A 57,377-nucleotide genomic window follows, 5' to 3' on the forward strand; every position below is an offset into this window, starting at 1 on the left:
CTCCGTGTGCAAAGTGTGTGAACTAGACAGCTCCACTTAGCCCGGAGGTCCTCCTCGTTTTCAAGCCCTACGTGTCAACAACGTCCCGGCACAGTACACCTAGACGAACGCCCGCCCCGGGACCCCGGCCGGGATCCCGACCTGGACCTGCCCGCGGACTCCGGCCGGGATCCCGACCTGGGCTTGCCGCCGGACCCCGGCTGGGATCCCGAACTGGACCTGCCCCAAGTCCCCGGCTGGGATCCAGACCTGGACCTGCCCCCGGACCCCGGCCGGGATCCCAACCTGGAACTGCCGCCGGACCCCTTCCCTGACTGGCACCTCTTCACGGCCGGGCACGAATTCCCTGCCGCAGACCCGGAGGATCCACCCTGGACAGCGCCCCTCGCGGACCCTTGCCCTGACTGGCGCCAGCTCCAATATGAGTGATCGATCCTAGTCGTCCTCGTCGCCTTTTTCCCAGGATTCGTTGCGGGCCTTGACCTTCTCGAGGGCGTGTTCAGCTTCTTCCCGCGTCTTGTACGGGCCAATCAGCTGGCTCCAATCGGACATGGCGTCTTCTTCAACTTCGTGCGTGTTGACGTTGTACCAGTACTCCGGCATCGATGCTCCTCAGCTCATTTTCTTGGCCGTTGTTTATTTGCCTCCGGCCGCGCCTTATATGATCAATGTATGCCTTCTCTAGCCTCGACTGCACCCATCGGTACCCTGGTCCCGGGAGCCGTCAGCCCGCAGCTACCCGTTCCGGCGGCGATCCCGCGTCCCGAATACGTGGGTAAGCCCGCACCGGCCAAGTTCACGGGCTCCGAGGTCAAATCGGCGGAGACCATCGAGAAGATCCGCATCGCCTCACGGATCGCCGCGCAGGCGATTGTGGAGGTCGGGAAGCACATCCAGCCCGGAGTCACCACGGACCAGTTGGACCGGGTTGGCCACGAGTTCCTGCTCGACCACAACGCTTATCCGTCCACCCTCGGCTACCGCGGCTTTCCCAAGTCCCTGTGCTCGTCGTTGAACGAAGTCATCTGCCACGGCATCCCGGACAGCACTGTGGTCCGGGATGGGGACATCATCAACATCGACATCACGGCCTTCATTGGCGGCGTTCACGGCGACACCAACTTCACCTTCCTGGCCGGGGACGTCGACGAAGAATCCCGGCTGCTCGTAGAGCGCACGCAGGAGTCCCTGACCCGCGCCATTCGTGCCGTTGCCCCTGGCCGTGAAATCAATGTGATCGGCCGGACCATAGCGTCCTACGCCAAGCGCTTCGGCTATGGCGTGGTCCGCGACTTTACCGGCCACGGCGTGGGCGAGGCTTTCCACACCGGCCTGATCATCCCGCACTACGACGCCGCCCCCGCCTACAACACCGTCATCGAAGCCGGAATGGTCTTTACGATCGAACCGATGCTGACGCTTGGCACCGTGGACTGGGACATGTGGGCCGATGACTGGACCGTCGTGACCCGCGACCGCAAACGCACCGCCCAGTTCGAGCACACCCTGCTTGTCACGGAGTCCGGCGCCGAAGTCCTGACGCTTCCCTGATTCCCGCTCCACCAGAAGATCCCGGTCTTCGCCCGTCGGCCCTGGGCCGCACCCTCCTAGCCCCGCCCCCTGCCACGAACGGAACCACATTGGCCAAGAAGGACGAGAAGTTGAAGAAGAACGCCCCGCTGATCGGCGTCGACATCGGAGGCACCGGGATCAAGGGCGGGATCGTGGATTTGAAGAAGGGGAAGCTGGTCGGTGACCGCCTGCGCATGCCCACCCCGAAGCCTTCCACACCCGAATCCGTGGCCGAGGTCGTGGCCCAGGTTGTGGCGGAGCTGTCCGCCCGGCCCGATGCTCCGGCCCCCGACTCTCCGGTGGGCGTCACCTTCCCCGGCATCATCCAGCACGGTGTGGTCCACTCCGCCGCCAACGTCGACAAGTCCTGGCTGGAACTGGACATCGACGCGATGCTGACCGCCCGCCTGGGCCGGCCCGTGGAGGTCATCAACGACGCCGACGCCGCCGGCCTCGCGGAGGCACGCTACGGCGCCGGCGAATTCGTGGAGGGCACCGTGCTGGTCATCACGCTCGGCACCGGCATTGGTTCCGCCTTCATCTTCGACGGCAAGCTTGTCCCCAACGCCGAACTCGGCCACCTGGAAATTGACGGATTCGACGCCGAAAGCAAGGCCTCGGCGGTGGCCCGTGAGCGCGACGGCCTGAGCTGGGAAGAGTACAGCGTGCTGCTCCAGCGCTACCTGTCGCATGTGGAGTTCCTCTTCTCCCCCGAACTGTTCATCATCGGCGGCGGCATCTCGAAGCGCGCCGACGAATACCTCCCGCGGCTGCAGCTGCGCACGCCGATCGTTCCGGCCGAGCTAAAGAACGACGCCGGCATCGTCGGGGCCGCCCTCGAGATCGCGCTGAAACACAAGCTCGCTAAGTAGCAAGCTCGCCAAGTAGTCAAAAAGAGCCATCACTCCGGGTCGTTATAAACGCTGGGAACGACCCGGAGTGATAGCTCTTTCTTGTGTGGTGCCGGTGGTGGCCGCGGCTTCCCCTCCGTTGCCACCACCGGAGTCTGGGAGCCGGCGCTCCTGGAACGGCCCTAGAGCGCGCTCTTCTGCTGGCTCGTGCCCTCCCGGCCCTTGGTCTCGGCCTCATGGCGGAGCAGCGAGATGGCGGCTTCGAAGTCCTCGAGGGATTCGAAGGCCTGGTAAACGCTCGCGAATCGCAGGTAGGCGACCTCGTCGAGCCGCTGGAGCGGGTTCAGGATGGCGAGGCCGACTTCATGCGCCTCGATTTCCGCGGCGCCGGAGGCACGGATCGCCTCTTCAACTTCCTGGGCCAGCATCGCGAGGTCGTCCTCGGTGACGGGACGGCCCTGGCAGGCCTTGCGGACGCCGTTGATGACCTTGCTGCGGCTGAACGGCTCACCGACACCCGAGCGCTTGATCACGGTCAGGCTGGTGGTTTCGACCGTGGTAAACCGGCGGCCGCACTCGGGGCACTGCCGGCGGCGCCGGATGGCGGAACCGTCGTCGGCGATCCGGCTGTCCACCACACGCGAATCAGGGTTACGGCAAAACGGACAGTACATGACGTTTCCTCCCCTGTCGCAAGCGAATGGCCGGCCGGTAATCGCCGTCGTGGATCGCCGGAGCGGTTGGCTCCGCCATCAGTTTACGACTAGATGTAGCTGAATAACAAGCCTGTAATTACTACATGTTGTGGTCAGGCGCCCTGCGGGAACCGGGCAGTGACAGCCTCGCCGTGCGCCGGCAGGTCCTCCGCCCCGGACAGGCTGACGATGTGGCCGCTGACTTCTGCCAGGGCGGCCCGGGTGTAGTTGACCACCTGGATGGCCCGCAGGAACGTGGTCACGTTCAGCCCCGAGGAGAACGCTGCGGTGCCGCTGGTCGGCAGCACGTGGTTGGAGCCGGCGCAGTAGTCGCCCAGGCTGACGGGGCTGTAGTCCCCCACGAAGATCGCCCCGGCGCTGCGGATCCGGCCCGCGACGACTGCCGCGTCGACCGTCATGATCTCCAGGTGTTCGGCGGCGTAGGCGTTGCACGCCGCGATGCCCTGGTCCAGGTTGTCCACCAGGACGACGCCGGACTGCGGGCCTGAGAGGGCCTCGCGGACGCGCGCACTGTGCTTGGTCGCTCCCGCCTGGCCCACCAGTTCGACCCGGACGGCGGCGGCGAGGTCCTCGGAGTCCGTGATCAGCACGGACGCCGCCTTGGGGTCGTGCTCGGCCTGGCTGATCAGGTCAGCCGCGACCAGGTTCGGCTGTGCCGTGGCGTCGGCGAGGATCGCGATCTCGGTGGTGCCGGCCTCGGAATCGATGCCGACGACGCCCTTGACGAGGCGCTTCGCCGTGGCGACGAAGACGTTGCCCGGGCCGGTGACAACGTCCACGGGGTCCAGCCCGGCCTGGTCCTCCCCGGCGGGGATGCCGTAGGCGAAGGCCGCGATCGCCTGGGCGCCGCCGATGGCGTAGACCTCCTCAATCCCGAGCAGGCAGGCCGCGGCGAGGATGGTGGGGTGCGGGAGCCCGCCGAAGTCCTTCTGCGGCGGAGATGCCAGGGCGATGGATTCGACGCCGGCGGCGAGGGCCGGGACGACGTTCATGATCACGGAGGACGGGTAGACCGCCAGCCCGCCCGGGACGTAGAGGCCCACGCGCGCCACGGGGACCCAGTTCTGGCTGACCACCGCGCCTTCGCCTAGTTCGACGTCGGTGTCCGCCGGCCGCTGGGCGTCGGCGAAGAGCCGTGCCCGCCGGATGGACTCTTCCAGAGCGGCCCGCACGGCGGGATCGAGCCCGACCAGAGCCGCCGTCAGCGCGTCGGCGGGCACCCGGGGGTGCGACTGCTCCACGCCGTCGAAGGTCCGGGCAAGCTCGCTGAGCGCCTCGAAGCCCCGGGTCCGGACGGCGTCGATGATGTCCAGGACCTTGTGCTCGGCATCCGCCATGGTGCCGGCCTGCGCCCGGGGCACCGCGGCGCGGAGGCCGGCGAGGGTCAGCCGCTGGCCGCGGAGGTCGATGGTGCGGAAGTTGAGATCGGCGGGAACCGGGGGCGCAGTAACGGCGGGCACGGAGCTGTCAGCTGAAGGGGTCACCCGTTCATTTTACGGGCAGCCCCGACGGGTCCCGCGCCTGTTACCTCGGGACTGCCGGTTCGGGGCGGCGCTGCGGCCGCGTGGCCAGGCCCCGGGCCCGGCTTCCGGCGTCGTGAAGACAGTGTTCAGGAAGATGGTCAGTGCGGTTGCGGCGGGCCAGATCGCGAGGACGGCCAAGGACCGCAGTGAGAAGGCAATGCTGGCGCTGGCCGAAGTGTCTTCGGGCGTTCCCCACCAGAGCCCGCACACGACGCCGGTCCCCCAGGCTGCGAGGGCGCCCAGCGCACCGGCACCCACGGCGAGGACAACGTCCCGGCCGGACGGCGGGTCGTGTTTGCTGCCGGAGGCGACGGCGCCCGAAATGCAGCCGGCGAGCAGGAACAGGCCCGCCAGCACCAGATCCCGCGGCAGCCACCCTTCCGTGTTGCCGCCGCTCCGCAGCTCCGGATTGCCCGAGAGCAGGTTCAGCCCGGAGGGCGCCAGGAGCCACCAGAGCAGCCCCACCGGGATGCCGGCGGCGGCAATGACGGCGGCCTTCCGCCACGACGTGGCGCGGATGCCGGCGTCGGGGACCGGCCCGCCGGACATCGGCCCGCCGGATGAAGTGTCCGGACCGGAGCCCGGGAGCGGGGACCGGGGAGTCTCCTGCGGGGCATCCTGCGGGACCTGGCCGTGCACTGCGGGCTGTGTCATGCAACAAACCTTAACAAGCTTTACCGCGGCGGGGCACATGACACTGTGCGTCCGCCGGTGACGTTCCACATGACGCGTCCGGGTAAACAAGTACCGCCGCCGTTCGCAGGGGCAATACGCTGGCAGGTAGGAACATCACACACGTGCAGCAGGGAGTTGGATCGCAGTGGCCACAGAGGACCAAGCCTTCGAGGGAACCTTCAAGGAAATGTTCCGCCGGCATGCGGCCGGCGTGGCCATCATCACCGCCAACTTCAACGGCACCCCTGTCGGGTTCACGGCAACCTCCGTGGCCTCGCTCTCGGCGAAGCCGCCCCGGTTCACGTTCAACATGGCCCGCACTTCCAGCTCCTGGCCGGCCGTGGCCAACACCACCTACATCGGCGTCCACATGCTGGGGCTGGAGAACCAGGCGCTGGCTGACCGCTTCGCCCGCACCAGCAACCGCTTCGAGGGCGATCACTGGACGCTCGGGCCCCATGAAGTGCCGATCCTGAATGACGTGGCGGGCTGGCTGATCGGCAAGGTCCAGATGCGGCTCTCCTTCGAGAACAACGCCGTGGTGGTGGTCGAGGTCGTGGAAGGCGAGGCGGGCGCCGACGGCGCTCCCCTGCTCTACCACTCCGGCGCCTACGGCCAGCCGGCGCCGCTCGATTACGAGATCTGACCGCCTACCAGGGCAGGTCGCTGCGGGAACCCAGTTCGAGGAAGCGGGGGTTTCTTCCCGAAGGTGCGGACGGCCCGCCGGACATTTGGCTGGATATTTCCACCAGTGGCCGGTGCGGCCGCTCCCGCGCGGAGAGCAACCCGGGCGGGCACGCCTGGGTCACTCGCACGGCGCCGGCGACATTGTGCTTCAGCGCAGCTGTCAGGGCGTCCGGGTCGACACCCGGCAGCTCTGGCTGCTGCCGGTCCGGCGTTAGCTGTCCAGGCAGGTCGGGCCGAGCAGCACTTTCAGGTCTCCGAACAGGGAGGGGCTGGGGTTCACACGCAGATGCACGGGCAGGCCCATGATCTCCACCCTGGAGTCGCCCTGCAGGTGCAGCCGTACCTCGGACTTGCCGCGGTGTGTGCGCAGCACGTCCCCGAGCTCGGTCACGACCGCTTCGGTCGCCTTGTGGGTCTGCATGGTGATCACCACCGGGCCGTTGAGGCCCTCGCTGAGGTCCGGGACGGACAGTTCCATGCAGTTGAGGGCGACGGCGCCGTCGTCGCGGCGCTGGAGCCTTCCCTTGACCACCACGATCAGGTCTTCGGCGAGCACGGAGGCGATGGGGCCGTAGACCTGGCCGAAGAACATGACCTCGACGGAACCGCCCAGGTCCTCGATCTCCGCGCGGGCGTAGGCGTTGCCGCTGGCTTTCGCGATCCGCCGGCTCAGTGAGGTGATCATGCCGGCGATCGTGACGATGGTGCCGTCGTGCGGGCCGTCCTCGGCGATGAGCGAGGTGATGGACTGGTCGGCGTGCTGGCTTAGGACACCCTCGAGCCCCTGCAGCGGGTGGTCGGAGACGTACAGGCCGAGCATGTCCCGCTCGAAGGAGAGCTTGTCCTTCTTCTCCCATTCGGGCAGGTCCGGGATCTCGATGCTCAGCGAGGCCTCGGATTCGGCCTCGTCGAAGCCGGCGAAGAGGTCGAACTGGCCGATCGCCTCGTTGCGCTTGAGCGTGATGACGGAGTCGATCGCTTCTTCGTGGATCATGGCCAGGGCGCGCCGGTGGTGCCCGAGCGAGTCGAAGGCGCCGGCCTTGATCAGGGATTCAATGGTGCGCTTGTTGCACACCACTGCCGGGACCTTCACCAGGTAATCCTTGAAGGACGTGTAGGCGCCTTCCTTGTCCCGGGCGGCCACCATGGCCTCGACGACGTTGACGCCGACGTTGCGGATGGCCCCCATGCCGAAGCGGATGTCGGTGCCGACGGGGGTGAAGTTCAGTGCGGACTCGTTGACGTCCGGCGGCAGCACCGTGATGCCCATGCGCCGGCATTCGTTGAGGTAGATCGCCGACTTGTCCTTGTCGTCCCCGACGCTGGTGAGCAGGGCCGCCATGTACTCGGGCGCATAGTGGGCCTTGAGGTAGGCGGTCCAGTAGGAGATCACGCCGTAGGCGGCCGAGTGGGCCTTGTTGAAGGCATAGTCGGAGAACGGCAGCAGGATGTCCCAGAGGGTCTTGACCGCGGCCATGGAGTAGCCGTTGTCCTGCATGCCCTGGGAGAAGCCGGCGAACTGCTTGTCCAGCTCGGATTTCTTCTTCTTGCCCATGGCGCGGCGCAGGATGTCGGCCTGGCCCAGGGTGTAGCCGGCGAGCTTCTGCGCCACGGCCATGACCTGCTCCTGGTACACGATCAGGCCGTAGGTGCCGCCAAGGATTTCGGAGAGCGGCTCCTCCAGCTCCGGGTGGATCGGGATGACTTCCTGGATTTTGTTCTTGCGCAGGGCGTAGTCGGTGTGCGCGTTGGCGCCCATGGGCCCGGGCCGGTAAAGGGCCAGCACGGCGGAGATGTCTTCGAAGTTGTCAGGCTTCATGAGCTTGAGCAGGGAGCGCATCGGTCCGCCGTCGAGCTGGAACACCCCCAGGGTGTCCCCCCGGGCCAGCAGCTCGTAGGACGCCGTGTCGTCGAGTTCCAGCGCCTCCAGGTCCAGGTCCTCGCCGCGGTTCATCTTGATGTTCTCGAGGGCGTCGGAAATGATCGTGAGGTTCCGCAACCCGAGGAAGTCCATCTTGATCAGCCCGAGGCCCTCGGACGTCGGGTAGTCGAACTGCGTGATGACCTGGCCGTCCTGAAAACGGCGCATGACCGGGATGACGTCGATGATCGGGTCCGAGGACATGATGACGCCGGCCGCGTGGACGCCCCACTGGCGTTTCAGGCCCTCGATGCCGAGCGCCGTTTCGAACACCTTGGCCGCCTCGGGGTCCGTGGCGATCAGCTGCCGGAAGTCACCGGCCTCGCTGTACCGCTTGGAGTCCTTGTTCTGGATGTCCGCCAGCGGGATGTCCTTGGCCATCACGGCCGGCGGAAGGGCCTTCGTCAGCTGCTCGCCCATGCTGAACGGGTAGCCCAGCACGCGCGAGGAGTCCTTGAGCGCCTGCTTGGTCTTGATGGTGCCGTAGGTGACGATCATCGCGACGCGCTCGTCGCCGTATTTGCGGGTGACGTAGTCGATGACTTCGGAGCGGCGCCGGTCATCGAAGTCGACGTCGAAGTCGGGCATGGAGACGCGGTCCGGGTTGAGGAAGCGCTCGAAGATCAGGCCGTGGTGCAGCGGATCGAGGTCGGTGATGCGCATGGCGTACGCCACCATGGACCCGGCGCCCGAACCACGTCCGGGACCCACCCGGATCCCGTTGTTCTTGGCCCAGTTGATGAAGTCGGCCACGACAAGGAAGTAGCCCGGGAAACCCATGGACGTGATGACGCCCAGTTCGTAGTCAGCCTGGGTGCGCACCTTGTCCGGGATGCCCTTGGGATAGCGGTACTGGAGTCCCTTGTCGACTTCCTTGACCAGCCAGGACGTTTCGTCCTCCCCCTCGGGGCAGGGGAACCGGGGCATGTAGTTGGCGCCGGTGTTGAAGGAAACTTCGCACCGCTCGGCGATCAGGAGGGTGTTGTCGCACGCCTCCGGGTGATCGCGGAACAGCTCCCGCATCTCCTGCGGCGACTTCAGGTAGTAGCCGCTGCCGGAAAAGGCGAAGCGCGAGCCGCCGTTGTCGTACGTCGGCTCCAGCAGGGTGGAGCCCGACTGGATGGCCAGCAGGGCCTCGTGCGCCTTCGCGTCGTGCTCGTGGGTGTAATGCAGGTCGTTGGTGGCCACCAACGGCAGGTTCAGTTCCTTGGCCAGGCGCAGCAGGTCACCGGTGACGCGCCGCTCGATGTCCAGGCCGTGGTCCATGAGTTCGCAGAAGTAATTCTCGGCGCCGAAAATGTCGCGGAACTCGGCGGCGGCCTCCACGGCTTCCCGGTACTGCCCGAGCCGGAGCCGCGTCTGGACCTCACCGGACGGGCAGCCCGTGGTGGCAATCAAGCCTTCGGAGTAGGTGTTCAGCAGCTGACGGTCCAGCCGGGGCCATTTGCCGAAGACCGAGTCCAGGGAAGCGATCGACGAGGCACGGAACAGGTTCCGCATGCCCACGTTGTTGTAGCTGAGCAGCGTCATGTGCGTGTAGGCGCCACCGCCGGAGATGTCGTCCTTGCGCTGGTTCTCCTCGCCCCAGCGGACACGGGTCTTGTCCGTGCGCGCCGTCCCGGGCGTGACATAGGCCTCGACGCCGATGATCGGCTTGATGCCCTGGTCGGTGGCGCGTTTCCAGAAGTCGAAGGCGCCGAACAGGTAGCCGTGGTCTGTCGTGGCGAGGGCCGGCATGCCGAGCCGCTCGGTTTCGTCGAACAGTTCACTGAGCCGGGCGGCGCCGTCCAGCATCGAGTACTCGGTGTGGTTGTGGAGATGGACAAACGAGTCGTTGCTGGAAGTCACCGAATCATTCTAGTGCCGCGCGCGGACCTTTCGGTGCGGCACTCCGGCCGCCGCCAGATCGGACAGGTCACATCCGGTGGCGCGGCAGGGGTGTCAGGCCTGTCCGGACTCCAGGACCTCCAGCGCGTACCTCAGGTCCTGCGGGTACTCGCTGGTGACCGTGACCCGCTCCCCCGTGCGGGGGTGGTCGAAGCCCAGCTGCCGGGCGTGCAGCCACTGCCGGGTGAGTCCCAGCGTGGCGGCGAGCCGCGGGTCCGCGCCGTAGGTCAGGTCGCCGGCGCAAGGGTGGCGCAGTGCGGAGAAGTGGACCCGGATCTGGTGGGTGCGGCCGGTTTCGAGGTGGACTTCCACGAGCGAGGCCTTCCCGAATGCCTCCAGGACCTCATAGTGCGTGATGGAGTCCCGGCCGTCCTCGATCACGGCGAAACGCCAGTCGTGGCCCGGGTGGCGGCCGATCGGCGCGTCGATAGTGCCGGCCAGCGGATCCGGAAGGCCCTGGACCACGGCGTGGTAGACCTTGTCCACGGTGCGTTCCTTGAAGGCACGCTTGAGTGCGGTGTACGCCTGTTCGGTCTTGGCGACCACCATCACCCCGGACGTCCCGACGTCGAGCCGGTGGACGATGCCCGCGCGCTCCGGCGAGCCGGACGTGGAAATCCGGTAGCCGAGGCCGGCCAGGCCGCCGACGACCGTGGGTCCCACCCAACCCGGGGAGGGGTGCGCGGCCACGCCGACCGGTTTGTCGATGACAACGAACTCGTCATCGTCCAGCAGGATGTTCAGGCCTTCCACTACTTCCTCCACAATTTCCAGGGGGTCCCGGCGTGCCGGGACGGAGACGTCGAGCACGGCGCCGGGGACAAGCTTGAGTGACTTTCCGACCGCCTTGTCCTTGCTGATGACGTTGCCCTCCGCGATCAGGGTGGCGGCCTGGGAGCGGGAAATGTCCATGAGTTTCGCCAGCCCGGCATCCACCCGGCTTCCCGCCAGTTCGTCCGGCACCACAAACCGGTAGGAGGCGGCAGCCGTGGCGCCGTCGGCGGCGTCGTCGTCGACGTCCTCGGGCAGGATGTCCTCCGACGGGGCACCGGCCGGTGCCAGGTCTTCCGGGGCCAGGTCCTCGGGCGTGTTGTGTTCAGGCGCCCTGTGCTCAGGAGTCATGTTTCACTGTGTCCTTCGTCAGGTGGGTGCCGTCCAGGGAGATCCCGCGCAGCGTCAGCAGGCAGATGATCACCACGGAGGACACCACGGCGGAGTCGGCGATGTTGAAGATCGCGAAGTTGGGGAGCTGGATGAAGTCCACGACATGGCCCATGGCGAACGAGGGCTCGCGGAACAGCCGGTCCGTGAGGTTGCCCAGCGCCCCGCCGAGCAGCAACCCGAGCGCCAGGGCCCACCAGAGCGACCCCAGCTTGCGCAGCTGCAGCAGGATCGCGATGGAGACCGCCGTCATGATGATGGTGAACACCCAGGTGACGTTCTCGCCGATCGAGAACGCAGCGCCGGAGTTGCGGATGTAGTACCAGTGCAGCAGCGGGGGCAGCACGGGGATCCTCTCCCCCTCGGTCATGTTCCCGGTAACCCACAGTTTGGTCAGCTGGTCGAAGACGTAGGCGAACGCCGCCAGGCCGAAGAAGACCGTGAGCAGCAGCGCACGCCGCGGCCGCTGCTTGGTGGGACCATCGTGGGCCGGCTCGGCGGGCTGCGTGGCGTCAGGTGTTGGTGCGTCAGTCATAAGGCTTTCGTTCACGGGCCAGTGCGGGGACTGGGAGCTGGTGCTTGGCACGGCCGCCGGGGGAACGGGGGTTAATGCCAAAAGCCGGCGGCCGAGGAATCCTCAGCCACCGGCTTTCAGAATACTTGCTTATTGCCCTAGCTGTTGGCTTCAACCTCAGGGGCCGCGACGGAGCCGCGGGCATCCAGGTCACGCAGCTGGCCTTCGATGTAGGCCTTCAGGCGTGAGCGGTAGTCACGCTCGAAGCCGCGGAGCTGCTCGACCTTGCGTTCCAGCACGGAGCGCTGCTGCTCGAGGGCGCCGAGGATCTTGCGGGACTTCTCCTGGGCGTCGTTGACGAGGCTGCTGGCCTCGATCTGCGCTTCGGCGATGATTTTGTCCTTCTGCTGCTCACCGTCGGCGACGTGCTTGTCGTGCATCTGCTGCGCCATGGCCAGCAGGCCTGCAGCGGACTCGGCTGCCGGGGAGGCAACGGTGCGTGCCGGGGCGGCTGCCTGCTCGGCTTCCTTCTTCTTGGCTACTTCAGCAGCCTTGGCAGCGTCAGCGGCCTTGGCCTCGGCTTCTGCCTTGGCGCGGTCTTCCTTCTCGGCCTTGACGGGTGCCGGAACCTTTTCCACGACGGGAGCCGCGGCGGCGGAGCTGGCAGGCGTGCCGGCGCCCAGTTCGGCGTGCTTCTTACGAAGCTCGTCGTTCTCCTGGTTCAGGCGTCGCAGTTCGACGACGATCTCGTCCAGGAAGTCATCAACTTCATCCTGGTCGTAGCCTTCGCGGAACTTGGTCGGCTGAAAGCGCTTGTTGACAACGTCTTCTGGCGTCAAAGCCATCTGGTCACCTCGTTGGTCTAGTTAGTCAGTAGGCCTTTCGGCCATCAAACTACGGTACCTAAATATGGTCTGGTTACTCTAATTCAACACCGCAGTGTCAAACCGGAGTTTCTATCTGTTGGTGGCTGCGGACAGGGTCCGCGTCCCGGCTACGCCACGACGGGCTGGGAGAACACCAGGAACTTGGCTACCGCCATGGCAATGGTGACCGCCACGAAGAGCAGCAGGAAGCCGAGGTCCAAGGAGATTCCCCCCAGCCGCAGCGGCGGGATGAGCCGACGGAGCAGTTTGAGGGGCTTGTCTGTGACCGAATACACAGCGTGCGCGGTGACGAGGGCCGCGCCTCGCGGCCGCCAGCTCCGCGCAAACATCTGCACCCAATCGAAGACCAGCCGGATGATGAGGGCAACAAAGAACAACAGCAGGGCGATATAGACAAGTCCGAAAACAATTCCCATGAGTTAACTCATATCTCCATGTTCATTCCGGATACCGCAGTGTCCTCTTGATAGTTACGCCTCTATTTCAACATGGAAAATTCAGCAAGGATGCCAGACAAGGTGTCCTTGCCTGGCATCTGTCGGAAGAATCCTTGACTAGCTCTGGTTGAAGAAGCTCGCCTGTGTCTCGCTGACCTTCTTGTCATCGCCGATGACTTCAACGTACGACGGCGACAGCAGGAAGACCTTGTTGGTGACCCGCTCGATGCTGCCGCGGAGTCCAAAGACCAGCCCGGCGGAGAAGTCGACGAGCCGCTTGGCGTCGGCTTCACCCATGTCCGTGACGTTCATGATGACGGGGATGCCGTCCCTGAAGCTTTCACCGATGAGTTTGGCGTCGTTATAGGACCGCGGGTGGATCGTGGTGATCTGGCGGAGTCCAGTGTGCTCTTCACGGCCTGATGCCGCTCGCTTGATGGGTGTCACAGGTGCGCGATATTCCTCTTCAGCGGCGTAGGGCTCTTCCTTGGGGACCTCGCGGACAGGCGCCGGTGCGCGGCGTTCCTCGCGGTCATGATCCATGGAATTGTCCTCATCCTTGTGCGATGTTTGGTGCTCGGACTCATAGTGTTCGTCGCCATCGGCGAGCCCAAGATAGATCATTGTCTTGCGCAGAGCGCCGGCCATGGTCGACTCCTAATCGTGTCCGTCAGCGGGCGGATCATTTGACTAAGTAGCCTTGGAACCCCGCCATTACCTTCCAATACGTTGAACCTACCGTAACGCCGGACGCGGACCGAGAATATCGGAGCCGACGCGCAGGTGTGTCGCCCCGAACCGGACGGCCTGTTCGAGGTCCTGGCTCATGCCCGCGGAAATGCCCGTGGCACCGGGATGGACGGCGGCCAGCCCGGCGGACAGCTCCGAGAGCTTCTCGAAGGCCGGGACCGGGTCCGCGCCGAAGGGGGCGACTCCCATCACGCCGGCCAGGCGGAGTCCCTCCGCCGCGGCCAGCTGTTCCGCCAGCGCCGGGACGTCCGCCGGAAGGGCGCCGCCGCGGTGGGCGCCCGCGTCGTCGTCGAGGCTGACCTGGATGAAGCACTCCAGCGGCGCCCGCCCGGTTCGTTCCTGTTCGGCGGCCATGGCCTTGGCCAGGGCGCCCGCCAGTTGCGGCCGGTCCACGGAGTGCACGGCGTGGGCGTATTTGACGACGGACTTGGCCTTGTTGCTCTGGAGCTGGCCGACGAAGTGCCAGCGGAGCTGCAGGCCGCCCAGTGCGGCGGCTTTCTCCGCGGCCTCCTGGTCCCGGTTCTCGCCGACGTCGGTGATGCCGAGCGCGGCGAGCCGCCGGACGTCGTCGGCGGGGTGGAATTTAGTGACCACGATCAGTTGGGGCGGCCGGTCCTGGCGGCCCGCCGCCGCGACGGCGGTGTCGATGCGCCGCCGGACGGCGGCGAGCCCCACGCGGAGCTGGTCCAGCCGGGGATCGTGCTGCCCGGGTGCGGGCTCGTGTTCAGTCATCCGCTCATTCACTCGATTGCTCATTCACCGACGGGTCCCCGGTCGGAGTGCCCGGCGCCGGTCCAGACGAGTCCCGCGAATCGTCCGGTGTTCGGGTCACGGCGGTACGAGAACAGGGTGGCGTCTTCCAGGGTGCAGCCCCCGGAGTATTCGACGCTGACGCCGGCGTCCTGCAGTTGGCTGCGGACGGCGGCCGGCAGGTCCAGGCCAGGGGTGCCGCGGGAGGTGGTGCACCGGGCCGCGGGAACCCGCGCGGCCACGTCGTCGCGCATGTCCCCGGGGACCTCGTAGCAGCGCCCGCAGACGGACGGGCCGATCCAGGCGCCGAGCCTCTCCGCGCCCAGCGCGTGCATGCGCGCGACCGCCGCCGGGACGACGCCGGACGCTACGCCGGGACGTCCGGCGTGCACCACCGCCAGGACAGGGGCTGTCCCGCCGGCCCTGTCCCCCACCAGGACGATCGGCACACAGTCCGCCACCATCACGGCCAGGGGTTCGCCAAAGGACACCATGGCGTCGGCGGTGGGGGCACCGACAGTCAGTGCACCGGCAGTTAGGGCACCGGCAGTCAGTGCACCGGCAGTTAGGGCACCGGCACGGGCCGCCGCCGAGGCGGCACCAACGCCGGCGACGTTGCTGCCGTGGACCTGGTTCATGTACTGGAAGGGCCGGCCGCTAAGCCCGACCGCCGCCTCGACGGCCCGGCGCCGGCGCCAGACGTCGGCCGGGTCGTCACCGACATGGAGCGCCAGGTTGCCGGCGGCGGCGTCGGTGAAAGCCACCCACACGCCGGGCCGGACTTCCCCCCGCCACGAGAACACTCAAAACCCCAAATCGTCGCCAAACTTGTTTGCAGAACTTCGATCCTACGAGAAAGCACCATGGCACTGCCATCCGGCAGTGCCATGGTGCTTCAGGATCTACTTAAGGAAGTCAGGGACATCCAGGTCGTCGGAGTGGCGGCCGGACAGGTCCGGCTCCACGACGGACGGCAGGTCGACGTCGAAGCCGGAGTCTGCCGGGACTGCGGTCGGCCGCTGCTGGCCCCAGCCGCCGTAGCCGGAGGCGCCGACCGTGGCGTGCAGCGGCTGGACCTGGGCCGAGGCGGGAGCCTGGGCCGGTGCTGCTGCCGGTGCTGCCGGACGCTGCGGAGCCGACTGCGGAAGGGACTGGTCCATGGACGGCGAGGTGGCCTTCACGTCGTCGAAGCCGGCCGCGATGACCGTGACGCGGGCCTCGTCGCCGAGGGCATCGTCGATGACCGCACCGAAAATGATGTTGGCCTCGGGGTGGGCGACTTCCTGGACCAGGCGGGCCGCCTCGTTGATTTCGAAGAGCCCGAGGTCCGAGCCGCCCTGGATGGACAGCAGCACGCCGTGGGCTCCGTCGATTGATGCTTCCAGCAGCGGGGAGGCGATGGCCAGCTCCGCAGCCTTGACCGCGCGGTCTTCGCCGCGGGCCGAGCCGATGCCCATCAGCGCCGAGCCTGCGCCCTGCATCACGGACTTGACGTCGGCGAAGTCGAGGTTGATCAGGCCCGGGGTGGTGATCAGGTCGGTGATGCCCTGGACACCGGACAGCAGGACCTGGTCGGCGGAACGGAACGCGTCAAGGACGGAAACGTTGCGGTCGCTGATGGAGAGCAGGCGGTCGTTCGGGATGACGATCAGCGTGTCGACTTCGTCGCGGAGGGCGTCGATGCCGGCTTCGGCGGAGCCGGCGCGGCGGCGGCCTTCGAAGGTGAAGGGGCGGGTGACAACGCCGATGGTCAGCGCGCCGAGCGAACGGGCGATGCGGGCCACGACGGGAGCGCCGCCGGTGCCGGTGCCGCCGCCTTCGCCGGCGGTGACAAAGACCATGTCCGCGCCGCGGATGACCTCTTCGATTTCCTCGGCGTGGTCCTCTGCAGCCTGCCGGCCGACCTCCGGATTCGCACCGGCTCCCAGGCCGCGCGTTAGCTCACGCCCGATGTCGAGCTTGACGTCTGCATCGCTCATCAACAGTGCCTGAGCATCGGTGTTGACCGCGATGAATTCGACGCCGCGAAGACCCACCTCGATCATGCGGTTGACTGCGTTCACGCCACCGCCGCCGATGCCGACGACCTTGATGACGGCCAAGTAATTCTGCGGAGCTGCCACGTTACGTGTCCCTTGTTCGTGTTCTATTGCGAAAACTGATGGAGTCGGACTTGAAGCTTTAAACCCTAACCTTCGAGTTGAAGGTTATAGTTATGTCAAGTAACTCATGTTGTGACGCTATTTCCTATGCCGGGGACATTCAATTACCGGCGCCGCGTGTCGCGGTATTACCGGAAATAGCTTCCCGGAACTGATCGGCGGCTATCGGGTGACCGGGTGCCGCGGCACGCTGACATCGTAGGTCCGCACCGGGTTTTTGGGGTCCGCGGGTGCCTTCAGCAGGGCTTCGAGGACCTTTGCCTTGAGCTCCTTCTCCCCCGCGTTGCCCCAGACAATCGTCTGGCCGTCGACCAGCTTGAGCTCAACGGCGTCCACTGACTTCGCCGAGGCGTTCGAGAGCCTGGCCAGCACATCTGCCGGCAGGGCCCCCAGCACGCCAGTGATCGCATGGAACAGGTCCTTGGGCAGGGTGCCCCCTCCGCCGTCGATCACCGGAAGCGGAATCGAGGCCGGGTCGGCGGTGTCGCTGAGCTTCACGCCGTCGACATCGACGAGCTGGTGCTCCCCGCCCTGTTTGACCAACGCCACCGGCACGCGTTCGGTCACCGTGACCTGAAGCGTCGACGGAGGGCGGGCCTCGGCGGTTACCTTCTTGACCTGGACCAGCGGCTGCAGGAGGGCTGTCACGTCATTGTCGCTGATCTGTGGCAGCGGCTTGCCCTGCAGCGGCGCGAGGGCAGTCCGGACCTGGTCCGGCGTCAGCAGTTTGGTCCCCTCCACGGTGACTGTCTGGACGGCCAGGACCGGCGAGTAGACGGCGGCGGCAAGGATGCCCCCGACCAGCACCACCAGGGCCGCGATGGTGCCCTGCAGGATGCGCCTGCGGCGTTTTGCTTTCGGCTCCGGGAAGGACAGGACGTTGTCCGGGGCCGGCCGGGCGTTGCTGTGGCCGCTGGCCGGACTGTCCTTGGAGGCGGAGATGACGTCGGAAGACCCCGACTCCCCGCGCGCCGCGGGCGGCCGGCGTGCGCCCGCCCGGTAGCTGGGTCGGCGCGTGCTAGGCACCGTGGGCGCCGTTGTTCAGGGCGGCGACGATCAGCGGCCCGTAAGCGGTGACGTCGCCGGCTCCGACCGTGAGCACGATGTCCCCCGGCGCGGCGGCGGAGACGACGGACTGTACAGCCTCGTCGCCCGGCCCGACGAGCCGGCCGCCGGAGCCGAGGTGCGCCGCGATCAGCTGGCTGCTGACGCCCGGAATGGGATCTTCGCGGGCGGGGTAGATGTCCAGGACCAGTGCGGTGTCGGCGGTGTTGAGCGCCGCGGCGAACTCCGCGGCGAATTCCCGGGTCCGGGAGAACAGGTGCGGCTGGAAGAGGACGTGCAGCTTGTGGCCGCCGGCCACCGACCGGGCTGCGGACAGGGCAGCCCGCACTTCGGTGGGGTGGTGGGCGTAGTCGTCATAGACCCGGACCCCGCGGCCCTCGCCCTTGAATTCGAAGCGCCGCGACGCCCCCGTGAAGTTGGCCAGGGCCCCGGCGGCCCTGCCGGGGTCCACTCCCAGTTCCAGGGCGACGGCGAAGGCGGCCGCGGCGTTCAGGGCGTTGTGCCGGCCGGGAACGTGCAGCTTGAGGGGGAAGCGTCCGGCGGCGGTGGTGATCGCGACGTCCCCCGGGCCGCCGTCGTGCAGCACAACCTGGGCGACATCGCCGGTGCCGTACAGCACAACGCGCGTGTTGCCGCGCTCCACGGTCCGCAGGGCAAGGGCGCGGGCGCCGGCGTCGTCCGCGCAGGCAACCAGCACGCCGTCGGCCGGGAGCAGGGCGGTGAAGCGGTCGAAAGAGGCGTAGACGGCCTCGGCGGTGCCGTAGTAGTCGAGGTGGTCCGGCTCCACGTTGGTCACGACGGCGATCTGCGGGCGGTAGTTCAGGAAGGAGCCGTCGGATTCGTCCGCTTCGGCGACGAAGACCGGCGAGCTGCCGCTGGCGGCGTTAACGCCCAGCGCCGGGACGTTCGCGCCGATGGCGAAGGACGGGTCCAGGCCGGCGCCCTGCAGGAGGACCGTGATCATCGATGTCACGGTGGACTTGCCGTGCGTTCCGGCCACGGTGACGGCGGTGTCCTGGGCCATTGCGGCCGCCAGGGCCTCGGAGCGGTGCAGCACGGGCAGTCCGGCGGCCCGGGCCGCGGCCAGCTCGGGATTGTCCGGGCGGATGGCAGAACCGGCGACCACGCTCTGCGCGTCGCCCAGGTTGGCAGCGTCGTAGCCGACGCAGATCCGGGCGCCGGCGGCGGCCAGGTCGGCCATGACCGGCAGGTCCTTGGCGTCGGAGCCGCTGACCGGCAGGCCGCGGGCCACCAGGATGCGGGCCACCGCGGACATCCCGACGCCGCCGATGCCGATGAAGTGCACCCGGCCGAGTTCTTCCCCGGTGCGGGCCGCCGCGGGGGCGTGCTGGTGTTCGGGCTGGGTCATTCCGTTACCGCTTCCTGCTGTGCTGCGTCGGGGGCTTGGCTTTCAACGGCTTTGCCGTCTTCGAGGCCGCCGCGTCAAGGACGAGGCCGGCCATGCGCTGGTCAGCGTCCCGGATGCCGAGCTGTCCGGCGCTGGCCGCCATCCGGGCGAGCCTGTCTCGGTCCTGGAGCAGCGGGATAATGTGCTCCCGGACCCAGTCGGGCGAAAACGTGCTGTCCTCCACGAGCAGGGCACCTCCCGCGGCGACGAGTCCGGCGGCGTTGAGCGCCTGTTCGCCGTTGCCGATCGGCAGCGGAACGAAGACGGCGGGCAGGCCGACGGCGGCGACCTCGCAGACCGTCGCGGCCCCGGAGCGGGCCAGCAGCAGGTCTGCCGCGGCGTATACGGTTTCCATGCCGTCGACGTATTCGCGCTGCTGGTAGCCGGGGGCCGCGAGGGGCTTGCCCTCGGCGTCGTGGACTGCCTTGCCGCGTCCGGTGAGGTGCAGGGTCTGGATGCCGGCCTCCGCAAGGAGGCCGACCGATGCCGCGATGGTGCGGTTGATGCTCTGGGCGCCCGAGGAGCCGCCGGTGACAATCAGGGCCGGACGGTCCGGGTCCAGGCCGAGGGCGGCCCGTGCCGCGGTCCTGGCTGCGGTCCGGTCAAGGCCGGAGATTTCTTTGCGCATCGGCATGCCGACATGCCGGGAGGCGCCCAGCCTGGTGGCGGCGAAGGCCACGGCGACGTGTCCGCCCAGCCGTGCTCCCACGCGGTTGGCCAGTCCCGGGCGGGTGTTCGCCTCGTGGATGACGATGGGGATTTTCCGGCGCCAGGCGGCGAGGTACATGGGCGTGCAGACGTACCCGCCCACGCCGACCAGGACATCGGCCTTGGCCTCGTCGAGGATGACGCCGGCCTGTTTCACCGCGCCGGCCAGCCGGCCAGGGAGCCGGAGCAGGTCCATTGAAGGCCTGCGCGGAAAGGGCACCCGGCTGACGGTGGCGAGGTCCAGTCCCGCGGCCGGGACCAGCCGGGCTTCCATCCCGCCGGGTGTTCCGACGGCCAGGAGCCGCACCCCGGGGCGGGCCTCGCGGAGGGCATTCGCGATGGCCAGGAGCGGGCTGATGTGCCCGGCTGTTCCGCCGCCGGCGAGGACGACGGACAAAGAGGGATCGGTATTCATGGAAACCTATTTACGCTTTCGTGCGGGATTACTGGGGGCGGGTGTTCGTGCGGTCCGTGGTCCGGCAGCCGGTGCTCCGGTGGCCGGTGTTCCGCTGGCCGCCTTGACGTTGGCCGGTGTTCCGGTCGCCGCCTTGACGTTGCCCTTCCGGGCCGCGGTGGCCTCGGCAGCCGGATCGTTGCCGGGTTTGCCGGGCCTTCCGGTTTTGCCCGGTTTGCCGGGCCTTCCGGTTTTGCCGGGTTTGCCGGGCCTTCCTGCCGCGGTCCGCTTCCGCAGGGACGCCGCGAGTCCGGCCGGGCCGAACCTGAACAGCCGTTTGGGCTGCAGGCCTGGTGCCATCTGCGCCCGGGCCAGTGACAAGACTACGCCGATCGCGCACAGCGACATGAGCAGCGCCGAGCCGCCGTAGGAAATGAACGGGAGCGGGATTCCCACCACGGGGGCCAGCCCGGTGACCACGGCCATGTTGACCGTCGCCTGGCCGAGCAGCCAGACCATGATGGTGCCGGCCAGGACCCGGTGGAACATGGCCTTCTGCGCCACGACCACGCGGTAGATGGCGGTGCCGAGGATGGCGAAGAGGACCAGCACCACCAGGGTTCCGACGAGTCCAAGCTCCTCGCCGATGATGGCGAAGATGAAGTCATTGTGGGCTTCCGGGATCCAGCTGTACTTCTGCCGGCTTTGGCCCAGGCCCACCCCGAACCATCCGCCGGAGGCGAGCCCGTAGAGGCCGTTGGTCGACTGGTAGTTCAGGTCGGAGCCGTCCGCGCAGGTCTGCCCGGTCCAGGACAGGATGCGGCACACACGGTTGGGGCTCGTGATGGCCAGGACGGCGGTGGCCGCGGCGAGGAAGATCCCCGCGATGCCAAACAGGTACAGCCGCACTCCGGCGAAGAACAGGGCGGCGCCCGTGATCATCATGACAATCATGGCGGTGCCGAGGTCGTTGCCCATGAGGATGAGCCCGATCACTCCGGCGGCGCCCGGCACCACCACGGGGATCAGCGCATGCTTGGCCTGGGACAGCAGCTTGGCCTTGCGGTCCAGGACGGTGGCCATCCACAGCGCAAGGGCCAGTTTTGCCGCCTCGGAAGGCTGGAAGGTGAAGGGCCCGATGTCGATCCAGTTCTGGTTGCCGAGGGCGCTGCGCCCGACGAGCAGCACGAGCCCGAGCAGGACGAACGCCGCGAGAATGGCGATCCAGGCGCCGCGCTTGAGCCAGACAACATTGACCCGCGAGAGCAGGAACATGCAGAACAGGCCGATCCCGGCGAACATCCCCTGTTTCAGGGCCGCGGTGTACGGCGACTCCCCTGCCGCGATGGCTTCGACGCTGGAAGCGGACAGCACCATCATGATGCCGATGGCCGTCAGCGCAAGGGTTGATCCCAGGATCAGGTAGTACGTGGAGCCGTTGCGGGACGTCCCGGTTCCCTCCAGGGCGGACCAGAAGGACCGGTACCAGCCCCGCGCTTTCCGGACGGCCGCCTGCGGGCCGGTTGCTGAGGCTTTCGCTGCCGGTGACTTCGCGGCGGGCGCCTTGGTTGCGGCCGGTGCGGCCGCTGGGTTACGTGTGGGCGTGCTGACCATTGTTACTCCTCGCTGGTCTGAGCCGGCCCTTCCACGAGGTCGCGGACAGCTTCGATGAAGGCGTCGCCGCGGTGAGCGTAGGAAGAGAACTGATCCATGGATGCTGCCGCCGGGGCCAGGAGCACAGTGTCCCCGGAGGCGGCAAGCTGCGCCGCCGACGCAACGGCCCGGGCCATCACAGTCTCACCGAAAATCGGCGAGGGTCCTGCCACGGCGCCGGCCGTCCCGGCAGTCTGCACCTCATCATTTTCGCCCTTCCCCGCCTCGATCACGGGGACATCGGGTGCGTGTCGCTGCAGCGCGGAGCGGAGATCGCTGGAGTCGGCCCCGATCAGGACGACGGCCTTGAGCCGCCGGGCGTGCTCCTGGACCAGCGGCTCATAGTTGACGCCCTTGGACAGCCCGCCTGCTATCCAGACGACGCTCTCGAACGCGGAGAGCGAGGCGGCCGCGGCGTGCGGGTTGGTGGCCTTGGAATCGTTCACCCAGAGGATACCGTCGTGGCGGGCGACGGGCTGGATGCGGTGGTCCCCCGGCAGGTAGTTCAGCAGGCCCTTGCGGACGGCGGCCGGTTCGACGCCGTAGGCCCGGACCAGGGCAGCCGCGGCCAGGGCATTGGCCACCATGTGGCGGGGAGCCACCGGGCCGAGGTCCGACACCGCTGCCAGTTCGGCGGCGCTGTCCTTGCGCTCGGCAATGAAGGCGCGGTCCACCAGGAGTCCTTCGACGACGCCGAGCATGCTGACGGCCGGCGTGACGGTGGTGAAGGCCACGGCACGGCAGCCTTCGACGACGTCGGCGTCCTCGACCATGCGTTCGGTTTCGATCTGCTCGGCGTTGTAGATGCACGCCTTCTGGGTGTGTTTGTAGACCTTGGCCTTGTCCGCCAGGTAGGACGTGTAGGAGCCGTGCCAGTCGACGTGGTCCTCGGCGACGTTGAGGCAGACGCTCGCCACCGGCGAGATTGAGTCGCTCCAGTGCAGCTGGAAGCTGGAGAGCTCGACGGCGAAGACGTCGTAGTCCACCGGATCGCGCAGGGCGTCCAGGATCGGCGTGCCGACGTTGCCGACGGCGATGGCCTTGAGCCCGGCCGCCTGCAGCATCGACTCGGTCAGCCCGACGGTGGTGGTCTTGCCGTTGGTGCCGGTGATGGTCAGCCAGTCGGCGGTCTTGCGCCCGTGGCGTTCGCGGAGGCGCCAGGCGAGTTCAACGTCGCCCCAGACCGGGATGTGGGCCCGGGCCGCGGCGGCGAGCAACACCTGGTCCGGCCGCCAGCCCGGGGAGGTGACGATCAGGTCCGGCTTGGCGCCATCGATTTTGGGGACGGTCTCCACGGCGTCCTCGCCCAGCAGGACGTCGGCGGCGCCGACGATCCGGAGGGTGTCCGCCTGGGCCTGCGCGGTGGGACCGGCGGCGGCGTCCACCACGACCACGCGGGCGCCGAGTTCGATCAGCGTGTCGGCGGCGGCGAAGCCGGAGACACCGATGCCGGTGACGACGACCCGGAGTCCGGCCCAGTCGGAGTCCCAGCTGACCAGGCCCTGGAGCCGGGGTGAGCTGGTGCGGGGTGCGGGAATCGGACCGGTCACAGCAGGACCACCCATTCGGCGTAGAAGATGCCCAGCCCGGCGGCGACGAAGAGTCCGCACAGGATCCAGAACCGGACGACGACGGTGACCTCGGCCCAGCCTTTGAGTTCGAAGTGGTGCTGGAGCGGGGCCATCTTGAAGAAACGTTTGCCCTTGGTGATCTTGAAGTAGCCGACCTGGATGATCACCGAGAGGGTGATCAGGACGAATAGGCCGCCGATGAAGGCGAGCAGCAGCTCGGTCCGGGACAGGATGGCGAAGCCGGCGACGGCGCCGCCGATGGCCAGCGAACCGGTGTCGCCCATGAAGATCTTGGCCGGCGAGGTGTTCCACCACAGGAAGCCGACCAGCGCAGCGCTGAGGATGGCGGCGAGCAGGGCCAGGTCCAGCGGGTCGCGGACGGTGTAGCAGCCGGCGCCGGTCTGCCGCGGCGAGCCACAGGACTGGTTGCTCTGCCAGATCCCCATCAGGGTGTAGGCGCCGAAGACCATGATGGCGGCGCCGGCCGCGAGGCCGTCGAGGCCGTCCGTGAGGTTCACGCCGTTGGTGGCGGCGGTGATGATCAGGTTGGACCACAGCACGAAGAGGATGGCGCCGATCACGGTGCCGGCGAAGGCCAGGTTCAGCCACGGGATATCGCGGACCAGGGAGATTTGGTACGACGCCGGTGTCACGCCGTTCTCGTCCGGGAACTGCAGGGCCAGGATGGCGAAGAGGATGCCGACCGCGGCCTGCAGGATCAGCTTGGCCTTCGCGTTCAGGCCCAGGCTTCGCTGCTTGGAGATCTTGATGAAGTCATCCAGGAAGCCGACCAGCCCCATGCCGACCATGAGGAACAGCAGCAGCAGGGCCGAGGCGGACGGGCCCGGGGATGCCGGGTTGATCATCCACATCACGCCGTGCGTGATGCCGTAGCTGGCGAGCACCGCCAGGACCACGACGGTGCCTCCCATGGTGGGGGTGCCGCGCTTGGTGTGGTGCGTGGTGGGTCCGTCATCCCGGATGAATTGTCCGTAGCTCTTGCGGACCAGAAAGCGGATAAAGAGCGGGGTGCCCAGGAAGGCTAACAGCAAGGCCAGCCCAGAGCCCATCAGCAGTGCAATCACAGCAGCGCACTCCCTTCAGTGGCGGTTCCGGCAGCGTCTCCGGCTGCGTTTTCGGCAGCCCTTCCCTCGGCGGGACCGGCAGCGGTCCCGGGGGTCTGTGGGGGTAATGCTATCCGATCGCCCAGGTGGCGCAGTCCGATGCTGTTGGAGGACTTGAAGAGCACCAGGTCACCGGGCTCAAGCCCGGCCTGCAGGAGTTCGTAGGCTTCCTCGGGGGTCTCGGCGAAGACGCATTCGTCGCCCCAGGACCCCTCGTTGACCGCTGAGACATACAGGGACCGTGCCTCGCGTCCGACGACGACGAGGCGGGAGATGTTGAGCCGGACCACCTGGGTGCCCACGGCCATGTGTTCACGGATGGAGTCGGGGCCCAGTTCCAGCATTGCCCCGAGCACGGCCCAGGTCCGGCGGCCCCGGCCGAGGTCGGCGAGGGTGCGCAGCGCGGCGCGCATGGATTCCGGGTTGGCGTTGTACGCGTCGTTGATGACGGTGACGCCGTCGGGCCGTTCGGTGCGTTCCATCCGCCACCTGCTGGCGGCCGTCTGGGCGCTCAGCGAGGCCGCGATGCGTTCGCCGGGGACGCCGGCGGCGTGCGCCGCTGCCGCCGCTGCCAGCAGGTTGGCGATGTGGTGGGCGCCGATCAGCCGGGCCGCGACGTGGTGCCCGGTGCTCTCACCGGGCAGGAAAAGGTCGAATTCGGGGCTGCCGCCGGCCGTCAGCTCGAGGCCCTCGGCACGGACCAGCTCTGCTCCGACGGTGTCTGCTCCGACGGTGTTTGCTCCGACGGTGTCGGTCGGGCTGTCGCGGGCCGGCTGGGCGGTGCAGCCGAGCACAGTGGCCCGGGTGCGCGAGGCCATGGCGGCGACGCGGGCGTCGTCCAGGTTGAGGACGGCGGTGCCGGTGACCGGCAGGGCCTCGACGAGCTCGCCCTTGGCGAGGGCGATGTTGTCCACGCCGCCGAATTCACCGGCGTGGGCCGTGCCGACACCAAGGACCACGCCGATGTCGGGGCGGACCATTTCGGCGAGGTAGCTGATGTGTCCGACGCCTGTGGCGCCCATCTCGATCACGAGGTAACGGGTGTCCACCCCGGCCTTGAAGACGGTGAGCGGGACCCCGACTTCGCCGTTGTAGGAACCCTGCGGGGCAACGGTGTTGCCTTCCGCGGCCAGGATCCCGGCCAGCAGGTCCTTGGTGGTGGTCTTGCCGGCGGACCCGGTGATGCCAATCACGGTCAGCGGCTCGCCGGCGGCCGCGCGGCCGGCGCGGATCCGCCGGACGGTTTCCGCGGCCAGGGCGCCCAGCGCGAGGACCGAGTCCTGGACCACGATGGCGGGGTAGCTGCGGCCGGCGGCGTCGGCGACGTCGTGTTCGACCAGGGCCAGCACGGCGCCGCGGTCGAAGGCAGCGCCGACGAAGTCGTGGCCGTCGGCCGTCTCGCCCGGCTTGGCCACGTAGAGGGAACCCGGGGTGGCTTCCCGGGAGTCGGTGACCACGGAGCCGGGGGTTGTCCCCGGTTCGGCGGCCAGCCGGCCGTTGGTTATGTCGGCGATTTCCGCCGCGGTAAATGCAATCATCTCGGTTTAGGACTCTATCCGCTGGTCTTCGAGAACGGTGAATCCCCGAACTGTCAAGGCGGAGCGGAGCTCCACCCTGTCGTCCAGGGCGAGGTTGACGCCCTTGACTTCCTGCCAAATTTCGTGGCCCCGTCCCGCGACGAGGATGGTGTCGGCCGGGTCCGCGAGTTCCACGGCCTTCCGGATGGCGGCATCGCGGGGGAAAACCTCCATGATGCTGCAGTCCAGGCCCTCGTGCTCCTTGGCCTCGACCGCGCCCACCAGGACGTCGTCGCGGATCTCCGCGGCGTCCTCGTCGTGCGGGTCGTCGTCGCTGACAATGACGATGTCGGCGAGGCGCGCGGCGATGGCACCCATGGCGGGGCGCTTGCCCTGGTCCCGCTGCCCGGTGGCGCCAAAGACGATGATCACCCGGGACCCCGGTTCCGGAGAGCGGACGGCCTCCAGGGCGCGGGCCAGGGCATCGGGGTTGTGCGCAAAGTCGACCACCGCGGCGGGGGCGGTGGAGACGAGCTGCATACGGCCGGGGACGGCGACGGTGAAGGGGTCGCCGGTGTCGAGGGCTGCCTGGACCGCGGCGGCATCGTGGCCGCCTGCGAGCACCATGACGGTTGCCAGCGCGGCGTTGGCCACATTGAAGCTGCCGGGCAGCCCGGTGTGGACGCGCAGCTCCGTGCCGTCGCGGTGGCGGAGGGTAAAGACCGTGCCGAGTCCCCGCGGGGCCGGCCGGAGGACCGTCCAGTCCGCGGCCGCGGGCGTTCCGGTCACCCCGCCGGTGGGGTGCGTGGCCAGCGTGGTTACCGGAATGCCGGCGGCGGCGGCGAGCTTCACGCCCCAGTCGTCGTCGACCGTCACGACGGCGCTGCGGGCCCGGCCGGGGGTGAAGAGCCGGGCCTTGGTCTGGAAGTACTCCTCCATGCTGCCGTGCAGGTCGAGGTGGTCCTGGGTCAGGTTGGTGAAGCCGGCGACGTCGAATTCGACCCCGTCCACGCGGTGGAACGAGATGGCGTGCGAGGAGACCTCCATGGAGGCCGCGTCGAGGCCGCGTTCTCGCATCAGGGCCAGCAGGGCGTGGACGTCGGTGGACTCCGGCGTCGTGAGCAGGCTGGGGATCGGGTCCCCGCCGGCCAGGATCTCGATGGTGCCGATCAGTCCTGTCTTCTGCCCGAGGGCCCGCAGCAGGGCATTGATGAAGTAGGTCGTAGTGGTCTTGCCGTTGGTGCCCGTGACGCCGTAGAGGGCCGGAGCGGGCTCGTCCTGCGGCCGGCTCCGATAGATCAGGGCGGACAGGCGCCCCACGAGGCTGCGGGGTTCCTCGGCCAGCAGCACCGGCACGGCGATGTCGTGGGAGAACGCCAGCAGGCGCGCGCCGGCGTCGTCCGTCAGCACGGCGGCCGCCCCGGCCGCCACGGCCTGGGAGACGAAGTCGGCGCCGTGCCGGCTCGCGCCGGGCAGGGCCACGTAGAGGTCGCCGGGCTGGACGGTGCGGGAATTCAGGGAGATCCCGGTGACCGGGACGGAGCCGGACGCGCCGGGGACAACGACGCCGATTGCCTCGCCGATGGTGGCCAGCGGCACGGCAGCTACCGCAGTGGGCCGGAAGCCCGGGGTGGACCCCGGGTCGGACGGCGCGGCGGACGCGCCGGGGGCATTCTGGTCTGACACGTGGATCTCCGTTGGTGGTGCTGGTGGATCTGGCGCTGCGCACGGAGGATCGCTCCGGCCCGCAGGCTCAGTATTCCCGGTACAAATTGGTGGCGGACGTGCGTGGTGCTGGTTCCCGCGCGGGTGCTACTTGACGTACTGCGGCAGCCGGACGGGTTCGCCGGTGGACGGCGGGACGTTGTAAGTCCGCAGCGCCTGGCTCATCACGGACCGGAAAACCGGTCCGTTCGAGATGCCGTAGATATCGCCCTTGGGCCGTTGCAGGACCACTTCAACAATAAACCGCGGATCGTCCATCGGCGCCATCCCCACCATCGACGCCGTGAATCCGCAGAAGCCGGCGGTGCCGTCGTCGCACGGCGACTGCGAGGTGCCGGTCTTCGCCCCGACGCGGTAGCCGTCCAGGCCGGCCTCCTTGATCTGGCCCTCCGTGACGGCGCTCTCGAGGATGTCGCGCACCTGCCGGGCGGTGTCCGGGGTGACGATCTGCCGCGACGGCTGCGCCGGAGCTTTTTCCTCGGTGCCGTCCGGATTGATGTAGCTGTCGATCAGCCGCGGCTGGAGCATCACGCCGTTGTTGGCGACGCTCTGAAAGGCCCGGACGGTCTGGAGCGTGGACTGCGAGACGCCCTGGCCGAACAGGACGGTGTACTCCTGGCGGCCGTCCCACTGCTCGTGCGGGGTCAGGATGCCCGTGGCCTCGGCGGGCAGTCCGATATCCGGCGCTTCGCCGATGCCGAACTTCTTCAGCCAGTCGTAGCGCTGCTGCTTGCTGAGCCGCTCGCCGGCCATGACCGTGCCGGTGTTCATCGACCAGCCCAGGATGCCGGCCAGGGTCCGTTCCTCGGTGCCGTGCGCGAAAGAGTCGCTGAACGTCTGCCCGTCCACGGTGTACGAGGACGGGACCGTGAACTTGTCCAGCGGGAAGGACTTGCCTTCCTCGATCAGGGCGGCGGCCGTGATCATCTTTTGCACCGATCCGGGTTCGTACGCCGCGGTGACGGCACGGACGCCGCGGTCCTGGGGGTCGGTCTTGCCCGGGTCGTTGGGGTCCGGGGAGTTGGTGTCCGCCATGGCGATGATGTCGCCGGTCTTGATGTCCTGGACGATCACGACGCCCCACTCGGCGCTGAGCTTGTCGCGCTGGCTCTGGATGGCCTGCTGGGCGAAGTACTGGAGGTCCGCGTTCAGGGTGAGCTTGATGTCCTTGCCGTTGACGGCCGGGGTCAGCTGGTCGACTCCGACCGGGATGCGCAGCCCGTCCGCGCCGATTTCGAAGAGCCGCTTGCCCGCGGTTCCCCTGAGGATCCCGTCCTGGGTCTGCTCGAGGCCGGCCTGGCCGGTGTTGCCGTCCTTCAGGAAGCCAACGATCCCGCCGGCCACCGAGCCGTTGGGGTACACCCGCTTGCTGGTGCCTTCGGTGACGATGCCGGGGATCTGGAGCTTGGCGATGCGGTCCTCGACGTCCGGCTTCAGGTCCTTGGCCACGATGTAGTAGCGCTGCTCCCCCGTCAGTGCGTCCTTGAGCGTGTCCTTGGCCATACCGAGCACGGCTGCGAGTTCGTTGATGCCCTGGTCCCGGGAGACCTTGACAAGCTCTTCCTTGCCGTCCACCGGCTCCAGCCGACGGAACTCCTCGGTCTTGGTGTTGACGGTCTGGTCGACAACGAGGTTGTAGCGGATCACACTGCTGGCCAGGACGGTGCCGTTGGTATCCAGGATGCTGCCGCGCTCGGCGGGCAGTTCGATGGGGGTGAGCCTGTTCTGCAGGGCGGCCTCGGCCATGCCGCCGACGTCGAGGCCCTGGACCAGGAAGAGTTTTCCGCCGACGACGAGCAGGAGGGTCAGCATGACGCCGAGGCCCAGCCGCAGCCGCCGCGTCGCGCTCGGCGCTTTCGCCTTGCGTGCCTTGCCGGTGTTCTGCGCCACGATGTTTCCTTGCTGGTTGCCTGGCTGGTGGTCCGTCCTGCGTTACTCTCCCGGGACCTTCTGCGCGGGGGCGGGAACGGAGCCTCCGTGGAGTTCGACTGCCGGTTTTGCCGGCGTGACCGGCGCGGCCTCGGCCGCCGGTACGGCGGCAGCCGGGGCGGCGGCGGCCGGGGCCGGGGCCGCCGCGGGTTTGCGGTTCGCGAGCGGCTCCTTCACAGTGGCCGGCGGGACGACGCTGAGTTGTCCGGCCACGGCCGGGGCGGCAATGACGGCGCCGGGGGCGTCGCCCTTTACCGCGGGCTTGGCCTTGCCCGTGACGGTCAGTGTGGAGAGGTCGATCTGACCTTTGGCGGTGGAAGCCACCATGCCCAGCTCGGTGGCCTTGGCGGCCAGGTTCTGCGGGGCGTCAAAGTTCTGCACCTGCTGCGTGAGGTCCTGGTTCTGTTTCGTCAGCGTGGACTGCACGCTCCGCAGCTGCACGAGCTGGTACTGCGCGGTGGACACGGAGATGTTGAGGACCAGTACCGCCATCAGGGCCACGGCCAGGAGTCCAAAGCAGAGCACGACGAACGGGGCACGGCGCTTCTGCGGGGTTGACCGGACCAGGGAGAGCGGGGTGCGCCCTTTCCGGGAGGGCCCGGTGCCGGGAGTGATCCCGGGAAGGGCGCGGGCGGTCGCGCCTGCGGCAACGGGGAATCTGTTGACAGCGGCGGTGCTCATGCGGCCCTCCTGGCTTTGATGCGTTCCACGGCGCGGAGTCTGGCGGACGCGGCCCGTGGATTTTCGGCGATTTCGGCGGCGGTGGGCACTTCGGTGCCCTTCGTCAGGGTTTTCAGCTCGGCCTTGTGCTCTTCGAGTTCCACGGGGAAGCCGAGCGGCGCGGAGGACTTGGATCCTGCCTGGAAGAAGCCCTTGACGATCTTGTCTTCCAGCGAGTGGTACGACATCACGACCACGCGTCCGCCGACGGCGATGGCGCTGATGGCCGCGGGGATGGCGCGTTCCAGGACATCGAGTTCTTCGTTGACCTCGATCCGGAGTGCCTGGAAGGTGCGCTTTGCCGGATGTCCGCCCGTTTTAGCGGCGCCGGAGGGGACAACATCGCGGATCTGCTCGACGAGCTCCCCCGTTGTCGTGAACGGCTTCCCGGCGCGGGCGGTGACGATCCGGTTGGCGATGCGGCCGGCGAACTTCTCCTCGCCCCATTTCCGGATGATCCGGACCAGGTCCTCTTCGCTGTAGTTGTTGACGACGTCAGCGGCGGTCTGGCCGCGGCTCGTGTCCATGCGCATGTCCAGCGGGGCGTCGAAGGAGTACGCGAAGCCGCGTTCGCGTTCGTCCAGCTGGAGCGAGGAGACGCCGAGGTCCATCAGGACCCCGTGGACTTCCGCGAAGCCGAGGTCCGCAAGGATGTCGGGGATTTCGTCGTACACGGCGTGCACGAGGTCAATCCGGCCGGCGAAAGGCTGGAGGCGCTCCCCCGCGAGGGCCAGGGCTTCCTCGTCGCGGTCGATGCCGATCAGGTGCAGGTCCGAAAAGCGCTGCAGCATGGCCTCGGCGTGGCCGCCCATGCCCAGGGTGGCGTCGATGACCACGGGGGTCTCGCCCCGGCTGCGCGCCGCCTCGAACCCTGGTGCCAACAAATTGATGCACCGGTCCTTGAGGACCGGTACATGGCGTTCGGACGTGGGCTTCGACTGGTCAGGGTCCGTCATGCCTGCGTCCTTTCGTTGGTCCGGTTGGTTCCTGGAGTGCGGTGCTGGTGCGCCTGCCGCTTCTTAATCCAGATCCCCATCCGTCCCTACCCCGCGTCTGCCTGGCTCCGGGGAAGTGAGCCAGGAAAACAACCGGATGGGCGGCTGGAGATCTCGGTCAAGAATCGTGCAGTGCTGCCTGGTTCCTGTGGGGCTTCAGAGAATCCCCGGTATTGCGTCGTCGGTCTCCGAGAAGGCCGTTTCCTTTTCGGCGAGGTACTCGTTCCAGGCCTGGGCGTCCCAGATCTCAGCGCGGGTCCCTGCACCGATAACGGCGAGTTCCCTGCCGAGCCCTGCGTATTCCCGGAGCGCCGGCGGAATCGTCACGCGCCCCTGCTTGTCAGGTACCTCGTCGGAGGCTCCAGAGAGGAAAACACGGATGTAGTCACGAGCCTGCTTGCTGGAGATTGGGGCCTCCCGCATTTGCTCGTGAACCCGGCCGAATTCCGCCTCACTGAAGACGTAGATGCAGCGTTCCTGGCCCCTTGTGAGAACCAGTCCCCCGGCAAGCTCCTCGCGGAACTTGGCGGGAAGGATGATGCGACCTTTTTCGTCCAGACGCGGCGAATGTGTGCCGAGAAACACGGCCCACCGCCTGTCTGTTCGTAGGAAGCCAACGTCCCCCGTGCTGCCACTACCCTCTTACGTCCTCCACATTACTCCACATCCCTCCCCAGTCAACGACACGCCGAGCGAATCGGCGTCAATTTGTGGGCCGATGGCCTCCTTGTTCCCAGTAATAGCCGGGAACCGGGGCCGGTGGGGCGCAGTGGAGGGAATCTGCGGGCCACGGCACGGTACCGGGCGCGCATCGCCGCTCTTGGCCCGCCCGGGTATGGCTTTCCCTGGTTAACGACAAAAAGACCCGCCGGAGCGGGTCTTCTATGCCACCTGGGTGTTCCCTGTGGTGGAAAGTGGAGGTCGGACTGGAGGTTCGGTGAACCGGCCGGGGTTTAGGGTTCCCCGCGGTGCCTCTCGTCCCAGCGTTCCTCAAGATTGCTCATGAACGAACTCCTGGGCTTCCCGGACTTCCGGGCCGTACCGGAGGCCTTGGCCCTGCCGGCAGCAGCACCGCGCATGGTGGCGTAGTAGACCCCGGCCCCCATGACCACAAAACCGAGGACTCCGACGAAAATATTTTGGATCGTCACGCCAAAGAGCAGCAGCACGACGCCGGCCAGGGTGGCCAGGACGCCGATCACCAAATGGCGGGTTGACCACGAACGTCCCGCGTCCGAGCCCATCGAGCTGGCGAACTTGGGGTCGTCCTCATGCAGCTGCTTCTCAAGTTGCTCCAGCAACTTCTGTTCGTGCTCCGAGAGCGGCATCACGACCTCCTTAAATCGGCCGACGTCCAGACTGACGCGGCCAGTGTCCCTAAACCCACAACGTGCGGGATCCCCGCGTGGTTCCCAATCGCCGCCGTTGGTCGAATGGGTTTCTCCACGACCCCTTCCGGGGTGTTCAGCTGGTCCTGCATTAGTCCGAACGCTCGTTCCAGTCGTTCCAAACTTACGTATAAATAAGGATAGTTTGTTGCGCCCTGTTCTGAAAGATGCCGAACGTCCCCTTGACTTCAGGAAGTGCGTGTTTGACAACCTTGGATTAGCCTGAGTTGCTCCCGGGGTCAAGGAGCCTGGCCGGCAACACGGACTTTGAGCCGAACTTCCGGGTCACCTGGTCCAGGACCTGCTCCGCGGCGCGCCAGTTGTCGTCCCGGCGGTCAAGGCTGAGTTGCAGGGGCGCCTGTGCGGCCTCTTCGAGCTGTTCGGCGCGGATGCCCACGAGCCGCACGGTCATGGGGCGGTCGCCGACCGACTCAAGGAGCTGGACGGCGACGGCGTACAGCAGTTGGGCGCTGTCGATCGGTGTGCTGACAGTGCGGCTGCGGGTGATCGTGGAGAAGTCCGCGTAGCGCAGCTTGAGGGCCACGGTACGGGCGTGCATGCCGGCACCGCGGAGCCGCTCCGCCGTGCGGTGCGACAGGCGCAGCAATTCCCGGTGCAGCAGGGCCTCGTCGGCAGTGTCCACCGCGAAGGTCTCTTCCGCGCCAATGCTCTTTTCGAGCCGGACGGGGGTCACCGGGCGGGGGTCAATTCCCCACGACAACCGGTAAACATGTTCCCCGGAAGCGCCGAGCACCTTCCTCAGGGACGGGAGCGGGGACGCCGCGACGTCGGCGACGGTCCGGATGCCCATCCGGGACAGGACCTCCACCGTTTTGGCGCCGACGCCCCAGAGGGCACTGACCGGAAGGCTGTGCAGGTACGGGACGGTCTCCTCAGGACCGATGAGCAGCAGCCCGTTCGGTTTGCACCGGGTGGAGGCAATCTTCGCCACGAACTTGCTGGCGGCTATTCCCACAGACGCGGTGATGCCCAGTTCACTGCGGACCCGGGTGCGGATGAGTTCGCCGATCCCGCGGGGCGGGCCCAGCCGGCGGATCGCTCCCCCGACGTCGAGGAAGGCCTCGTCCACGCTGAGCGGCTCCACCAGTTCGGTGATGGATCCGAAAATCTCCATAATCTGGCCGGACACCTCGTAGTACAGCTTGTGCCGGGGCTCGATGACAACGGCAGAGGGACACATCCGCATGGCCACCACCATCGGCATGGCGGATTTGACGCCGAATTTCCGGGCTTCGTAGGAGGCAGAGAGCACGACGGACCGGTCGGCGGGGTAGCCCACGATGACGGGCCTGCCCACAAGCGCCGGACGGCTCCGCAATTCCACGGACACGAAGAACGCGTCCATGTCCACGTGCATGATGCTGCTCCGCCGGAGCTCCCGCATTTGCGCTTCGCTGGGCCGCCTGGCTGCGCCCTGGGGAGACTGCTCCCGCTGCTGTTTATCCTCGTCCGGCCCCACAACTTCAATCCTATGCCCCGGGACTGACTAAACTGGAGGCTGAATCCGGCGTCAACACCAGGAGGAAAGTCCCTGTGAAGGTATTTGGACAGCGCAAGCGTGCCGCGGCAGCCGCAGTGGCGGCGGGCACGCTGATGGCCCTGGCGGCCTGCACCCCCGCCGACCCCGGGGCCGCCGCCTCGGGTTCCTCGTCGTCGTCGGCCGCGCCGTCCGAGGCCCAGCCCACCACAACGGCGCCGGCCAGCCCTTCCGCTGAACCCGGAACCTCGGCCACCGTCGGTGCGATGGTTCCCGGGTTCCCGGAGACCCTCCTGCCGGTGATGCCCGGAGCGAAGGTCGTCTCCAGCAGCTTTGACAAGACCACGGAGCCCGCCACGGTCGCTCTCGTCGGCAGCATTTCCGCGCCGGCAGCCGAGGTGCTTGCCTTTTATACGAAGGAACTGGAAGGCCAGGGCTTCAAGGCCGTTCCGGGGGAAACTGTCGGGGCGGTACCGTCCAAGGACTTCCTCCGCGGTGACACCGAAACCGTCAACATTTCGGTGCTGGAAACCGCCGGCGTCTCCACCTTCACCATCGGTGCGAACGTCGCCGCCGAGTCCGTCAAGTGACCCTCGCGGAGCAGCTGCGTCTGGAACAAGCCGCCTATGTCGCCGCAGTCGCCGGGAAACTCACCGATTTCCTGGCCACCCGCCAGGCGGTGATGTCCTCGATCTCCCCGGACATCGATCCGCTCATGGGTTCCATTTCGAACCTCGTCACCGGCGGCAAACGCCTCCGGGCGCTCATGTGCTACTGGGGCTGGCGTGGCGCCGGCGGCGGAGCGGGCGCCAACGAGGTCGTGACGGCAGGCTCAGCGCTGGAGCTGTTCCAGGCGGCCGCCCTGATCCACGACGACATCATCGACCGCTCTGACACCCGCAGGGGCGGCCCCAGCGTGCACCGGCGCTTCAGCGAACTGCACGAGACGCAGGGCTGGGCACTGGACAGTGAACGGTTCGGACACGCCGCCGCCATCCTGACCGGCGACCTGTGCCTGTCATTCAGCGAGGAATCCTTTACCGAGATCGGGCAGAGCGCAGCCTCCGGGAGCCGGGCGCGGCTGATCTTCAACCTGATGCGCGCCGAGGTCATGGCGGGCCAGTACCTCGACATCCTCGAGGAGGTCGCCGGGCCCCGGCGGGACCGGGCCGGAGCCGTCAGCCGCGCCCAGTCCATCATTCGCTTCAAATCGGCCAAATACTCCACCGAGCATCCGCTGGCCCTGGGCGGTGCCTTGGCCGGCGCCCGCGACGAGCTGCTGCGCGGCTACTCGGCGTTCGCCCTTCCGTTGGGCGAGGCCTTCCAGCTCCGCGACGACGTCCTGGGCGTCTTCGGCGATCCGGTCAGCACCGGAAAACCTGCAGGCGACGATCTGCGTGAAGGCAAGCGGACCGTACTGATCGCCTTTGCCCTGGACCTGGCCAGCGCTGCCGAGTCCGCGTTCATCGACGCGAAGCTGGGCAGCCCCGGGCTGGGCGACGCCGACGTGGACGAAATCCGCCGCATCATCGCGGACTGCGGCGCACTCCAGGCCACGGAAGTGCTGATCGAGGAATTTGGCCGGGCGGCTTTCGCTGCCCTGGATCTCCTACCGCTGGAGGAACTGCCCAAGACCGCGCTGCGGAAGCTGGCCGAGGCCACGGTCAGCCGCGCGGCCTGAGCCCCAGCCCTGCCGGCACATGACGCCGGTGGCAGCAACTGCGGCGTTAACTAATGCAGGCCCTGCACCCCATATATGGGGTGCAGGGCCTGCATTAGTTAAGGACGGGAGCGTTCTTCGGTTACCAGGCCAGGGACTGCGCCCGGCGCCGGATTTCCGTTTTGCGCCCCTCGCGAAGGGCGTCGATCGGACGGCCGCGCAGGGATTCATCCGGCGTAAACAACCAGGTAATGAGTTCCTCATCGGAATAGCCGGCGTCCGCGAGGACCACAATCGTTCCCTTGAGGCTTTCCACGGCGTGGCCGTCCTGGATGAAGTCCGCAGGAACGCAACGGATCCGGCGTTCACCGACCCTCAGTGCCGCCAGCGCGCGTTCGTCAAGGAGGGCATGAACCTTTGTAATCGAAACGTTCAGAAGCTGTGCGACATCGGGCAGGGGCAGCCATTCGCCCACAAGGCTTTCTACATTACTCACGGATCAAGATTGCCATGCCGGCAGGCTCTGCGCCTAGTCGACGCCCACCGATTAAATGCCGGCTGCCCCGGACGCGGCTTCCGTCCGCGCCGCGGCCCGCGGACCGACACTCCGCAAACACTTGTTTGCGGAATGTCAAACAGTTCTTGTGCTAATTCCCAAATCGTGAGAGATTCACATGGATCACATTTGTCACAGCTATAACTTGAGTCACACTGGTAACACCAGTATTGCCGGCCAGACCCGCAGCGTTCGCCGCTGAGAAGAGGACTTTTCCCATGACGACGTCACGTTCGCCAAAGCCCGCCACGCGGCCCAGCCTGCCGATGATTGCGGCCACGACGGCTGCCCTCCCCGCCGTCGTCCTGTCGTCCCTGGCGCTCGCCCAGCCGGCTGCGGCCGAATCCCGCACGCGCGCCATCCCGGCCACCCTCGCCGCGGCCATGCAGGCACAGGCCCAGGGACAGACCGCCCGCTCGCTGGGTACGGCGTTGATCCCCGCCAATTCGGTCCCGGCGGCCGTGCCGTCCGCCTTCCGGCCGGCCCAGGTTTCCGCCCCCGAGGAATACACGATCGCCCGGGGTGACACGATCAGCGGAATCGCCGGCAAATTTGACCTGGACACTTACGCCATCCTGGAATTGAACGGGCTGCAGGCGAACACCCTCATCTACCCCGGCCAGAAGATCAAACTCGGCGGCCCGGCCACGGCGCCGGAGCCGGCGGCTCCCGCCGCTCCCGCTGCCGCCACCGGCGGCAGCGTTTATACGGTGAAGTCGGGCGACACCCTCGGCGCCATCGCAGCCCGCCACGGCGTCAAGCTCTCCGAGGTCTTCGGCTGGAACGGACTCAACCTCGGCTCCGTCATCTACCCCGGCCAGCAGATCAAGATCGGCGGCGGCGCTGCCGCACCGGCCCCGGCAGCCCCCGCCCCGGTGGCGCCGGCCGCGACTGCCCCGGTGGCGCCGGCCTCCGCCTCGGGTTCCTACACCATCAAGTCCGGCGACACCCTCTCCGGCATCGCCGCCCGGAACGGCGTCAAGCTCGCCGACATCCTGTCCGCCAACCGCCTGACAATGTCCAGCATCATCTACCCCGGCCAGAAGCTGGCGCTGTCGGGCGCGTCCATCGCACCGGCCGCCACTCCGCCCGCTGCCACGGTCACCCCGCTCGTCCCGAGCACCTTCCTCGGCTACACATATCCGGACGCCGTCGTCAGCTCCGCCAACCAGAACAAGGCCCTGCTGAACGCCTCGCCGGTGCCCAGCCGCGAGCAGATGAAGACCATCGTCGCGGACACCGCCCGCCGCATGGGGGTCGACCCGTCACTTGCCCTGGCCTTCGCGTTCCAGGAATCCGGCTTCGACCACCGCGCGGTCTCCCCGGCCAACGCGATCGGAACCATGCAGGTGATCCCCTCCTCGGGCGAGTGGGCTTCGGACCTCGTCGGCCGCCAGCTGAACCTGCTGGACCCGTACGACAACGTCACGGCCGGCGTCGCCATCATCCGCCAGCTGAGCCGCACCAGCCCGGACCCGGACAGCGCCATCGCCGGTTACTACCAGGGCCAGTACTCGGTCAGCAAGTACGGCATGTACGAGGACACCAAGCGCTACGTGGAGTCCATCAAGGCACACCAGAAGAACTTCGGCTAAGAGTCCAGGGCAACCCGGGCCGCGGCGCCAACCGCCCCGGCCCCGGCCAAGCCACGGCTGATAACGATACGGGCCCGGATCGCATGTTGATTCGGGCCCGTTTCCGTGCAGCGATTAGGATCGTATAGTGCAGGATTACTCGTCGGACCCTCTCGTTGGCACCCTGGTGGATGGCCGCTACCTGATTCAGTCCAGGCTCGCCAGCGGCGGCATGTCCACTGTGTATGTGGCCACCGACCGCCGGCTGGAGCGGGACGTGGCGCTGAAGGTGCTGCACCCCCACATGACCGGCGACCCGCAGTTCCTCGACCGGCTCGGCCGGGAAGCGAAGGCCGCCGCCCGCCTGTCGCACCCGCACGTCGTGGGGGTGCTGGACCAGGGCGAGGATGACCGGGTGGCCTACCTGGTGATGGAGTACGTCAAGGGCCACACCCTGCGCGACGTGCTCAAGGAAAAAGGCGCACTTCCGCCGCGCCTGGCCCTGGCACTGATCGACCCCGTCGTCGATGGCCTGGGCGCGGCCCACGAAACCGGCCTCATCCACCGGGATATCAAACCGGAGAACGTGCTGATCGCCGACGACGGGCGGATCAAGCTCGGCGACTTCGGCCTGGCCCGCGCCATTTCGACGTCGACCAGTACCGGCGCGCTGATCGGCACCGTGGCGTATCTCTCCCCCGAGCTCGTGCTGGGCCGGCAGGCCGATGCGCGCAGTGACATCTACTCGGTCGGGATCATGCTCTATGAGATGATCACCGGCCGCCAGCCGTTCGACGGTGAGGTTCCCATCCAGGTCGCCTACCAGCACGTCAACTCGTCCGTCGGCGCCCCCTCCGGGCTGGTGCCCGGTCTCGCCGCCGAAATCGACGAGCTCGTGCAGTGGTGCACGGCCAACGACCCCGACAAACGCCCCGTCGACGGGTACGCCCTGCTCTCCGAACTCCGCCACATCCGGAGGAACCTCAGCGACGCCGAACTCGACCTGCAGCCCCCTGCGGCGCGTCCGGCCCTGCCGGCCGTGCCGCCTCCCCCGGTTCCGCCGGCCCGGCGCCCGGGGGGCCCGCCGGAGCCGCGCGAGGGCAACGGCGCCACCGAAGTCATCGGCGGACGGCAGCAGCCCACGGAGTTCATCGCCCGCGGCAGCAACCCGACCACGGTGATGTCCGCGGCCCCGCGGCACCCCGGCTACGGCCCGCTGTCCGCCCCCGACGACGTGCCCTACCCGGACAACTACGGCGACACCAACGATTCGGCAGTTCCTGCCAGCAAGCGGGCGCTGCGCAAACACGACCGAGACGAGGAGAAGGCGCGGCAGCGTGCCGCGGCCACGCCCGTCCGGAGCCTGCGCGAGGGGAACCCCCGGCGCCGGGGCCTGCTCTGGGTCCTGGTCCTGGTCACCGCGGCGCTGCTGGCCGGCGGGGCCGGCTGGTTCTTCGGCATGGGGCCTGGCTCCCCCGGCACGATTCCGGAGCTCGGGAACAAGACGGTGGCGGAGGCCCAGCAGCTGCTCCGAACCGCGGGCTTCCAGTCCACCACCCAGGACGTGTTCCACGACGACGTCGCCCCCGGGCTGGTGGTCGGTTCTGTTCCCGCCGCCGGGGAAGTCATCCGGAAGTTCCAGCCGGTGTCCCTCGCGGTCTCCAAGGGCCCCGAGCTGTTCCCCCTGCCGGAGCTGGTCGGGAAGTCCCTCGACGAGGCCAAGACCGCCCTCAACGGCGCGGGCATGGCCCTCGGACCGATCACTGAAACCTTTGACGAATCCGAGCCCGCCGGCACCGTCCTGGCGCAGGCACCGCGCAGCGGCAATCCGGTCCGGCACGGCACCCCGGTGGACCTCACCGTGTCCAAGGGCCCCCAGCCCCTTCCGGTGCCGGACGTGCGGGGCCAGGAGCAGGGGGACGCGGTCAAAGCCATCGAAGACGCCGGACTGAAGGCCGTGATCTCGCCGGAAACCGTCTTTGACCGGACCGTACCCAAAGGCTCCGTGGTGGCGCAGGATCCGGCCTCCGGCAACCTCACCCGGGGCGGCGCGGTGACCCTGACCGTTTCCAAGGGCCCCAGGCTCGTTGACGTTCCGAGCTTCGTCGGCAAGCAGGTCGACGAGGCCCGCAAGGCACTCGAGGAGCTGGGGTTTGAAGTCCAGGTGGAGGATATCCTGGGCGGGTTCTTCGGCACGGTCCGTTACCAGGACCCCGTGAACAAGCAGGTTCCGGAAGGCTCCGTGATCACCCTGACCGTGGTCTGACCGGGTCGGCCTAGCGTTATACAGGCTCCGCGTTAAAAAGGCTCCGCCCGGCTGAAACCAGCCGGGCGGAGCTTTCTGGTGCCTGGACCGTTGCTTAGCGCTTGGCCAGGGCCCCGGCCACCAGGAAGGCCATCTCAAGGGACTGCATGTGGTTCAGGCGCGGATCGCAGACCGATTCGTAGCGGTCCAGGAAGGACTCCTGGTCCACCGGATCGGCCCCGCCGAGGCACTCGGCCACGTCGTCGCCGGTCATTTCGACGTGCAGCCCGCCGGGGACCGTGCCGAGCGAGTGGTGGACCTCGAAGAAGCCGCGCACCTCATCAATGACGTCGTCGAAGTTCCGGGTCTTGTAGCCGTTCGGCGAGGTGACCGTGTTGCCGTGCATCGGGTCGGTGACCCAGAGGACCTGGGCGCCGGACGCGGTGACCCGCTCCACGATCGGGGGCAGCTTCTCGCGGATGTTGCCGGCGCCCATCCGGGTGATGAAGGTCAGGCGGCCGGGTTCGCGGTCCGGGTCCAGCTTGTCGATCAGGCGCAGCGCGTCGTCGCCGCTGGTGCCCGGCCCCAGCTTCACACCGATCGGGTTGCGGACCCGCGAGAGGAAGTCGACGTGGGCGTGGTCCAGTTCGCGCGTGCGCTCACCGATCCAGAGGAAGTGGGCGGAGGTGTCGTACGGGAAGCCCGTGCGGGAGTCGATGCGGGTCAGGGCGCGCTCGTAGTCGAGCAGCAGCGCTTCATGGCTGGCGTAGAACTCCACGCGCTTGAGGGCCTCGAAGTCCGCGCCGCAGGACGACATGAACTTGATGGCACGGTCGATATCCCGCGCCAGCGACTCATAGCGTGCGTGGGCGGGGTTTTCGGTGAAGCCCTTGTTCCACTGGTGCACCAGCCGGAGGTCCGCGAAGCCGCCCTGGGTGAACGCACGGATCAGGTTCAGGGTGGAGGCGGACGTGTGGTACGCCTTCAGCATCCGGCTGGCGTCGTGGGCCCGGGATTCCGGCGTGAAGTCGTAGCCGTTGACGATGTCACCGCGGTAGGCCGGCAGCGTGACGCCCTCACGGGTCTCATCGTTGGAGGAGCGCGGCTTGGCGAACTGCCCGGCCATCCGGCCCATTTTGATGACCGGCATGGCGGCACCGTAGGTGAGGACCACCGCCATCTGCAGGATGGTGCGGACGCGGGCGCTGATCTTGTCCGCCGTGGCGGCTTCGAACGTTTCCGCGCAGTCGCCGCCCTGGAGCAGGAACGCCTTGCCCTGCGCCGCCGCGGCGAGGCGTTCGCGCAGGATGTCCACTTCGCCGGCGAACACGAGCGGCGGAAGCACGGAGAGTTCCTTGACGGAGGCTTCGAAGACGGCCTTGTCCGACCAGCTCGGCTGTTGGGAGGCCGGCAGCTCCCGCCAGCGGTCCAGGCCGGGATAGTTGGCGGCACCGCTCTGGGCGGTGCTGGTCAGCGCAGAGCCCGCCACGGGCGAGCCGCTCAGGGAACTGGTCAGGGGGGAGGCCGAAGGCGCAGATAGCTCAGTCACCCTCTAAGGATAGTTGCCTCCGTGGCGATCGTCGGACCCGGGCCGTCATTGATTGCTTGCGGCCCGTCACACGCTCCGGTCACACACTCTCCGGGGCGGCCGGTCCGGTGCCGGCGGCGTCGTCCCCGGGCACTTCGGTGGCTTTCCCGGCCAGCCGGAGCTTGACGACGGCGGCGTACTCGTCAACGTATTCCTGGCCGGAGAGCCGCATGAGTTCGTACATGATCTCATCGGTCACGGACCGCTGGATCAGCCGGTCGTCCTCCATGCCGTAGTACCGGCTGAAGTCCAGCGGCTCGCCAAAGATCATCCCGATGCGCCGGATGTTGGGCATCCGTTTGCCGATCGGCTGGACCTTGTCCGTGCCGATCATCGCGACCGGGATCACCGGGACGCGGGCCTGCAGGGCCAGCCGCGCCACCCCCACTTTGCCGCGGTACAGCCGGGAGTCCGGGCTGCGGGTGCCCTCCGGGTAGATGCCCAGCAGCGAGCCGTTCTTCAGCACGTCCATGCCGGCATTCAGCGAGAGCGCAGACGCCGCACCGCCGGAACGGTCCATCGGCAGCTGGTTGGTGAGCCGGAAGAAGGTGGCCGTCAGCCTGCCCTTGATCCCCTTGCCCGTGAAGTACTCCGATTTGGCGAGGAACACGACGGGGCGGGGCACCGTCAGCGGCATGAAGATGGAGTCGGAAAAGGAGAGATGGTTGGAAGCCAGAATGGCTGCGCCCTCGGCGGGGACGTTGTCCAGGCCCTTGACCCACGGCCTGAAAAGCGTCTTCAGAACGGGTCCGAGAACGAACGTTTTCATGAACCAATAAAACACGTGGTGAACCTCTCCGGAAGGCGTCTGGCCGGCCCTCCATCGGACCCGGCCAGCACTTCAATGACACCCTACTCTAGTGAGTTTTGTCCGGAACAGTGACACGATGGGCACATGACCGGAAGCAGCACTCCCCTGGCGCCCGCAGCGTTCAGTTATCCCGGCCACGGCGCCAACGCGGGCATCGGCGTGGCCATCTGCCACGGCTTCACCGGCAGCCCCCTGAGCGTCCTTCCCTGGGCCGAGCACCTGGCCCGGCAGGGCTTCGCGGTGTCCGTCCCGCTGCTGCCGGGACACGGCACGGACTGGCGCGACCTGGCCCGGCACGGCTGGCAGGACTGGTACCGGGCCTTCGAGGCCGCCTATCTGGAACTCTCCGCCCGGACCGGGCAGTGCTACGTGGCAGGGCTGTCCATGGGCGGAACCATTGCCCTGCGCACGGCGGCACGCCACGACGTCGCCGGGGTTGCCGTCGTCAATCCGGCATTGAGCTTCTACGACCGCAGGGTGCGCTACATCGGCCTGCTCAAGCACATCCAGCGCACCACCGTCCCGGTCCAGGAACCGAACCCGACGCACGTCACCACCGAGGACGGCGACTACACCCTCACACCGCTGGAAGCCGTCCACCAGCTGAGCAGGCTCTTCAAGGCGGCGCGGCGCGAACTGCCCGCCGTCGCCGCCCCGGCGCTCGTGTTCAAGTCCGCCACCGACATCGTGGTCCCGCCCTCCTCGATCGAGCTGCTGCGGAAGGGACTGGGGTCGCGGGAGCTGGAAGTGGTCAGTCTGCCGGCCAGCGGGCATGTGGCCACGCTCGACGTCGACGCCCCGCTGATCTTCGAGCAGTCCGTCCGGTTCTTCCTGCACCATGCAGCCGCCGCGCCGCCGTCCGCGGCGGTGCCGGACCAGCCCGCCACCAGCACCCCGGAGACCCCATGACCATCCCCTTGGACCACACACCGTTCAGCAGCCCGTTCACCGGGACGGGGACCCGCACCGGCGTCGTCGTGTCGCATGGTTTCACCGGCAGCCCGCACGGCGTCCGGGACTGGGCCAGGTCGCTGGCCGACGCCGGCTACGCCGTGCGGGTGCCACTGCTGCCCGGGCATGGCACCAACTGGCAGGAACTGGCCCGGACCCGCTGGCAGGACTGGCACGCGGCGCTGGACGCCGCCTACCTTGAGCTCGCCGGGGACTGTGAGCAGGTCGTCGTGGCCGGACTGTCCATGGGCGGGGCGCTGGCGCTGCGGATTGCGGCCACGCGCCCGGTCGCGGGGGCCGTGCTGGTGAACCCCGGCCTGGTCATTGACGATCCCCGGGCACCGCTGGCGGGCATCCTGAAATTCGTGCTCAAGAGCACCCCGGCGATCGCCAACGACATCCTCAAAGAGGGCATCGACGAGGGGGCCTACCCCCGGACACCCGTTGCCGCGGCGCACGAACTGAACAGGATGTTCAAGGACACCGTGCGGCTGCTCCCCCGGATCACCGCCCCCGTGCGGGTGTACCGTTCGGCGGTGGACCATGTGGTCTCCGACTCGAGCATGGTGGCCCTGCGCCGGGGACTGACGCACGCGCCGCTGGAAGTGATCCGGCTGGAAAACAGCTACCACGTGGCTACGATGGACAACGACGCGCCCGAGATCTTCCGCGGCACGGCCGAATTTATCCGGTCGCTGGGTGCGGGAGGCGGCCCGGACGCCGCCCACGCTAGCCAAAAGGACACGGCAGATGACTAGACCGGACCCCAACTCCGCGGATTCCAGCGCCAACCAGGACGACGCCGTCTGGCTTGACCTGGTCGCGAGGCTGGAAGGCAGGGACACGGCTGCGGCCGCCGGCCCCGTGACCCCGGAAGGCCCGGAAGGCCCGGAAGGCCCGGAAGCCCGGGACAGCCTTGAAGGCCCGGATGTCCCGGAAGGCAACGGCGCGGCGGACGGCGCGGAGCGCCCGGAGGTGCCGGACGCACCCGGCGCGGACGATGCGCCCGCCGCGCCCCCCGCCGGCTCCGGCCCGCGGCCCTTCAGCGACTTCGACCCGCTGGGGCTTTCCGTCGGGGTGCCGATTGAGCTTTCCGCCGAGGAGCGGCAGGCACAGCGCCACGCGGACGGGGGCCCCCCGGCCGGCGCCGCTGCCGATCGCCCCGGGACTGCCCCCGGGCCGCGGGACTACGAGGGCACGGAGGAGGACCCGCTGGGCCCGGGCGAGTTCGTACCGGAGGAACCGCCCAGCCTCGCCGGAACCGACCCGCTGACGATGCTGGCCTGGCTGGGGGCCGTCGGCGGCCCCGTGGCGCTCCTGATCTCCGCGATGTTCTGGCGCTCCGCCCCGCTGATGGCCATCCTGGGAATGGTGGCCGCCTTCGCGGCGTCGGTGGTCTTCCTGATCATGAAGCTGCCGGGCGAAAAGGACGAACACGACGACGGCGCCCGCATCTAACTGACCCGGTCCGGCCGGTCCGGCCGATCGGGCGGCCGTGCGCCTCCGGCCGCACCCGGGCCGGGGCGCGGGCCGGCCCGGTTCCGGCTAGCTGTGCATGCGGCTGCTGACCCGGGACAGGTCCGCCGCACCGATCAGGCCCGCATTCGGGCCCAGGGCCGCGAGCTCGATGTCCGCCGCAGGCCGGAACCCGCGGCCGGTCAGGTTCCGGGCAAAGGCCTTCCGGGCCGGGCCGACCAGCAGTTCGCCGGCATCGCAGAGTCCGCCGCCAATCACGAACTTGCCCGGATCCAGCGCGGCGGCGAGGTTGGCCAGGCCCAAACCGAGCCACTCTCCGACATCCTCCAGCAGCTCCCGGGAGGTCGGGTCACCGGCCTTGGCCAGTTCTGTGACAATCACTCCGGTGATGTGCTCCGCGTGGCCGTCGACCGCTTTGAGCAGCTCCTGGGCCACGGGGGAATTGGCGGCGGCGAGTTCCCGGGCTTCCCGGCCGAGTGCGTTGCCGGAAGCGTACTGTTCCCAGCAGCCCCGGTTGCCGCACTCACAGCGGTGCCCGCCGGGCATGATGATCTGGTGGCCGAACTCCCCGGCCACGCCGAAGCGCCCGCGTTCCAGCCGGCCGTCCATCACCATGGCACCGCCGATCCCGGTGCCGAGGGTAATGCAGACCAGGCGGTTGTGGCCCTGCCCGGCCCCGAAGCGCCACTCCGCCCAGCCGGCCGCATCGGCGTCGTTGGTCAACAGCACGGGCCGGCGGAGCAGCCGCTGCAGGTTGTCCCGGAGAGGCTCGTTGCGCCACGCCAGATGGGGGCTGAACAGCACGGTCCCGCCGTCGAGGTCCATCCAGCCGGCCGCACCGATCCCGACCGACCAGATCCGATGGCCTTGGCCCAACTCCTCCACCAGCTCGACAATCACCTGTTCGACCGCACGGGGGTCGTTGCCGGGAGTGGACCGCTTGGCCTGGGCGAGGATCCTGCCCTCCGCGTCGACCACACCGGCGGCCACCTTGGTCCCGCCAATGTCCACGCCGATGGCGAGGCCTTTCCGGCCCAGCCGCAGGTGCTCCCGGAAGCCCTGGCCGGCCGGTCCGGCAGCTGCCCCTGCGGCCGTCCTGCGCCGCCAGACGGCCGTCCTGCGGTACGGGCCGGGCTGCTGCCCGGGTGTAGGTGTGTGCATGGTTCCCCATCCTATTCGCCGCAGCGGCCGGGCACAGGCCGAAGCACCGCCCGCGGGCGCAACCGGGGGTAACCAACCGTAAGGTTACTCGCCAGTAGATGTGGTGGAACACACATGCCTTCGACCGCATACTAGTGTTAGTCGTACCCCTCGCGGGTCCATGGAAATCAAAGGAGCTAACGTGCGAGAAATCAGTGTCCCGCCCCTGGTCACCGTCCCCCCGGAAACGAACGTCACCGATCTGGTCCTGCGCCAGGCCGCGAAGGCGTCCAACCCGGCCTTGTTCTCCCGCCTTGACGCGGTCGGGCAATGGCAGGACATCCGGGCCACCGATTTCCTGGCCGACGTTTCGCTGCTCGCCAAGGGCCTGATCGCCAGCGGCGTGGCCGCCGGCGACAGGGTCGGCATCATGTCCCGCACCCGGTATGAGTGGGCCCTCATCGACTTCGCCATCTGGTTCGCCGGAGCCGTCTCCGTGCCGATCTATGAGACCTCCTCCCCCTCCCAGGTCGCCTGGAACCTGGGCGATTCCGGCGCCGTCGCCGCGTTCGGCGAGTCCGCCCACCATGAGAACATCATCCGGCAGGCCGCCACCTCCGAAGGCCTCACCGCGCTGGCCCACGTCTGGCAGCTCGAAGGAACCGGCCTGGACGAGGTCCGCGCCGCCGGCGCGACGGTCAGCGACGAGGAGCTGGAGGCCCGGCGCAGCCTGGCCTCCCTGGACGACCTCGCCACCATCATCTACACCTCGGGTACCACCGGGCGGCCCAAGGGCTGCGAGCTGACCCACGGCAACTTCGTGGAACTCTCCGAAAACGCGCTCGCGACCTCGCTGAACAAGATCGTCCACGAGCAGGCCCGGACCATCATGTTCCTGCCCCTGGCCCACGTGTTCGCGCGCTTCATCTCGGTCCTCGCGGTCGCCGCCGGCGTCACGGTGGCGCACACGCCGGACATCAAGAACCTCCTGCCGGACCTGCAGAGCTACAAGCCGACCTTCATCCTTGCGGTGCCTCGGGTCTTCGAGAAGGTCTACAACTCGGCACTGACCAAGGCAGAGGACGGCGGTAAGGGCGCCATCTTCCACCGCGCCGCGGACACCGCCATCGAATTCTCCCGCGCCCGCCAGGCCGGCAAGATCGGCCTGGGCCTCAAACTCAAGCACACCCTCTTCGACAAGCTCGTGTACAGCAAGCTCCGCGCGGCCATGGGCGGCGAGGTGGCCCACGCCGTCTCCGGCGGCGGCCCGCTGGGCGAGCGGCTGGGCCACTTCTTCCAGGGCATCGGCATGCAGATCCTGGAAGGCTACGGGCTGACCGAGACCACGGCCCCCGTCACCGTGAACACGCCGGATCTGATCAAGATCGGCACCGTCGGCGCCCCGATTCCCGGCAGTGCCGTGAAGATCGCCGACGACGGCGAGATCCTCGCCAAGGGCGTCTGCGTCATGCGCGGGTACTACAAGCGTGAGGACCTCTCCGCGGAGTCCTTCGTCGATGGCTGGTTCCGGACCGGCGACATCGGACAGCTCGATGAGCAGGGCTTCCTGACCATCACCGGGCGCAAAAAGGAAATCATCGTTACGGCCAGCGGCAAGAACGTCGTGCCTGCGCTCCTGGAGGACCAGATCCGTGCCGACGCGCTGGTCTCCCAGGTGCTGGTGGTCGGTGACAACCGCCCCTTCATCGGCGCGCTGGTCACCCTCGATGAGGAGGCCCTGCCCGGCTGGCTGCACCGCCACGGGCTGCCCGCCTCCACGACCCTCGCCGAGGCCACCGACAACCCGGTGGTCAAGGCCGCGGTGCAGGAACTCATCAACGGCGCCAACCAGACGGTTTCCCAGGCCGAGGCCATCAAGTCCTTCCGGATCGTGCCGGCCGACTTCACCGAGGCCTCCGGGCACCTCACGCCGTCGATGAAGGTCAAGCGGGCCCAGGTGATGAAGGACTTCGAGAACGTCATCGAGGAAATGTACGGTACCCCGCGTCCCGCCCAGGTCTAAGCGGCGCGCCAACAAAGAAAGGGTCCTTCCAGCCTCTCGGCCGGAAGGACCCTTCTTTGTTGCCGCGCGGTGGTGCCGCGCGGTCGGTCGTGCGTGGCGGCTATTCGATGACCAGCAGCAGGTCCCCGCCCTGGACCTGTTCGATCGCGCCCACGGCGAGGCGCGAGACCGTGCCGGCGACCGGCGTCGTAATGGAGGCTTCCATTTTCATGGCCTCGATCGTGGCGACGGTGTCGCCGGCCTTGACCGCGTCCCCGGTCTTGACGGTCAGGGTGACGGCACCGGCGAACGGGGCGGCCACCTGGCCGGGCTGGGAGGTGTCGGCGCGTTCGGCGGCCTTGACGTTGCTGACCACGGACCGGTCACGGACCACCACCGGGCGGGACTGTCCGTTGAGCGTGCACATCACGGTGCGCATGCCCTTCTCGTCCGGTTCAGAGACCGCTTCGAGCGAGGCGATCAGGCGGACGCCCTTTTCCAGCTCGATCTCGTGCTCGGCGCCGCGCTGCAGCCCGAAGAGGTAGTCGCGGGTGTCCAGCACCGAGAGGTTGCCGTAGGATTCCACACTCTTCTGGTAGTCCTTGGTGGGACCGGCGAAGAGCAGCCGGTTCAGGGTCTGCTGCACGGTTTTTGAATCTGACTTCAGGGCGGCGCTGTCCTCGGCGCTGAGCTCGACGTCGCGGACCTTGACGGTGCGGCCCTGCAGCGCCTTGCTGCGGAACGGTTCCGGCCAGCCTCCGGGAGGATCGCCCAGTTCACCGGAGAGGAAGCCGATCACGGAATCCGGGATGTCGTACTTCTGCGGGTTCTCGTTGAAGTCCGCGGGGTCGGCGTTGAGTCCCACGAGGTGCAGGGCCAGGTCGCCGACGACCTTGGAGGAGGGTGTGACCTTCACGAGCCGGCCGAGGATCCGGTCGGCCGCGGTGTACATGTCCTCGATGGCCTCGAACCGTTCCCCGAGGCCCAGCGCGATCGCCTGCTGGCGCAGGTTGGAGAGCTGGCCGCCGGGGATTTCGTGCTGGTAGACCCGGCCGGTGGGGCCCGGAAGGCCGGATTCGAACGGTGCGTAGACGCGGCGGACGGCCTCCCAGTACGGTTCCAGGGCGCACACGTTCGCCAGGCTCAGCCCGGTGTCGCGGGGAGTGTGCGCGAGGGCTGCCACCAGCGCGGACGCTGAGGGCTGGCTCGTGGTGCCGGCGAGCGAGGCCGAGGCCACGTCCACGGCGTCCACTCCGGCGTCGACCGCTGCCAGCAGCGTGGCCAGCTGCCCGCCGGCGGTGTCGTGCGTGTGCAGGTGGACCGGGAGGTCGAAGCGATCGCGCAGGGCCGTCACGAGGCGGGCAGCGGCGGCGGGACGCAGGAGCCCCGCCATGTCCTTGATCGCCAGGATGTGCGCGCCGGCGTCGACGATCTTCTGCGCCAGCTCCAGGTAGTACTCCAGGGTGTAGAGCGTCTCGTCCGGGTCCAGCATGTCAGCGGTGTAGCACAGGGCCACCTCCGCGACGGCCGTGCCGGTGTCGCGGACGGCGCGGATGGCCGGGGCCATCTGGTTGACGTCGTTGAGCGCATCGAAGATGCGGAAGATGTCGATGCCGGTGGCGGCGGCCTCGTTGACGAAGGCCACCGTCACCTCTTCCGGGTACGGGGTGTAGCCGACCGTGTTGCGGCCGCGGAGGAGCATCTGCAGGCACACGTTCGGCAGCGCCTTGCGCAGCGCCGCGAGCCGGTCCCAGGGATCCTCGCCGAGGAAGCGCAGCGCAACGTCGTAGGTGGCGCCGCCCCAGGCCTCGACGGAGAGCAGTTCCGGGAGGAGCTTGGACACGGCCGGGCCGGCGGCCACGAGGTCGCGGGTGCGGACCCGGGTGGCCAGCAGCGACTGGTGGGCGTCGCGGAACGTGGTGTCCGTGACGGCGACGGCGTTCTGCGCGCGCAGGGCCTTCGCGAAGCCTTCCGGGCCCAGCTCCTGCAGCCGCTGGCGGGAGCCCTGCGCGGCGGCGGCGTCGTCCAGTGCCGGGAGCTTGGCGGCGGGATCGCTGTGGACCGTGAGCTCGCCGTTGGGCTTGTTCACGGTGACTTCGGCGAGCCAGGTCAGCAGCTTGGTGCCGCGGTCCGCGGAGACCCGGGCCTTGAGCAGTTCCGGGCGTTCGTCAATGAAGGAGGTGGCCACGTTGCCGGCGATGAAGTCGGCGTCGTCCAGGACAGCCTGCAGGAACGAGATGTTGGTGGAGACGCCGCGGATGCGGAACTCGGCGAGGGCCCGGCGGGCCCGGGCCACAGCGGCCGGGTACTCGCGGCCGCGGCAGGTCAGCTTGACCAGCATCGAGTCGAAGTGCGGGCTGATCTCGGCGCCGGAATAGACGGTGCCGCCGTCGAGCCGGACGCCGGCGCCGCCGGCCGAACGGTAGCCGGTGATTTTGCCGACGTCGGGCCGGAAGCCGTTGGCCGGGTCCTCCGTGGTGATGCGGCACTGCAGGGCGGCGCCCTTGAGCTGGACCGTCTCCTGGGAGAGGCCCAGGTCCGCGAGGGTTTCGCCGGCGGCGATGCGCAGCTGTGCCTGGACAAGGTCGACGTCGGTGACTTCCTCGGTGACGGTGTGCTCGACCTGGATCCGCGGGTTCATTTCGATGAAGACGTGCTGGCCGGCCCGCTCCCCCACGGTGTCGACGAGGAATTCCACGGTCCCGGCGTTGACGTAGTTCAGCGCTTTGGCGAACTTCACAGCGTCGCGGTAGAGCGCCTGCCGGATGCCCTCGTCGAGGTTAGGCGCCGGGGCGATCTCGATGACCTTCTGGTGGCGGCGCTGGATGGAGCAGTCGCGCTCGAAGAGGTGCATGACGTTGCCCTCCGCATCGGCCAGGATCTGGACCTCGATGTGGCGGGGGCGCAGCACGGCCTGCTCCAGGAACATGGTCGGGTCGCCGAACGCCGCGTCGGCTTCGCGCATGGCCGCCTGCAGTGCTTCGGGCAGGGCGTCGCGGGATTCGACGCGGCGCATGCCGCGCCCGCCGCCGCCGGCAACAGCCTTGGCAAAGATGGGGAAGCCGATCTCGTCGGCGGCAGCGATGAGTTCGTCCAGGTCCTTGGAGGGCTGGCTGGACTTCAGGACCGGGACGCCGGCCTTGCGGGCCGCCTCGAGGGCGGCGACCTTGTTGCCGGCCAGTTCGAGGACCTCGGCGGGCGGCCCCACGAAGGTGATGCCGGCCGCGGCAGCGGCCCGGGCCAGGCGCGGGTTTTCGGAAAGGAAACCGTAGCCGGGGTAGATGGCGTCGGCCCCGGATTCCTTGGCCACGCGCACCACTTCGTCGACGTCGAGGTAAGCCCGGACGGGGTGGCCCTCTTCACCGATCAGATAGGCCTCGTCGGCCTTCTGTCGGTGGATGGAGTTGCGGTCCTCGTTCGGGAAGACGGCGACAGTTTTGGCACCGAGTTCGTAGCCGGCGCGGAAGGCACGGATCGCGATTTCGCCGCGATTGGCCACCAGAATCTTCGAAAACATACTTCTCCTGCATCATCGCGGGTGTATCGGTAATTGGTCACAGTGTCTAAGACCTGCACGGACAAACACAAATTATTGTGGCGACCGTCACAGCGAAGCGCGTCACGTATGCCGGATTAGACGAATACATCAGACAGATACTTCAGGCAAGCACATCAGGGACGGTACATCAGGCGGGGACGGATTCCGGCCCCGGGTGCAGCTTATCCATGATCTGCCGCCCCGGCACCAGATGAGGCAGGTTTCGGCGGGGCGGCAACATATGATGAGGAGGTGGGTGGCGCATGCTCGCCACGGCTCCGGAGAACGCAGGAGCCGGCAGGACCCCGTCCCGGCAACCGGCGTTAGGTATTGGTTTTTCACGTGCAAGTAGTCAGCATCAGCAGCCTCAAAGGCGGTGTCGGCAAGACATCGGTGACCACCGGATTGGCGTCCGCGGCACTGGCCGCCGGCATCCCCACCCTCGTCGTCGACCTTGATCCGCACGCGGATGCGAGTACGGCCCTCGGAGTCCGGCCGGGAGACCAGCAGGACATCGGCCGGATGCTCAAGTCCCCCCGGCGGGCCCGCCTCTCCGAAAACGTGGTCCCCAGCGGCTGGGTGGAGCGCGCCGCCGGCAGCGGCGCGGCTCCCGCAGGATTCTCGCCGGCCATACTGGATGTGGCCGTCGGCTCCGCCTTCACCGGCATTTACGACCGCCCCGACCTCTGGCGCCGCGACCTGCGCCGGCTCTCCACAGTGCTGGCCGGTGCGGACAAGTACGAGCTGGTCCTCGTGGACTGCCCGCCCTCCCTGAACGGGCTCACCCGGATGGCCTGGGCCGCCAGCGACAAGGTCACCCTGGTGGCCGAACCCGGGCTTTTCTCGGTGGCGGGCACGGAGCGCACCATGCGGGCCATCCAGCTGTTCCGGCAGGAATTTGCCCCGAACCTCTCCCCGGCCGGCATCGTCGCGAACCGGGTACGCAGCGGATCCGCCGAGCACACCTTCCGGCTCGCTGAAATGGAGTCCATGTTCGGCGGGCTGCTGCTGTCACCGCACATCCCGGAGCAGGCCAACTGGCAGCAAATCCAGGGCGCCGCCCACTCCATCCATCACTGGCCCGGGGATTCGGCCAAGAACGCTGCCGCCCTGTTCGACGCCCTGCTGGCCAACCTGCTTGCTGCGGACAGCCGGCCGGCAGCTGCCCGGGTCCGGGACCGCGTCAACCGCTAGCCACACGCCGGGGCCCGCTGACGAAACTAAAAAGCAACGCGGGGCCACCTTCCGCCCATCCATCAGTTCCGTGATGGGCGCCAGGTGGCCCCGCGTTGCTTTTCGTTGGTTGGGGCCGGCGCCTAGCCGATCTTGCGGGTGGCCCGGCGCTTGCTGAGTTCGTCGTCCGGGAAGGTCTGGACGCTGGCGTGTTCGCTGGGGAGCGCCGCGAGGCTGCCTTCCACTTCCCGCCAGACACGGCCGACAGCGATCCCGAAGACGCCCTGTCCGCCCTGGACGAGGTCGATGACTTCGTCGGCCGAGGTGCACTCGTACACGCTGGCGCCGTCGCTCATCAGGGTGATCTGGGCGAGATCCTCGACGCCGCGCTCCCGGAGGTGCTCGACGGCGGTGCGGATCTGCTGCAGGGAAACGCCGGTATCAAGGAGTCGCTTGACGACCTTGAGGACCAGGATGTCGCGGAATCCGTAGAGGCGCTGCGAGCCGGACCCTGCGGCGCCACGGACGGCGGGCTCGACCAGCCCGGTACGTGCCCAGTAGTCCAGCTGGCGGTAGGTGATGCCCGCGGCCTTGCACGCGGTCGGGCCGCGGTAGCCCGCATCCTCGTCCAGAACGGGGAGATCCTCGGTGAACAGCAGACCCTGGGCACCGCTGGCCGGCACGGCTACACCGGCCGTCGAGGGCTGGTTAAGCTCGCCTGCTTCGCCTTTCGGACTCACGTGGATCCTCCTTGTCATGGCTCCCCTGCGGACTTTTGCAGTAACAACCGGTTATCCCTAGCGAAAAGAAACCACGGGTGGATAAAATTCATCCGTGTGATTCCGCCGGGCTGCACCTTCCAGTGTGACCTGAGCGGCTGTTGCGTGCAATGGGAACCTGTACTTCTGACGTTAGGCCTGCCGGGGCCCAAGGTCAAAGACGTTCGGGATATTGCCGGGGCGTGTCGAAACTTTCATCCTCGACTTTAACCTTGACGTGATGTCAGCCCGCTCAACCGGCGAAGTCTTCGGGCTCGACGTCGTCGAGGAACTCGCGGAAACGGCGCAGCTCCCCTTCCTCGTCAACGGCGGGATTCGGGTGGGTGTCCTCGCCCTCGTCGTGTTCGGTGATCCGCACGCCGGCCTCTTCCATCACAGCGTCCGCGCACCAGATCCGGCACTTGGCGCGGAGGGCCAGCGCGAGGGCGTCGGAGGCCCGGGAACTGACCGTGGTCCCGTTCTCGAACTGGAGCTGCCCATAGAAGATGTTGTCCTCCACGGCCACGATGTTGACGCTGACGATCGTGTGGCCGAGGGTCTCGACGACGTCGATCAGCAGGTCGTGGGTCATGGGACGCGGCGGCACGACCCCCTGCTGGGCCAGGGCGATGGCGCTGGCCTCGGGGGTGCCGATCCAGATCGGCACATGCCGCTCCCCGTGCATCTCCTTGAGCAGCACGAGCGGCTGGTTGGACGGAAGTTCTATCCGCACGCCTACAATTTCCACCTCAATCATCAGATGTCCATCCTCGAGATGCGGTCTTGGACCAGGGCGCGGTGCAGCGTCAGGCACAGCTCGCTGATCTCCCGGGCGGCTTCGGCTGCACGAGCCTGGGACGCGGCATCCTTGCGGGAGGTCAGGGTGGCCACCGCGCGCTCCACCAGCCCGAACTCGCGTTCGGCGGCGGCCTGGAACGGCCGCAGGTGCCGTGGTTCCAGACCGTGGCTCTCCAGCTGGACGCAGGCGCGTGCGACCTGGAGGGCGTGCTCATCGAATTTGCCGTTGACGTGGCCGATCAGGCCGTAGCTCAGGAGCGATTCGACCAGCGGCACGCTGGCGCCCGACTCGGCCCGGAGCTGTTCCTCGCTGAGCCGGCGGACCCGGTTCTGGAGCTCGGAGGCCAGTTCCTCGGAGACGATCCGCGGCGAGACCGTCACGCCGGGAGGCAGGTTCTCCGGACGTTCACCGCGGTCGATCGCGTCGAGGTAGTCCTTGATGACTTTCAACGGCAGGTACTGGTCGCGCTGGAGGGCCAGCACGAAACGCAGCCGCTCGACGTCGTTCTCGCCGTACTGCCGGTACCCGGCGGGGGTCCGCTGGGGGTTGATCAGTCCTTTTTCCTCAAGGAACCGGATTTTTGACGCGGTCATGCTGGGGAAGTCGTCGCTCAGCTGAGCCAGGACTTCCCCGATGTTCAGAACCTGGGGTCCGCGCCGTTCCGCGTGTGCCATGGCCACAGGCAGCTACCCCGGAATCAGACGTTGCCTGCTGCGCGGGCAGGGCTGAGGTAGAAGGTGAGGCGGAACTTCCCGATCTGCACTTCGTTGCCGGACTTCAGCTCGACGCTGTCGACGCGGTCGTGGTTCACGTAGGTGCCGTTCAGGCTTCCGGCGTCCACCACTTCGAAGCTGCGCGCCGTGCGGCGGAACTCGACGTGCCGGCGCGAGACCGTGACGTCGTCGAGGAAGATGTCGGCGTCCGGGTGCCGGCCCGCCGTCGTGACGTCCGAGTCCAGCAGGAAGCGCGCGCCCATGTTCGGGCCGCTGTGCGCGACCAGCAGGGCCGAACCGTAGGGCAGCGCCTCTACGGCGGACCACTCCTCCGCCGAGAGTTTCGGGGTGATGCTGGGTTCATCGCGGACCGGTGTGAGGTTGATCGACGTGGTCTCCGAAGACTTCACTCCACCCGTGCCAAAACCGTCACCGGTGTTGTTGCGTTCGTGCCCAAACATTGATTCCTCCATTCGCTGCAGGTGTCCCCCCTGCAAACAACGCATACCGTCCGGAAGTGGCTGGCAAATCCGGGATTCAACCCTTCGGCGGGGCGCTGTTTGGCTGGTTTCCCAACGTTGACAACAACGACCCGTACCGAATGGCCTTTAGCTTTAGCCTACCTGCTGTTCGTACTCCGATGCACTGAGGAGCGACTCGATCGCGTCGGCTTCCGCCAGCCTGATTTCCATCAGCCAGCCCTCGCCGTAAGGATCGGAATTGATCAGGGCGGAATCCGTGTCCAGGGCCTCGTTGCGGGACACCACTTCACCGGAAACCGGGGCGTAGATGTCGCTGACGCTCTTGGTGGACTCGACCTCGCCGATCACGTCATTTGCCTTGATCGTCGTGCCGACCTCCGGCATCTGGGCATAGACGACGTCCCCAAGGGCGTCCTGGGCAAAATCCGTGATGCCCACGCGCACGACACCGTCGGCGTTCGGGGCGGAAACCCACTCGTGTTCTGCGGTGTAGGACAGCTCTTCGGGAATGATGCTCATGACGGGCCTTTCATCGGGTCAATCACCAATATCGACGGCGGCATGTGAACGTCCGCCGCTGAAAGTATAGGCATATCCGGTCGGGCCCGGGGAGGACTCTGGCATGATGGGGCGATGACGGAAATTCCCGGTAACGGCTAGGCAATGCCCGAGCTTCCGGAAGTGGCTGCCCTGACGGACTTCCTGGCCGCGCACCTGCTCGGCGCTGCCGTCACGAAGATCCAGGTCGTTTCCTTCGCGGTGCTCAAAACGGCGGATCCCCCCATCTCCGAGCTGGCGGGCCGGACCGTGACCGGCGTGCGCCGCTTCGGCAAGTTCGTCAGCCTGGAGGCCGGCGGGCTGTCGTTTGTCTTCCATCTGGCGCGGGCCGGCTGGGTCCGCTTCACCGACGCTCCCACGGGCACGCCCCTGAAACTGGGCCAAGGCCACATTGCGGTGCGGCTGTCGTTTTCCGGCGGCTCCGGCCCGGTGGACCTCGACCTGACCGAGGCCGGCACCAGGAAGAGCCTGGCGGTGTACGTCGTCCGGGATCCCTCCGACGTTCCCGGGATTGCCGCGCTGGGACCGGATCCGTTCAGCGCCGGGTTCAACGTCGATGCCCTGGCGGGGATCCTGGGTTCCAGTTCGCAGCAGATCAAGGGTGTCCTGCGGAGCCAGAGCGTCATCGCCGGCATCGGGAACGCCTACAGCGACGAGATCCTGCACGCGGCCCGGACCTCGCCGTTCGCCCTTGCCAGGTCCCTGGACCGGGAGGCCGTCGAGCGGCTCTACGACGCGATCCATAGCGTTCTGGGGACAGCGCTGCGGGAAGCCAGCGGCAAACCGCCCGGTGAACTCAAGGACACCAAACGGAGCCACATGAGGGTCCACGGGCGGGCGGGCGAGGCGTGCCCGGTGTGCGGGGACACCGTCCGCGAGGTGTCCTTCGCGGACACGGCCCTGCAGTACTGCCCCGGCTGCCAGACGCAGGGAAAAATCCTGGCCGACCGCCGGACATCGCGCTTCCTGAAGTAGCCGCCGGCTCCGGCCGCGGACAACAGCACCCGGACAACAGAAAACCCCGCCGCTCCCTGGTCGGGAATGGCGGGGTACTTTCTGCTGGTCGGGCTGACAGGATTTGAACCTGCGACCCCTTGACCCCCAGTCAAGTGCGCTACCAAGCTGCGCTACAGCCCGTTGGTTCCGCCGTTCTCCGCTCCCGCTG

Annotated in this window: 49 protein-coding genes, 1 tRNA gene and 1 pseudogene; 13 read left to right on the plus strand and 38 right to left on the minus strand. The window is 67.9% G+C overall.

Annotation, left to right across the window (positions count from 1 at the left end; genetic code table 11):
* Window positions 1-435: 435 nt before the first annotated feature.
* Window positions 436-603 carry an SPOR domain-containing protein gene (locus ACZYZ5_RS16500; RefSeq protein ID WP_128081649.1) on the minus strand — a complete coding sequence of 56 codons (168 nt, stop codon included), beginning with the start codon at window positions 601-603 and terminating at the stop codon, window positions 436-438.
* Window positions 604-672: 69 nt separating this feature from the next.
* On the opposite strand from ACZYZ5_RS16500, the gene map reads away from it, so the two are divergent.
* Together map and ppgK are read left to right on the plus strand one after the other, a co-directional pair.
* The gene (gene map / locus ACZYZ5_RS16505; protein WP_463903141.1) at window positions 673-1,551 is read left to right on the plus strand and encodes a type I methionyl aminopeptidase; all 879 of its coding nucleotides are present in this window, start codon (window positions 673-675) and stop codon (window positions 1,549-1,551) included.
* Between the two features lie 89 nt (window positions 1,552-1,640).
* Complete coding sequence (ppgK, locus tag ACZYZ5_RS16510) at window positions 1,641-2,444, plus strand: polyphosphate--glucose phosphotransferase (RefSeq protein WP_463903143.1); 804 nt, start codon at window positions 1,641-1,643, stop codon at window positions 2,442-2,444.
* 161 nt (window positions 2,445-2,605) lie between these two features.
* Here ppgK and nrdR read toward each other — a convergent pair whose 3' ends face one another.
* The 3 genes from nrdR to ACZYZ5_RS16525 form a co-directional block, all read right to left on the minus strand.
* Window positions 2,606-3,097: a transcriptional regulator NrdR gene (gene nrdR / locus ACZYZ5_RS16515; protein WP_354348997.1), complete on the minus strand. Its 492-nt coding sequence runs from the start codon at window positions 3,095-3,097 to the stop codon at window positions 2,606-2,608.
* Window positions 3,098-3,231: 134 nt separating this feature from the next.
* The gene (gene hisD, locus ACZYZ5_RS16520; protein ID WP_463903145.1) at window positions 3,232-4,623 is read right to left on the minus strand and encodes a histidinol dehydrogenase; all 1,392 of its coding nucleotides are present in this window, start codon (window positions 4,621-4,623) and stop codon (window positions 3,232-3,234) included.
* A gap of 9 nt (window positions 4,624-4,632) precedes the next feature.
* Entirely contained in the window at window positions 4,633-5,316 is a 684-nt protein-coding gene (locus tag ACZYZ5_RS16525; protein ID WP_463903147.1) for a hypothetical protein, read from the minus strand.
* A gap of 208 nt (window positions 5,317-5,524) precedes the next feature.
* Between ACZYZ5_RS16525 and ACZYZ5_RS16530 the strand changes: the two genes are divergently transcribed.
* Window positions 5,525-5,983, plus strand: coding sequence for a flavin reductase family protein (locus tag ACZYZ5_RS16530; protein ID WP_463903253.1), 459 nt, complete (start codon window positions 5,525-5,527; stop codon window positions 5,981-5,983).
* 252 nt (window positions 5,984-6,235) lie between these two features.
* On the opposite strand, the gene dnaE is transcribed toward ACZYZ5_RS16530, so the two are convergent.
* The 23 genes and pseudogenes from dnaE to dinB form a co-directional block, all read right to left on the minus strand.
* The gene (dnaE, locus tag ACZYZ5_RS16535) at window positions 6,236-9,793 is read right to left on the minus strand and encodes a DNA polymerase III subunit alpha (RefSeq protein WP_463903148.1); all 3,558 of its coding nucleotides are present in this window, start codon (window positions 9,791-9,793) and stop codon (window positions 6,236-6,238) included.
* 93 nt (window positions 9,794-9,886) lie between these two features.
* On the minus strand, window positions 9,887-10,954 hold the full coding sequence (locus tag ACZYZ5_RS16540) for an RluA family pseudouridine synthase (protein WP_463903150.1): 1,068 nt from the start codon (window positions 10,952-10,954) through the stop codon (window positions 9,887-9,889).
* The gene (lspA, locus tag ACZYZ5_RS16545) at window positions 10,944-11,528 is read right to left on the minus strand and encodes a signal peptidase II (protein WP_463903152.1); all 585 of its coding nucleotides are present in this window, start codon (window positions 11,526-11,528) and stop codon (window positions 10,944-10,946) included. Before lspA ends, ACZYZ5_RS16540 begins: the two co-directional genes overlap by 11 nt.
* A gap of 137 nt (window positions 11,529-11,665) precedes the next feature.
* On the minus strand, window positions 11,666-12,352 hold the full coding sequence (locus ACZYZ5_RS16550; protein WP_463903154.1) for a DivIVA domain-containing protein: 687 nt from the start codon (window positions 12,350-12,352) through the stop codon (window positions 11,666-11,668).
* A gap of 149 nt (window positions 12,353-12,501) precedes the next feature.
* The gene (locus ACZYZ5_RS16555) at window positions 12,502-12,810 is read right to left on the minus strand and encodes a YggT family protein (protein ID WP_463903156.1); all 309 of its coding nucleotides are present in this window, start codon (window positions 12,808-12,810) and stop codon (window positions 12,502-12,504) included.
* Window positions 12,811-12,948: 138 nt separating this feature from the next.
* Complete coding sequence (locus ACZYZ5_RS16560; protein WP_463903158.1) at window positions 12,949-13,479, minus strand: cell division protein SepF; 531 nt, start codon at window positions 13,477-13,479, stop codon at window positions 12,949-12,951.
* Window positions 13,480-13,566: 87 nt separating this feature from the next.
* Window positions 13,567-14,313 carry a YggS family pyridoxal phosphate-dependent enzyme gene (locus ACZYZ5_RS16565; protein ID WP_463903160.1) on the minus strand — a complete coding sequence of 249 codons (747 nt, stop codon included), beginning with the start codon at window positions 14,311-14,313 and terminating at the stop codon, window positions 13,567-13,569.
* 20 nt (window positions 14,314-14,333) lie between these two features.
* On the minus strand, window positions 14,334-15,134 hold the full coding sequence (locus tag ACZYZ5_RS16570) for a purine nucleoside phosphorylase YfiH/LACC1 family protein (RefSeq protein WP_463903162.1): 801 nt from the start codon (window positions 15,132-15,134) through the stop codon (window positions 14,334-14,336).
* A 99-nt stretch (window positions 15,135-15,233) separates the two neighbouring features.
* Window positions 15,234-16,454, minus strand: coding sequence for a cell division protein FtsZ (ftsZ, locus tag ACZYZ5_RS16575; RefSeq protein ID WP_463903164.1), 1,221 nt, complete (start codon window positions 16,452-16,454; stop codon window positions 15,234-15,236).
* A 201-nt stretch (window positions 16,455-16,655) separates the two neighbouring features.
* Window positions 16,656-17,519 (minus strand): cell division protein FtsQ/DivIB, encoded by an 864-nt coding sequence (locus ACZYZ5_RS16580; protein ID WP_463903166.1) that lies wholly within the window; start codon window positions 17,517-17,519, stop codon window positions 16,656-16,658.
* Window positions 17,512-18,927, minus strand: coding sequence for a UDP-N-acetylmuramate--L-alanine ligase (gene murC / locus ACZYZ5_RS16585; protein ID WP_463903168.1), 1,416 nt, complete (start codon window positions 18,925-18,927; stop codon window positions 17,512-17,514). The genes ACZYZ5_RS16580 and murC overlap by 8 nt, the downstream gene beginning before the upstream one ends.
* A gap of 4 nt (window positions 18,928-18,931) precedes the next feature.
* Complete coding sequence (murG, locus tag ACZYZ5_RS16590) at window positions 18,932-20,089, minus strand: undecaprenyldiphospho-muramoylpentapeptide beta-N-acetylglucosaminyltransferase (RefSeq protein ID WP_463903170.1); 1,158 nt, start codon at window positions 20,087-20,089, stop codon at window positions 18,932-18,934.
* A gap of 255 nt (window positions 20,090-20,344) precedes the next feature.
* A pseudogene (gene ftsW / locus ACZYZ5_RS16595) lies at window positions 20,345-21,682 on the minus strand (putative lipid II flippase FtsW); the annotation flags it as partial.
* 2 nt (window positions 21,683-21,684) lie between these two features.
* Window positions 21,685-23,286, minus strand: coding sequence for a UDP-N-acetylmuramoyl-L-alanine--D-glutamate ligase (gene murD / locus ACZYZ5_RS16600; RefSeq protein ID WP_463903171.1), 1,602 nt, complete (start codon window positions 23,284-23,286; stop codon window positions 21,685-21,687).
* A complete protein-coding gene (gene mraY / locus ACZYZ5_RS16605) occupies window positions 23,268-24,377 on the minus strand; it encodes a phospho-N-acetylmuramoyl-pentapeptide-transferase (RefSeq protein WP_463903173.1) in 1,110 nt (369 codons plus the stop codon). Before mraY ends, murD begins: the two co-directional genes overlap by 19 nt.
* Window positions 24,374-25,954 (minus strand): UDP-N-acetylmuramoyl-tripeptide--D-alanyl-D-alanine ligase, encoded by a 1,581-nt coding sequence (locus ACZYZ5_RS16610; RefSeq protein WP_463903175.1) that lies wholly within the window; start codon window positions 25,952-25,954, stop codon window positions 24,374-24,376. The genes mraY and ACZYZ5_RS16610 overlap by 4 nt, the downstream gene beginning before the upstream one ends.
* A 6-nt stretch (window positions 25,955-25,960) precedes the next feature.
* Window positions 25,961-27,619, minus strand: a complete 1,659-nt coding sequence (locus ACZYZ5_RS16615) for a UDP-N-acetylmuramoyl-L-alanyl-D-glutamate--2,6-diaminopimelate ligase (RefSeq protein ID WP_463903177.1) — start codon at window positions 27,617-27,619, stop codon at window positions 25,961-25,963.
* A 126-nt stretch (window positions 27,620-27,745) separates the two neighbouring features.
* On the minus strand, window positions 27,746-29,548 hold the full coding sequence (locus tag ACZYZ5_RS16620; protein WP_463903179.1) for a peptidoglycan D,D-transpeptidase FtsI family protein: 1,803 nt from the start codon (window positions 29,546-29,548) through the stop codon (window positions 27,746-27,748).
* Between the two features lie 42 nt (window positions 29,549-29,590).
* Window positions 29,591-30,268, minus strand: a complete 678-nt coding sequence (ftsL, locus tag ACZYZ5_RS16625; protein WP_463903181.1) for a cell division protein FtsL — start codon at window positions 30,266-30,268, stop codon at window positions 29,591-29,593.
* Window positions 30,265-31,263, minus strand: coding sequence for a 16S rRNA (cytosine(1402)-N(4))-methyltransferase RsmH (rsmH, locus tag ACZYZ5_RS16630; protein ID WP_463903183.1), 999 nt, complete (start codon window positions 31,261-31,263; stop codon window positions 30,265-30,267). Before rsmH ends, ftsL begins: the two co-directional genes overlap by 4 nt.
* Window positions 31,264-31,458: 195 nt before the next feature.
* Window positions 31,459-31,887, minus strand: a complete 429-nt coding sequence (gene mraZ, locus ACZYZ5_RS16635) for a division/cell wall cluster transcriptional repressor MraZ (protein ID WP_160666519.1) — start codon at window positions 31,885-31,887, stop codon at window positions 31,459-31,461.
* A 368-nt stretch (window positions 31,888-32,255) separates the two neighbouring features.
* Entirely contained in the window at window positions 32,256-32,630 is a 375-nt protein-coding gene (locus ACZYZ5_RS16640) for an SCO2097 family morphological protein (RefSeq protein WP_463903185.1), read from the minus strand.
* A gap of 277 nt (window positions 32,631-32,907) precedes the next feature.
* On the minus strand, window positions 32,908-34,170 hold the full coding sequence (gene dinB / locus ACZYZ5_RS16645) for a DNA polymerase IV (RefSeq protein WP_463903186.1): 1,263 nt from the start codon (window positions 34,168-34,170) through the stop codon (window positions 32,908-32,910).
* A gap of 74 nt (window positions 34,171-34,244) precedes the next feature.
* Between dinB and ACZYZ5_RS16650 the strand changes: the two genes are divergently transcribed.
* On the plus strand, window positions 34,245-34,778 hold the full coding sequence (locus ACZYZ5_RS16650; RefSeq protein WP_463903188.1) for a hypothetical protein: 534 nt from the start codon (window positions 34,245-34,247) through the stop codon (window positions 34,776-34,778).
* Window positions 34,775-35,869, plus strand: coding sequence for a polyprenyl synthetase family protein (locus ACZYZ5_RS16655; RefSeq protein ID WP_463903190.1), 1,095 nt, complete (start codon window positions 34,775-34,777; stop codon window positions 35,867-35,869). Before ACZYZ5_RS16650 ends, ACZYZ5_RS16655 begins: the two co-directional genes overlap by 4 nt.
* A gap of 121 nt (window positions 35,870-35,990) precedes the next feature.
* Here the strand turns inward: ACZYZ5_RS16655 and ACZYZ5_RS16660 are convergent, their stop codons facing one another.
* Complete coding sequence (locus tag ACZYZ5_RS16660; protein WP_307463183.1) at window positions 35,991-36,344, minus strand: Rv2175c family DNA-binding protein; 354 nt, start codon at window positions 36,342-36,344, stop codon at window positions 35,991-35,993.
* A gap of 278 nt (window positions 36,345-36,622) precedes the next feature.
* Between ACZYZ5_RS16660 and ACZYZ5_RS16665 the strand changes: the two genes are divergently transcribed.
* Together ACZYZ5_RS16665 and ACZYZ5_RS16670 are read left to right on the plus strand one after the other, a co-directional pair.
* Window positions 36,623-37,999, plus strand: coding sequence for a lytic transglycosylase (locus ACZYZ5_RS16665; protein WP_463903192.1), 1,377 nt, complete (start codon window positions 36,623-36,625; stop codon window positions 37,997-37,999).
* A gap of 124 nt (window positions 38,000-38,123) precedes the next feature.
* On the plus strand, window positions 38,124-40,244 hold the full coding sequence (locus ACZYZ5_RS16670) for a protein kinase domain-containing protein (protein ID WP_463903255.1): 2,121 nt from the start codon (window positions 38,124-38,126) through the stop codon (window positions 40,242-40,244).
* Window positions 40,245-40,338: 94 nt separating this feature from the next.
* Here the strand turns inward: ACZYZ5_RS16670 and ACZYZ5_RS16675 are convergent, their stop codons facing one another.
* Together ACZYZ5_RS16675 and ACZYZ5_RS16680 are read right to left on the minus strand one after the other, a co-directional pair.
* Window positions 40,339-41,727, minus strand: a complete 1,389-nt coding sequence (locus ACZYZ5_RS16675; RefSeq protein ID WP_463903257.1) for a class II 3-deoxy-7-phosphoheptulonate synthase — start codon at window positions 41,725-41,727, stop codon at window positions 40,339-40,341.
* 124 nt (window positions 41,728-41,851) lie between these two features.
* On the minus strand, window positions 41,852-42,595 hold the full coding sequence (locus tag ACZYZ5_RS16680; RefSeq protein WP_463903194.1) for a lysophospholipid acyltransferase family protein: 744 nt from the start codon (window positions 42,593-42,595) through the stop codon (window positions 41,852-41,854).
* 111 nt (window positions 42,596-42,706) lie between these two features.
* On the opposite strand from ACZYZ5_RS16680, the gene ACZYZ5_RS16685 reads away from it, so the two are divergent.
* Genes ACZYZ5_RS16685 through ACZYZ5_RS16695 form a run of 3 tightly spaced genes read left to right on the plus strand, consistent with a single transcriptional unit; the run spans window position 42,707 to window position 45,031 of the window.
* Window positions 42,707-43,531, plus strand: a complete 825-nt coding sequence (locus ACZYZ5_RS16685; protein WP_463903196.1) for an alpha/beta hydrolase — start codon at window positions 42,707-42,709, stop codon at window positions 43,529-43,531.
* The gene (locus ACZYZ5_RS16690) at window positions 43,528-44,331 is read left to right on the plus strand and encodes an alpha/beta hydrolase (protein WP_463903200.1); all 804 of its coding nucleotides are present in this window, start codon (window positions 43,528-43,530) and stop codon (window positions 44,329-44,331) included. The genes ACZYZ5_RS16685 and ACZYZ5_RS16690 overlap by 4 nt, the downstream gene beginning before the upstream one ends.
* Window positions 44,324-45,031: a hypothetical protein gene (locus tag ACZYZ5_RS16695; protein ID WP_463903202.1), complete on the plus strand. Its 708-nt coding sequence runs from the start codon at window positions 44,324-44,326 to the stop codon at window positions 45,029-45,031. Before ACZYZ5_RS16690 ends, ACZYZ5_RS16695 begins: the two co-directional genes overlap by 8 nt.
* 87 nt (window positions 45,032-45,118) lie before the next feature.
* Here the strand turns inward: ACZYZ5_RS16695 and ACZYZ5_RS16700 are convergent, their stop codons facing one another.
* Complete coding sequence (locus ACZYZ5_RS16700) at window positions 45,119-46,210, minus strand: ROK family glucokinase (protein WP_463903204.1); 1,092 nt, start codon at window positions 46,208-46,210, stop codon at window positions 45,119-45,121.
* A gap of 181 nt (window positions 46,211-46,391) precedes the next feature.
* Between ACZYZ5_RS16700 and ACZYZ5_RS16705 the strand changes: the two genes are divergently transcribed.
* Complete coding sequence (locus tag ACZYZ5_RS16705) at window positions 46,392-48,212, plus strand: AMP-dependent synthetase/ligase (protein WP_463903206.1); 1,821 nt, start codon at window positions 46,392-46,394, stop codon at window positions 48,210-48,212.
* A gap of 100 nt (window positions 48,213-48,312) precedes the next feature.
* On the opposite strand, the gene ACZYZ5_RS16710 is transcribed toward ACZYZ5_RS16705, so the two are convergent.
* A complete protein-coding gene (locus tag ACZYZ5_RS16710; protein ID WP_463903208.1) occupies window positions 48,313-51,708 on the minus strand; it encodes a pyruvate carboxylase in 3,396 nt (1,131 codons plus the stop codon).
* 363 nt (window positions 51,709-52,071) lie between these two features.
* On the opposite strand from ACZYZ5_RS16710, the gene ACZYZ5_RS16715 reads away from it, so the two are divergent.
* Window positions 52,072-52,923, plus strand: coding sequence for a ParA family protein (locus ACZYZ5_RS16715; protein ID WP_463903210.1), 852 nt, complete (start codon window positions 52,072-52,074; stop codon window positions 52,921-52,923).
* 122 nt (window positions 52,924-53,045) lie between these two features.
* Here ACZYZ5_RS16715 and ACZYZ5_RS16720 read toward each other — a convergent pair whose 3' ends face one another.
* The 5 genes from ACZYZ5_RS16720 to gcvH form a co-directional block, all read right to left on the minus strand.
* Entirely contained in the window at window positions 53,046-53,642 is a 597-nt protein-coding gene (locus tag ACZYZ5_RS16720; protein ID WP_463903213.1) for a MerR family transcriptional regulator, read from the minus strand.
* Between the two features lie 271 nt (window positions 53,643-53,913).
* The gene (locus ACZYZ5_RS16725; RefSeq protein WP_463903215.1) at window positions 53,914-54,417 is read right to left on the minus strand and encodes a bifunctional nuclease family protein; all 504 of its coding nucleotides are present in this window, start codon (window positions 54,415-54,417) and stop codon (window positions 53,914-53,916) included.
* Complete coding sequence (gene ftsR / locus ACZYZ5_RS16730) at window positions 54,417-55,133, minus strand: transcriptional regulator FtsR (RefSeq protein ID WP_463903217.1); 717 nt, start codon at window positions 55,131-55,133, stop codon at window positions 54,417-54,419. Before ftsR ends, ACZYZ5_RS16725 begins: the two co-directional genes overlap by 1 nt.
* A 23-nt stretch (window positions 55,134-55,156) precedes the next feature.
* Entirely contained in the window at window positions 55,157-55,633 is a 477-nt protein-coding gene (locus tag ACZYZ5_RS16735; RefSeq protein ID WP_463903219.1) for an FHA domain-containing protein, read from the minus strand.
* Window positions 55,634-55,786: 153 nt separating this feature from the next.
* Entirely contained in the window at window positions 55,787-56,173 is a 387-nt protein-coding gene (gene gcvH, locus ACZYZ5_RS16740) for a glycine cleavage system protein GcvH (RefSeq protein WP_463903221.1), read from the minus strand.
* Between the two features lie 144 nt (window positions 56,174-56,317).
* On the opposite strand from gcvH, the gene ACZYZ5_RS16745 reads away from it, so the two are divergent.
* Window positions 56,318-57,187 (plus strand): Fpg/Nei family DNA glycosylase, encoded by an 870-nt coding sequence (locus ACZYZ5_RS16745; RefSeq protein ID WP_463903223.1) that lies wholly within the window; start codon window positions 56,318-56,320, stop codon window positions 57,185-57,187.
* An 85-nt stretch (window positions 57,188-57,272) separates the two neighbouring features.
* Here ACZYZ5_RS16745 and ACZYZ5_RS16750 read toward each other — a convergent pair.
* A tRNA-Pro gene (locus tag ACZYZ5_RS16750) sits at window positions 57,273-57,349 on the minus strand.
* Window positions 57,350-57,377: the final 28 nt, after the last annotated feature.

It is taken from the genome of Pseudarthrobacter ribosi, from assembly GCF_055412865.1.

Excerpts from the sequence above, each read along its gene's own strand:
- ACZYZ5_RS16500 (WP_128081649.1), bottom strand. The coding sequence starts at position 603 with ATGCCGGAGTACTGGTACAACGTCAACACGCACGAAGTTGAAGAAGAC.
- map (WP_463903141.1), top strand. The coding sequence starts at position 673 with ATGCCTTCTCTAGCCTCGACTGCACCCATCGGTACCCTGGTCCCGGGA.
- nrdR (WP_354348997.1), bottom strand. The coding sequence starts at position 3,097 with ATGTACTGTCCGTTTTGCCGTAACCCTGATTCGCGTGTGGTGGACAGC.
- ACZYZ5_RS16525 (WP_463903147.1), bottom strand. The coding sequence starts at position 5,316 with ATGACACAGCCCGCAGTGCACGGCCAGGTCCCGCAGGATGCCCCGCAG.
- ACZYZ5_RS16530 (WP_463903253.1), top strand. The coding sequence starts at position 5,525 with ATGTTCCGCCGGCATGCGGCCGGCGTGGCCATCATCACCGCCAACTTC.
- ACZYZ5_RS16540 (WP_463903150.1), bottom strand. The coding sequence starts at position 10,954 with ATGACTCCTGAGCACAGGGCGCCTGAACACAACACGCCCGAGGACCTG.
- lspA (WP_463903152.1), bottom strand. The coding sequence starts at position 11,528 with ATGACTGACGCACCAACACCTGACGCCACGCAGCCCGCCGAGCCGGCC.
- ACZYZ5_RS16550 (WP_463903154.1), bottom strand. The coding sequence starts at position 12,352 with ATGGCTTTGACGCCAGAAGACGTTGTCAACAAGCGCTTTCAGCCGACC.
- ACZYZ5_RS16555 (WP_463903156.1), bottom strand. The coding sequence starts at position 12,810 with ATGGGAATTGTTTTCGGACTTGTCTATATCGCCCTGCTGTTGTTCTTT.
- ACZYZ5_RS16560 (WP_463903158.1), bottom strand. The coding sequence starts at position 13,479 with ATGGCCGGCGCTCTGCGCAAGACAATGATCTATCTTGGGCTCGCCGAT.
- ACZYZ5_RS16565 (WP_463903160.1), bottom strand. The coding sequence starts at position 14,313 with ATGACTGAACACGAGCCCGCACCCGGGCAGCACGATCCCCGGCTGGAC.
- murC (WP_463903168.1), bottom strand. The coding sequence starts at position 18,927 with ATGACCCAGCCCGAACACCAGCACGCCCCCGCGGCGGCCCGCACCGGG.
- murG (WP_463903170.1), bottom strand. The coding sequence starts at position 20,089 with ATGAATACCGATCCCTCTTTGTCCGTCGTCCTCGCCGGCGGCGGAACA.
- murD (WP_463903171.1), bottom strand. The coding sequence starts at position 23,286 with ATGGGTGGTCCTGCTGTGACCGGTCCGATTCCCGCACCCCGCACCAGC.
- ACZYZ5_RS16610 (WP_463903175.1), bottom strand. The coding sequence starts at position 25,954 with ATGATTGCATTTACCGCGGCGGAAATCGCCGACATAACCAACGGCCGG.
- ftsL (WP_463903181.1), bottom strand. The coding sequence starts at position 30,268 with ATGAGCACCGCCGCTGTCAACAGATTCCCCGTTGCCGCAGGCGCGACC.
- rsmH (WP_463903183.1), bottom strand. The coding sequence starts at position 31,263 with ATGACGGACCCTGACCAGTCGAAGCCCACGTCCGAACGCCATGTACCG.
- ACZYZ5_RS16640 (WP_463903185.1), bottom strand. The coding sequence starts at position 32,630 with ATGCCGCTCTCGGAGCACGAACAGAAGTTGCTGGAGCAACTTGAGAAG.
- ACZYZ5_RS16665 (WP_463903192.1), top strand. The coding sequence starts at position 36,623 with ATGACGACGTCACGTTCGCCAAAGCCCGCCACGCGGCCCAGCCTGCCG.
- ACZYZ5_RS16685 (WP_463903196.1), top strand. The coding sequence starts at position 42,707 with ATGACCGGAAGCAGCACTCCCCTGGCGCCCGCAGCGTTCAGTTATCCC.
- ACZYZ5_RS16690 (WP_463903200.1), top strand. The coding sequence starts at position 43,528 with ATGACCATCCCCTTGGACCACACACCGTTCAGCAGCCCGTTCACCGGG.
- ACZYZ5_RS16695 (WP_463903202.1), top strand. The coding sequence starts at position 44,324 with ATGACTAGACCGGACCCCAACTCCGCGGATTCCAGCGCCAACCAGGAC.
- ACZYZ5_RS16700 (WP_463903204.1), bottom strand. The coding sequence starts at position 46,210 with ATGCACACACCTACACCCGGGCAGCAGCCCGGCCCGTACCGCAGGACG.
- ACZYZ5_RS16710 (WP_463903208.1), bottom strand. The coding sequence starts at position 51,708 with ATGTTTTCGAAGATTCTGGTGGCCAATCGCGGCGAAATCGCGATCCGT.
- ACZYZ5_RS16725 (WP_463903215.1), bottom strand. The coding sequence starts at position 54,417 with ATGATTGAGGTGGAAATTGTAGGCGTGCGGATAGAACTTCCGTCCAAC.
- ftsR (WP_463903217.1), bottom strand. The coding sequence starts at position 55,133 with ATGGCACACGCGGAACGGCGCGGACCCCAGGTTCTGAACATCGGGGAA.
- ACZYZ5_RS16735 (WP_463903219.1), bottom strand. The coding sequence starts at position 55,633 with ATGTTTGGGCACGAACGCAACAACACCGGTGACGGTTTTGGCACGGGT.
- gcvH (WP_463903221.1), bottom strand. The coding sequence starts at position 56,173 with ATGAGCATCATTCCCGAAGAGCTGTCCTACACCGCAGAACACGAGTGG.
- ACZYZ5_RS16745 (WP_463903223.1), top strand. The coding sequence starts at position 56,318 with ATGCCCGAGCTTCCGGAAGTGGCTGCCCTGACGGACTTCCTGGCCGCG.